Origin of the sequence: Pseudochryseolinea flava (assembly GCF_003286915.1) — a bacterium.
Classification (GTDB): domain Bacteria; phylum Bacteroidota; class Bacteroidia; order Cytophagales; family Cyclobacteriaceae; genus Ohtaekwangia; species Ohtaekwangia flava.
This window is the reverse complement of the sequence record NZ_QMFY01000017.1, coordinates 57,672-115,088: the sequence shown is the minus strand read 5'-3', so window position 1 is coordinate 115,088 and position 57,417 is coordinate 57,672. Positions and strand designations below refer to the sequence as shown.

46 protein-coding genes (1 of these 46 cut by a window edge) are annotated in these 57,417 nt (G+C 44.1%); 13 read left to right on the top strand and 33 right to left on the bottom strand.

The features are described 5' to 3' along the window. Positions 1 to 557: 557 nt before the first annotated feature. The 5 genes from DQQ10_RS23725 to DQQ10_RS23705 form a co-directional block, all read right to left on the bottom strand. On the bottom strand, positions 558 to 1,208 hold the full coding sequence (locus DQQ10_RS23725; RefSeq protein ID WP_112749425.1) for a hypothetical protein: 651 nt from the start codon (positions 1,206 to 1,208) through the stop codon (positions 558 to 560). Positions 1,209 to 1,222: 14 nt separating this feature from the next. Further along, positions 1,223 to 2,137: an RHS repeat-associated core domain-containing protein gene (locus DQQ10_RS23720; protein WP_245970528.1), complete on the bottom strand. Its 915-nt coding sequence runs from the start codon at positions 2,135 to 2,137 to the stop codon at positions 1,223 to 1,225. A 51-nt stretch (positions 2,138 to 2,188) separates the two neighbouring features. Next, positions 2,189 to 3,586 (bottom strand): DUF6055 domain-containing protein, encoded by a 1,398-nt coding sequence (locus DQQ10_RS23715; RefSeq protein WP_112749424.1) that lies wholly within the window; start codon positions 3,584 to 3,586, stop codon positions 2,189 to 2,191. A 325-nt stretch (positions 3,587 to 3,911) separates the two neighbouring features. Continuing rightward, positions 3,912 to 4,352: a hypothetical protein gene (locus DQQ10_RS23710; protein WP_112749423.1), complete on the bottom strand. Its 441-nt coding sequence runs from the start codon at positions 4,350 to 4,352 to the stop codon at positions 3,912 to 3,914. A gap of 78 nt (positions 4,353 to 4,430) precedes the next feature. Next, positions 4,431 to 7,715 (bottom strand): reprolysin-like metallopeptidase, encoded by a 3,285-nt coding sequence (locus DQQ10_RS23705; protein ID WP_112749422.1) that lies wholly within the window; start codon positions 7,713 to 7,715, stop codon positions 4,431 to 4,433. Positions 7,716 to 7,913: 198 nt separating this feature from the next. Here DQQ10_RS23705 and DQQ10_RS23700 point away from each other — a divergent pair, with 198 nt between their 5' ends. Together DQQ10_RS23700 and DQQ10_RS23695 are read left to right on the top strand one after the other, a co-directional pair. Next, positions 7,914 to 8,444: a hypothetical protein gene (locus tag DQQ10_RS23700; protein ID WP_112749421.1), complete on the top strand. Its 531-nt coding sequence runs from the start codon at positions 7,914 to 7,916 to the stop codon at positions 8,442 to 8,444. 185 nt (positions 8,445 to 8,629) lie between these two features. Next, complete coding sequence (locus DQQ10_RS23695; protein WP_112749420.1) at positions 8,630 to 10,267, top strand: ABC-F family ATP-binding cassette domain-containing protein; 1,638 nt, start codon at positions 8,630 to 8,632, stop codon at positions 10,265 to 10,267. A 127-nt stretch (positions 10,268 to 10,394) separates the two neighbouring features. On the opposite strand, the gene DQQ10_RS23690 is transcribed toward DQQ10_RS23695, so the two are convergent. The 4 genes from DQQ10_RS23690 to DQQ10_RS23675 form a co-directional block, all read right to left on the bottom strand. Next, positions 10,395 to 10,976, bottom strand: a complete 582-nt coding sequence (locus tag DQQ10_RS23690; RefSeq protein ID WP_112749419.1) for a Crp/Fnr family transcriptional regulator — start codon at positions 10,974 to 10,976, stop codon at positions 10,395 to 10,397. Continuing rightward, positions 10,976 to 11,998: an SDR family oxidoreductase gene (locus DQQ10_RS23685; protein ID WP_112749431.1), complete on the bottom strand. Its 1,023-nt coding sequence runs from the start codon at positions 11,996 to 11,998 to the stop codon at positions 10,976 to 10,978. Before DQQ10_RS23685 ends, DQQ10_RS23690 begins: the two co-directional genes overlap by 1 nt. A gap of 123 nt (positions 11,999 to 12,121) precedes the next feature. Then, positions 12,122 to 12,616, bottom strand: coding sequence for a hypothetical protein (locus DQQ10_RS23680; RefSeq protein ID WP_133259747.1), 495 nt, complete (start codon positions 12,614 to 12,616; stop codon positions 12,122 to 12,124). Positions 12,617 to 12,801: 185 nt separating this feature from the next. Continuing rightward, complete coding sequence (locus DQQ10_RS23675; RefSeq protein WP_245970527.1) at positions 12,802 to 14,940, bottom strand: carbohydrate-binding protein; 2,139 nt, start codon at positions 14,938 to 14,940, stop codon at positions 12,802 to 12,804. 294 nt (positions 14,941 to 15,234) lie between these two features. Here DQQ10_RS23675 and DQQ10_RS23670 point away from each other — a divergent pair, with 294 nt between their 5' ends. The 5 genes from DQQ10_RS23670 to DQQ10_RS23650 all read left to right on the top strand — a co-directional run bounded on the left by DQQ10_RS23670 (position 15,235) and on the right by DQQ10_RS23650 (position 21,697). Further along, positions 15,235 to 16,236, top strand: a complete 1,002-nt coding sequence (locus DQQ10_RS23670; protein ID WP_317047965.1) for an LLM class flavin-dependent oxidoreductase — start codon at positions 15,235 to 15,237, stop codon at positions 16,234 to 16,236. 390 nt (positions 16,237 to 16,626) lie between these two features. Continuing rightward, the gene (locus DQQ10_RS23665) at positions 16,627 to 19,167 is read left to right on the top strand and encodes a CHAT domain-containing protein (protein ID WP_112749416.1); all 2,541 of its coding nucleotides are present in this window, start codon (positions 16,627 to 16,629) and stop codon (positions 19,165 to 19,167) included. Between the two features lie 2 nt (positions 19,168 to 19,169). Further along, positions 19,170 to 19,850: a hypothetical protein gene (locus tag DQQ10_RS23660; protein WP_112749415.1), complete on the top strand. Its 681-nt coding sequence runs from the start codon at positions 19,170 to 19,172 to the stop codon at positions 19,848 to 19,850. Further along, positions 19,847 to 20,926: a hypothetical protein gene (locus DQQ10_RS23655; protein WP_112749414.1), complete on the top strand. Its 1,080-nt coding sequence runs from the start codon at positions 19,847 to 19,849 to the stop codon at positions 20,924 to 20,926. The genes DQQ10_RS23660 and DQQ10_RS23655 overlap by 4 nt, the downstream gene beginning before the upstream one ends. A gap of 282 nt (positions 20,927 to 21,208) precedes the next feature. Further along, positions 21,209 to 21,697, top strand: a complete 489-nt coding sequence (locus DQQ10_RS23650; RefSeq protein ID WP_112749413.1) for a hypothetical protein — start codon at positions 21,209 to 21,211, stop codon at positions 21,695 to 21,697. A gap of 198 nt (positions 21,698 to 21,895) precedes the next feature. On the opposite strand, the gene DQQ10_RS23645 is transcribed toward DQQ10_RS23650, so the two are convergent. The 7 genes from DQQ10_RS23645 to DQQ10_RS23615 all read right to left on the bottom strand — a co-directional run bounded on the left by DQQ10_RS23645 (position 21,896) and on the right by DQQ10_RS23615 (position 28,390). Next, positions 21,896 to 22,105, bottom strand: a complete 210-nt coding sequence (locus tag DQQ10_RS23645; protein WP_112749412.1) for a hypothetical protein — start codon at positions 22,103 to 22,105, stop codon at positions 21,896 to 21,898. 118 nt (positions 22,106 to 22,223) lie between these two features. After that, positions 22,224 to 23,063, bottom strand: a complete 840-nt coding sequence (locus DQQ10_RS23640; RefSeq protein WP_112749411.1) for an SDR family oxidoreductase — start codon at positions 23,061 to 23,063, stop codon at positions 22,224 to 22,226. 108 nt (positions 23,064 to 23,171) lie between these two features. Continuing rightward, positions 23,172 to 24,086, bottom strand: a complete 915-nt coding sequence (locus tag DQQ10_RS23635; RefSeq protein WP_245970526.1) for a helix-turn-helix domain-containing protein — start codon at positions 24,084 to 24,086, stop codon at positions 23,172 to 23,174. Positions 24,087 to 24,169: 83 nt separating this feature from the next. Continuing rightward, positions 24,170 to 25,042 carry a pirin family protein gene (locus DQQ10_RS23630; protein WP_112749410.1) on the bottom strand — a complete coding sequence of 291 codons (873 nt, stop codon included), beginning with the start codon at positions 25,040 to 25,042 and terminating at the stop codon, positions 24,170 to 24,172. Positions 25,043 to 25,106: 64 nt separating this feature from the next. Next, positions 25,107 to 25,397 (bottom strand): (2Fe-2S) ferredoxin domain-containing protein, encoded by a 291-nt coding sequence (locus DQQ10_RS23625; protein WP_185147043.1) that lies wholly within the window; start codon positions 25,395 to 25,397, stop codon positions 25,107 to 25,109. 140 nt (positions 25,398 to 25,537) lie between these two features. Further along, entirely contained in the window at positions 25,538 to 26,968 is a 1,431-nt protein-coding gene (locus DQQ10_RS23620) for an NHL repeat-containing protein (protein WP_112749409.1), read from the bottom strand. A 42-nt stretch (positions 26,969 to 27,010) separates the two neighbouring features. Next, positions 27,011 to 28,390, bottom strand: coding sequence for an NHL repeat-containing protein (locus tag DQQ10_RS23615; RefSeq protein WP_112749408.1), 1,380 nt, complete (start codon positions 28,388 to 28,390; stop codon positions 27,011 to 27,013). 215 nt (positions 28,391 to 28,605) lie between these two features. Between DQQ10_RS23615 and DQQ10_RS23610 the strand changes: the two genes are divergently transcribed. The 3 genes from DQQ10_RS23610 to DQQ10_RS23600 all read left to right on the top strand — a co-directional run bounded on the left by DQQ10_RS23610 (position 28,606) and on the right by DQQ10_RS23600 (position 34,854). Beyond that, positions 28,606 to 31,530, top strand: coding sequence for a sensor histidine kinase (locus DQQ10_RS23610; protein WP_112749407.1), 2,925 nt, complete (start codon positions 28,606 to 28,608; stop codon positions 31,528 to 31,530). Positions 31,531 to 31,582: 52 nt separating this feature from the next. Continuing rightward, positions 31,583 to 32,329 carry a LytR/AlgR family response regulator transcription factor gene (locus DQQ10_RS23605; protein ID WP_112749406.1) on the top strand — a complete coding sequence of 249 codons (747 nt, stop codon included), beginning with the start codon at positions 31,583 to 31,585 and terminating at the stop codon, positions 32,327 to 32,329. 320 nt (positions 32,330 to 32,649) lie between these two features. Then, entirely contained in the window at positions 32,650 to 34,854 is a 2,205-nt protein-coding gene (locus DQQ10_RS23600; RefSeq protein WP_112749405.1) for a TonB-dependent receptor plug domain-containing protein, read from the top strand. 70 nt (positions 34,855 to 34,924) lie between these two features. Here the strand turns inward: DQQ10_RS23600 and DQQ10_RS23595 are convergent, their stop codons facing one another. The 14 genes from DQQ10_RS23595 to DQQ10_RS23530 form a co-directional block, all read right to left on the bottom strand. Further along, complete coding sequence (locus DQQ10_RS23595; RefSeq protein WP_262511779.1) at positions 34,925 to 35,683, bottom strand: SOS response-associated peptidase; 759 nt, start codon at positions 35,681 to 35,683, stop codon at positions 34,925 to 34,927. A 38-nt stretch (positions 35,684 to 35,721) separates the two neighbouring features. Beyond that, positions 35,722 to 36,087 carry a hypothetical protein gene (locus DQQ10_RS23590; protein ID WP_112749403.1) on the bottom strand — a complete coding sequence of 122 codons (366 nt, stop codon included), beginning with the start codon at positions 36,085 to 36,087 and terminating at the stop codon, positions 35,722 to 35,724. A gap of 131 nt (positions 36,088 to 36,218) precedes the next feature. Continuing rightward, positions 36,219 to 36,725, bottom strand: coding sequence for a hypothetical protein (locus DQQ10_RS23585; protein WP_112749402.1), 507 nt, complete (start codon positions 36,723 to 36,725; stop codon positions 36,219 to 36,221). A 29-nt stretch (positions 36,726 to 36,754) separates the two neighbouring features. After that, entirely contained in the window at positions 36,755 to 39,550 is a 2,796-nt protein-coding gene (locus DQQ10_RS23580; RefSeq protein ID WP_165824086.1) for an alpha/beta hydrolase, read from the bottom strand. Positions 39,551 to 39,824: 274 nt separating this feature from the next. Beyond that, positions 39,825 to 42,236: an ABC transporter permease gene (locus tag DQQ10_RS23575; RefSeq protein WP_112749400.1), complete on the bottom strand. Its 2,412-nt coding sequence runs from the start codon at positions 42,234 to 42,236 to the stop codon at positions 39,825 to 39,827. A gap of 108 nt (positions 42,237 to 42,344) precedes the next feature. After that, positions 42,345 to 43,529 carry an FtsX-like permease family protein gene (locus DQQ10_RS23570; RefSeq protein ID WP_112749399.1) on the bottom strand — a complete coding sequence of 395 codons (1,185 nt, stop codon included), beginning with the start codon at positions 43,527 to 43,529 and terminating at the stop codon, positions 42,345 to 42,347. A gap of 6 nt (positions 43,530 to 43,535) precedes the next feature. Further along, entirely contained in the window at positions 43,536 to 44,177 is a 642-nt protein-coding gene (locus tag DQQ10_RS23565; protein WP_112749398.1) for an ATP-binding cassette domain-containing protein, read from the bottom strand. A gap of 85 nt (positions 44,178 to 44,262) precedes the next feature. After that, on the bottom strand, positions 44,263 to 45,876 hold the full coding sequence (locus tag DQQ10_RS23560; protein ID WP_165824085.1) for a DUF4836 family protein: 1,614 nt from the start codon (positions 45,874 to 45,876) through the stop codon (positions 44,263 to 44,265). Between the two features lie 297 nt (positions 45,877 to 46,173). Beyond that, complete coding sequence (locus DQQ10_RS23555) at positions 46,174 to 46,959, bottom strand: DUF1206 domain-containing protein (RefSeq protein WP_133259746.1); 786 nt, start codon at positions 46,957 to 46,959, stop codon at positions 46,174 to 46,176. 59 nt (positions 46,960 to 47,018) lie between these two features. Next, positions 47,019 to 47,555 carry a pyridoxamine 5'-phosphate oxidase family protein gene (locus DQQ10_RS23550; protein WP_112749395.1) on the bottom strand — a complete coding sequence of 179 codons (537 nt, stop codon included), beginning with the start codon at positions 47,553 to 47,555 and terminating at the stop codon, positions 47,019 to 47,021. 75 nt (positions 47,556 to 47,630) lie between these two features. After that, positions 47,631 to 49,691: a HelD family protein gene (locus tag DQQ10_RS23545; protein WP_245970525.1), complete on the bottom strand. Its 2,061-nt coding sequence runs from the start codon at positions 49,689 to 49,691 to the stop codon at positions 47,631 to 47,633. Between the two features lie 81 nt (positions 49,692 to 49,772). After that, positions 49,773 to 50,546, bottom strand: a complete 774-nt coding sequence (locus DQQ10_RS23540; RefSeq protein WP_112749393.1) for an isocitrate lyase/PEP mutase family protein — start codon at positions 50,544 to 50,546, stop codon at positions 49,773 to 49,775. Positions 50,547 to 50,554: 8 nt separating this feature from the next. Beyond that, on the bottom strand, positions 50,555 to 51,025 hold the full coding sequence (locus DQQ10_RS23535) for a YybH family protein (RefSeq protein ID WP_245970523.1): 471 nt from the start codon (positions 51,023 to 51,025) through the stop codon (positions 50,555 to 50,557). 79 nt (positions 51,026 to 51,104) lie between these two features. Beyond that, on the bottom strand, positions 51,105 to 51,695 hold the full coding sequence (locus DQQ10_RS23530; RefSeq protein WP_221409781.1) for a Crp/Fnr family transcriptional regulator: 591 nt from the start codon (positions 51,693 to 51,695) through the stop codon (positions 51,105 to 51,107). A gap of 127 nt (positions 51,696 to 51,822) precedes the next feature. On the opposite strand from DQQ10_RS23530, the gene DQQ10_RS28255 reads away from it, so the two are divergent. Both DQQ10_RS28255 and DQQ10_RS23525 read left to right on the top strand, forming a co-directional pair. Continuing rightward, positions 51,823 to 52,464 carry a zinc metalloprotease gene (locus tag DQQ10_RS28255; protein WP_245970530.1) on the top strand — a complete coding sequence of 214 codons (642 nt, stop codon included), beginning with the start codon at positions 51,823 to 51,825 and terminating at the stop codon, positions 52,462 to 52,464. Beyond that, the gene (locus tag DQQ10_RS23525) at positions 52,382 to 52,717 is read left to right on the top strand and encodes a zinc metalloprotease (RefSeq protein WP_245970529.1); all 336 of its coding nucleotides are present in this window, start codon (positions 52,382 to 52,384) and stop codon (positions 52,715 to 52,717) included. The genes DQQ10_RS28255 and DQQ10_RS23525 overlap by 83 nt, the downstream gene beginning before the upstream one ends. Here DQQ10_RS23525 and DQQ10_RS23520 read toward each other — a convergent pair. Genes DQQ10_RS23520 through DQQ10_RS23510 form a run of 3 tightly spaced genes read right to left on the bottom strand, consistent with a single transcriptional unit; the run spans position 52,714 to position 56,541 of the window. After that, positions 52,714 to 53,337 carry an NUDIX hydrolase N-terminal domain-containing protein gene (locus DQQ10_RS23520; RefSeq protein ID WP_112749391.1) on the bottom strand — a complete coding sequence of 208 codons (624 nt, stop codon included), beginning with the start codon at positions 53,335 to 53,337 and terminating at the stop codon, positions 52,714 to 52,716. The two genes, DQQ10_RS23525 and DQQ10_RS23520, sit on opposite strands and share 4 nt — an antisense overlap. A 2-nt stretch (positions 53,338 to 53,339) precedes the next feature. Further along, positions 53,340 to 55,568: a hypothetical protein gene (locus tag DQQ10_RS23515; RefSeq protein WP_133259745.1), complete on the bottom strand. Its 2,229-nt coding sequence runs from the start codon at positions 55,566 to 55,568 to the stop codon at positions 53,340 to 53,342. Further along, positions 55,531 to 56,541 carry a hypothetical protein gene (locus tag DQQ10_RS23510; protein WP_112749389.1) on the bottom strand — a complete coding sequence of 337 codons (1,011 nt, stop codon included), beginning with the start codon at positions 56,539 to 56,541 and terminating at the stop codon, positions 55,531 to 55,533. The genes DQQ10_RS23515 and DQQ10_RS23510 overlap by 38 nt, the downstream gene beginning before the upstream one ends. A gap of 342 nt (positions 56,542 to 56,883) precedes the next feature. Between DQQ10_RS23510 and DQQ10_RS23505 the strand changes: the two genes are divergently transcribed. Then, a protein-coding gene (locus DQQ10_RS23505; protein WP_112749388.1) for a malate:quinone oxidoreductase crosses the window boundary here: on the top strand, positions 56,884 to 57,417 show its 5' end (the start). 978 nt of this gene lie beyond the right edge of the window; only the first 534 of its 1,512 coding nucleotides appear in the window; it begins with the start codon at positions 56,884 to 56,886; its stop codon lies beyond the right edge, outside the window.

The following is a 57,417-nucleotide window of genomic DNA, read 5'->3' as shown; positions in this document are numbered from 1 at the left end:
GCGGTACCACCATCATACTGTTTGAGAATTGACACGATTTGTGTCTCGGTGAATCGACTTTTCTTCATTGTTCCCTAAAGTTAAAAATTCCTACTTTTGAATTCTTCGCTTTTTAGGGAAGCTTACGGATGCAGCCGTTCATGTAGCCTAGCCACACTATCACGCGAGCAGTCTGAAGACTGAAATTATGTTAGGCTCAAGTCCCGCAGCCGCGCGTGGCCATCGCTCAGACTTGAACCAGGCAATGATAGGGAACACTTGGCTGGGTGGGGATGAAGACTTGCACGAGGTGGGGCGTTGAGAGCAAGACTTGCACGAGGTGGATCTTGAATTTTCTACTTATACATCTTAACTGCTAACGGTAACAAAATATACAACGCAACTTGATGATGCGCAACATGCCCGATGGCACCGGCGCTGCTATCCCTGCCACGCTATCACTCGAGCAGTCTGAAGACTGAAATTATGTTAGGTCCAAGTCCCGCAGCCGCGCGTGGCCATCGCTCAGACTTGAACCAGGCTTTGAGAGGAAGACTTGCTCGAGGTGGGACTTGAAGTTAATTATCTCGTAATAAAAGTTTTCGCAGTTCAAGTCGCGTGAGTCGGTAGTCATCTTCTATATACGCATATCGATTAAAAACAATTAAATCCTCCACTAAATCCCTATACGTACGAACTCCTTTCATTTCATTTGGATGATAGAATGCAGGGAAAAATATGTATAAGATTAAATAAGGTATACCTACCAAAGGTAAAAAGATTGAAAGTTTAACAGCACTGTAAATAGCAACAAAGATCTCAATATTAAAAAGCATCAATATGACAAAGGAAAACACGGGGACAATAAACACACACAATTGAATAACCAAATTGCGAGTTGACAACATAAGTTTGGGAAAAACAAGGCCAGTGTCTGACTCCAACGCTTTCACCCTTAACCGCCCCGTCCTGCTTGGAAATATTTCATTGAATAGTTTATCTTCAAAATCACTCATTGAATAAAGTGTCTTCAAAGAAGCTCTAAGCTTTAAATCAAAAATTTTAAATAAAAATTGATTAAAAAAACGACGATTTTCTTTGAATAATTCGACCACGTGATCAACGAAATCATCTTCATTGTCGTCGCTAGGCCGGCGAACTGACTTTCCAGATACGCCCAAAAATGCCTCCATTTCCAATATCCAATTTATAAATTTTTCTGCTTCCATATTAAAATTCTAAGTTACTCGATCAGATCTCCAACATTATCGTAAGCGTCATATAATTTTTTACCTGTCTTATAAAGATCGACATTGCCTTTTCTACTGAAGTGTATCATTTCAATATAAGTCTTGCTTCCTACCTTCCAGGCTGCGCTGCCGAACGCTGGACCTAAAAGTGTACCTCTTAATCTTGTCGCTAAATTGAAAGACAAATTTCTTGCTGCTTGCGTCACTACTATATTCCCAGCATTATACATCGCGCCAGTGTTCCAATACAAACTAGTTGCTACTCTTGCCGAGGTGCTGGGAATAGTAATTGCACCACGGGCGGCAAAACCCAATGCCAATTGAGTCCCTGCATCAAAATCAATATTTCCTGGCGCTGGCGACCATCTAGCAATTGACTCCCAACGTTCACCTAAATTGCCATAAGCGTCAACGGGAGTGAAGGAAACGGTAACAGAGCGATCTGCGGGATTATTTTGCGAGCCCCAAACTCCCCAAGTTCCATCGCTATTTTTCCCGGCTGAGTAGCTTACGCCGCCACCAGCCTGAGACAGGATGCTGCCTCCCCATTCATCTGCACGTCGCTCTGACCAAATTCTCTGGTCCGACTTAAAAAGATTATTCCAAAGTCCTGCACCTGGAACCCAGGCGCCATTCGGATCAAATCCACTAACTGGATCATTCCCCATTCCAACATACGGTGAGTAGAACTGCCCTGCAGGATCCACCGACGTCCACCTCCCCACCACCGGATCATACTCCCTCAGCTCAAAGTGATTCCATCCTGTCTCTTCATCTCGCTCTGCATATTGCCCTTGGTAGCCATAGCGATACTTTCCACTCGGCTGTAGCACGAAGTCTATTTCTGATAACCTCATCTGTAGCCAACCTTCGCGTAGCGCATTCTCCTTCGCGAAACTTAGCGACACTGTATTACAGCAAAAAGATGAGGCGGAAACTACTTCCGCCTCAAGTTGAAATCACATGACTCCTGTATTCGTAAACCTTACCTTGTAAGGCCACTGATCATCGTTTGATTCATTTTCGTCCCAAGGATGAGGCGCGTATGTGTTTGGCGCACCGGTAACGACGAACCATAATTTCGTGGTGCCCGATGGCACTGTGAAATTCGCTGTGCCTGTATTCGCCGAAAACATCGGACTGTATACACGCTGACCATTATTCAACAGCGCGACATATCCGTAACGCCAACCTGCACGCGATGCATTGGTTACACGATTATATCCAGCAGCATTCACCATACCGGTAAATGTGGCCGTCACGTTAGTGCCCGATGCAGGAACAGTTAAGCGAATAACATTATACCCTGTAGTACCTGGACAACGATTGTAAGCAACTTGAACACTACCGTCGGAGAGTCTTGTATAATTAAATGTTTGTGCACCATGATAGTTTGCACCAAGTGACCTCAATGCAGGAATATCCCACGTAACAAATCGCGCTGCTTGATCATAGATTTCGGCGTTCAGCTGACTTACATTGATCCCCGTGAGTCGCATATAAGCCTGGAGCGGATCTTCAGGCTGACGCGACTCGCGCCACAACCGTCCGATGAAATTGCGCCCACGCTTGTATTCCCAATAGTAGTGTATAAAATAACTTGCGTACCGATACCACTCGTGATGAAGATGTCGGTTATAGTTTTGTTTATACACCGTAAAGTCATACGCCGTGAACACAGCGGATGGATAACTTTGGAACGCCTGAAATTGCGCAGTCTGCTCCCAAAAGCCATTGCCACCAAGGCCACCAAAGCCGTAACGAAATCCACCGACACCTTGATCTGCGAAAACCTGGTATTGAAAACTGTGACCGATCTCATGCCCCAACGTATGGCCTACCGGCTGACATGTATTGGGACTGATCCAAAGCGCCCCGATGGTGTCGTCGTAGCCTGCACCCGTAGCCATCCACTCTGTTTGATAGTACAAGAAGATCATCATCTTGTACGTATTCAATTTTGATGACGCAAGATTCGCGAATCCTAACTGCGTGATATTTAATTGAAAAAAGCTTTCGGCTTTCGTTAGCAGGTCATTGATGTTTACGCGATACGCAGAAGGTACTGCCGATGAATTCGGGTCATTGGTACCATAGCCCTTTCCCCAAAAAACAACGAAGTGCTCTGATTGACGGCTGCGTGACCAACTCCATGTACTGTTGGCGTTATTAAAATCATTTGATCGCAGCTCTACGGGTATATATACAGAAGCCGCTGCTTGCGATACTGGTGGATCATTCACCGATTTATCATCTTCACTCAGCGTTGACACATCATCCACCTCCTGGTCTCGTGCAGGGTTATCAACTTCTTCACTACATCGAAAGAGTAACGTCAGTGATAAGACAAGGGTCATGCATGTGCGGATCCACCTAGGGTTCGGCAACATCAGTTTTAGAAATTGCTTGGACATGGGTATTTTTTTTATCTAAGCAACATGATAAAAGATTACCCATTTTGTCTCAGCTTATCAATACCTGATAGTATATATCCAACTGAAATGATGTTGTGCTCCGCAACCTAACAGCAAGCGGCAAACTACCCTCAATGAAAAGCTATGCGATGTATAACATCTTTGCGGAACACTTCCTAAACGAATACAACAAAAAATCCCGATACACCGATAACTGATATAACTGATAACCGATACACCGATAACTGATAACCGATAACCGCCTCGTCTATTGCATTGTTTTCTTCTGCTCCTGAATACACCTCATGAGTTTCCCGAGGGTTTCGTTCGGGTTTTCATCATCGAACGTATGATTGTGCGTTCCGGCAGTGCGCGTGGTGATGACAATCGATGAATGTTTGGCGCCGTCGAAGGCTCTTTTGTTGGTGGGAGATTTCAAACTATCGAAGGATGTCCAATCGATATTGGAAACTGCTTGCAGCGTTTTCTTCCAGGCCTGTCTGTGGTTGGCTTTAGCATTTCTTTTTACCTGGCGATCCGTGCCTGATGTGTAGGAGAACACGACGCTGTCGTTGTCAAGGATCAAATGCTCTTGATATCCGCGGGTGATGGAAGTGAACTCAATGCGTGTCACTTCATCAGGTTTTGTTTGTTGTCGCGCGTTGAAGGCGCTACTGACAATCAAGAAGAAGATGTTCATTGTATTCATATCGTACAACTGTTTTAAAATAAGTTGCCTCAAAGCATTTTAACATACTTTGAGGCAACTGGTTATCCGGCGGCTAAACTATTCTTTTGAGAACTTATTCCATAATAATCCTCTATTGGTGTTCAATTGAAGGATATAGAATCCCGCAGGGAGCGACGAAACGTTAATATCTTTTTCGAAACGGCCGCTTTGATAATGCGTGCTTCCTGTCATGGTAACAATTTTCATTTCGCGCACTTCAACATCTTGTGGCAATGTGATATGCAGCATATCTGTCACAGGATTTGGATGAACGAAGTTTTTAAGGGAAGTAATTTCCTCACCTTCAAACCCGGCACCCGGCCTTGCACTGCTTGATGAACAGAATGTATGCGAGATGGAATTCGTAAATGATGCTCCTGAAAATAAAACAGCACCCGTAGCGTTCTTCACGTTGTACGATCCATTTCCGAAAGAGCAGCAAATACCATCGCCGTAACTATCGTTGATCGTGAAGGTGTAGTTACATCCCACAGGCAAGCATACCGTTGACGTAATTGTCGATCCGTCAGGCTGTGATCCATAAGGACCTCCTGATGCTACCGTTGTTCCGCTACTGTTCTTGATTGTCCATGATGTTTCTTCCGGATAATTATCGAATGTGATGCTTACCGTAACATTCGCGCAAGATCCGCCACCGCCATCGGTGATATTCACGGTATAGTCTTCAACTTCGCCATAGCTGAAGGTCTCACAAGCAGTAGGCACAGCGTTGTATTTCATCGACACACGCAAACGCGTCGGTCCATTGGTTGCCGTATTCGGAACGGTGAACGATCCGCTTACCGGTGTTGTCTGACTTGCTGTTCTTGAGAAGATAAGTTCACCTGAATCCGCAAAGTCACCATCTTTGTTGTAATCGATCCATGCGGCATATCCTTCATTGTATCTGCTGCCAGTCCATGTCGGCGTAATGGTGATGGTGTTACTAGAACCTTTCGTGAGATCGGTCGATTGCGCTGTGAAATTTCCGTAGCCTGCATTAGCGCCCGAAGCATTGTTGATCGTACCGACTTGAACGCGCCCGATAAATTCATCCGCAACACTATTTCCTTTTGATGCGCAGTACGTAGTACCGGTATTCAAGGTCGTAAAGTTTACCGATGCACTCCATGCCGATGTTGTACTTGTACATTTGCTTCTCACTTGTACTTCATACGCGGTATTCGCTGTTAATCCCGACAACGTCACCGTGTTTGTTGACGCCGCTACGGTTGTCCAAGCACCACTGCCAGTTCTATATTGAACATCGTATGTAGCATTTGGAACCGCGTTCCAATTGAGTGTCGCGCCTGTTGTCGTAATTCCAGACGCTGCTAAACCTGTTGGTACTGTTGCTGTACAAGAGGCGCTGTTTGTAATGGTGAAATTGGCATTAGAGATGTCGTAATAAATATTTCCTGCAGCTTCAACTTTTACACGTGCTGTCGTTGTGAGGTTATTGGGAACCGTGATTGACTGCGATCCATCATTCGGTGTGCCGCTGATCAACGTAACAGGATATGTAAATCCACCATCAGTAGACAATAAGATATTTACGTTTGCTGTATTCACTGGTGCGACATTCGTATTCGCGACGTTCCAGGTTACGGTTTGCGTTGTGCCGACGGTCCAGCTCGTGGCAGTGTTCGGTGCGGTAACAACAAATGGACCGGCGCTGCCATTTACGGTTACCACCATTAAGTCATCATTGGTTTGCCCACCTCCTGCTTTATTGTCGCGTACGGTTAATGCAAAGTTCAGGGTTCTCGCTACCGATGGAATTACTTCCCATGTTGGTGTGAGGTTATTTGCTACAACGTCGCTGATTTGAGGAAGATAACGATCTGGTGATGATGTTCCTGTTCTACTGCGAAACATTGGACCAACTGTCTTCGTCGGCGACGGTGCCGAGTTGTTTGCACTACCAGAAGGTTGAACGTCATTTTGTTCCCAAGTATAAATGAGTGCGTCGCCATCGGGGTCAGAACCAGATCCACGGAGTACGAATGCTGTTGATCTTGGAATGACATAGTCTGGTCCAGCGTTCGCGGTGGGTGGATTGTTTGTCAAGTTTACCACCACAGCACACGCGGCGCTCACACCACTTTGAACATTGGCTGAGATATCGCGGATGTTTACATAATGAAAATAGGCATCGCTGTTGTTCTGAACGTTAGCCGAACAAATTCCGGCATAGCCCATGATGGTGCTTCCACTACCCGGTTCCACTTCTGTGTTTCCAGAGCCTGAAATACAACTTGCATTTGACTGTGTGTGAAATCCGCCGAATTGGTGTCCCATTTCATGTGCAACGTAATCGATATCGAATGGATCGCCTGTAGGATTTGAGCTTCCAGTGTAACCACTGCCCTTGCTTCCTGTTGTACATACGCATCCAATACATCCTGCATTGCCACCACCAGAAGTATTAAAGTTGTGACCGATATCATAATTCGCATTACCGATGGCTGCGTCAATTACTTGCTGTGTTTTATTGTTGAATTCACCGCTCCAAGGGTCGGCGCTTGTACTGCCGTGGTAAATGATCAAGTCGTTGTTGGGAACAATTTGCATGGTGATCGCGAGGTCTTTTTCATAGATACCATTTACACGCGTCATGGTGATGTTCATTTGCGCGAGGATGTTTGCTTTCTTCTGTGCATCGGTACCTGTTCCGGCGAATATATTACCATACTCGGCGTTACAGGATAGTGCAAGACGGTAGCGGCGAAGTTTTTTGTCGTTAGTCTTCGCGTTAGCATCATTACGCTCTACGTTTGCAGGGCGATCAGCATTCTCTGTCAAGCAAGAAAAATTCCTTTCTGCAGCACCCAAGTCTGTTCTGCTGTAAACGGAGTAATGTGTTCGATCAGATGAATAAGGGTCGATGTATGCGGTACTCTTGGTACCGGAAAGGATCATGCCGTGAAATCCGAACTGCTCTGTCAAACTGAAACGAATTGTCGCAGTAGGATCATCAATACCTTGTCCCGCATAGGAAGTAATGCCAGGATATTTTGCGGCAAGATCAGGATGCAATACCGACGCTTCAACGACACGATATCTTTCCAGTTTACCTTCGGCATTCGGAAAAGAAATGATGACATTAGAGCTTACGCGGCCAGCGCGATCGGGGGCAGCAGAAAGCACACGTTTTATGCCAGGCACATCGAGCGTAAAAATTTTGAAGCTTGAGCCGGGCGTACCACCACTGACCTTCGCATTTTTTAAGATTTGATTCGACGGCAGTGTCGAAGCACTTTTCCAGAAATTCTGGGTTTGCCCATACGATAGACAAACTAACAGCAAGAGTACTGCTGTTGAGAGTACAGTTTTCTTCATACGTGAGATTTAGGTTAATGAATGAAGAAAAATAGAGAACTGTTTTTAACTCAGGGAATGTTTGGTCGGATATCTCAGGCGAGACCTGAAAAATACCTTGGGCTGTTATCGGTTAACTGTTATCGGTTATCAGTTGAACCGTGAACTGTTAACTGTGATCCGTGAACTGTAATCCAATTTTTAGGTTAACTTTCGACCATGTTCGGTCTGTTTAAGAGTAAAAGCGATACTGCAAAAGTTATCGACAAAGTTTGGATGTATCGTCAGGGTAAGTTTAATGCGTGTCGGGACATGGCCGCGCTGAATCCGTCGATTGCGTTTGTTGCATTCTTTGAAGAAACACAACGAGAACTTCAAGCAGTACTTCAGGGCGTCCACGTGTTGCTGGCTTCGGAAGTAAGTGTAGAAAGTGTTCGCGATAGAATGATAGTCTTTGTCGAACATCACCCGGTAATTGCCGAAGAACAAACGATCTTCAAAAAGTTGAATTTAAAAGAGGTGAATGTTTTGTCGGGATTAGATGAACCGCTTTTTATGACATTCAACGGTGCGAAAACAATTGAACTCATGAAACGCATGGGCATGCACGAACATGAGGCGATTGGACATTCGATGATTTCAAACTCTATCAAACGTGCGCAAAAGAAAATTACGGAAGTGCACAAGTCAAATATCCCGGCGTCGTCGCAAGCAAAATGGTTTGAACTAAATCCGGCAAGAAGAAGGTAACAAACCTTGCTCTCGTTGACGTGAGATTTCTCCTGTATGCCCCTCGCCTTTCGTTTCGTCGTGAGGCAGCATTTCAGAGAACTAACGAAACAGGAAACTGGCAACCGGAAACCGGCTAACAGGCAACGCCACCCTTTCAGACTTTCATACTTTCTCCTATCTTTGCCCCCTTATTTTTATACCCAATGATATCAGTAGACGCGGTCAGTGTAGAGTTTAATGGTTCTGCCCTATTTAGCAACATCACCTTTAACATCAACGAAAACGACAGAATTGCCTTAATGGGCAAGAATGGCGCTGGAAAATCAACGTTACTGAAGATTATTGCCGGGGCGGGCAAGCCGACACGCGGAAAAATATCGGCACCCAAAGATGCCATCATCGCTTATCTTCCGCAGCACTTATTGACCGAAGACACGGCTACGGTGTTTGAAGAAGCGTCAAAAGCGTTCAGCAAGATCCTTAACATGAAGAAGCGGATCGATGAGCTGAACTCCCAACTGGAAACAAGAACCGACTACGAATCGGACGAATATGCCAAGATCATTGAAGAAGTATCAGAGCTTAGTGAAAAATACTACTCGATAGAAGAAATCAATTTCGACGCTGAAGTTGAAAAGACGTTGATGGGCCTCGGCTTTTTGAGAAGTGATTTCACACGTCAAACAAAAGAGTTCAGTGGTGGTTGGAGAATGCGCATTGAGCTCGCAAAAATTCTGCTTCAAAAACCTGATTTGATTTTGCTGGATGAGCCTACCAACCACATGGATATCGAATCCATCCAGTGGCTTGAAGACTTTTTGGTAAACAATGCAAAGGCCGTTATCGTAATCTCTCACGACAAAGCTTTCGTCGATAATCTTACCAACAGAACCATCGAAATTACGATGGGTAGAATCTACGATTACAAGACTAATTACACACACTACCTGCAACTCCGTAAAGAACGTCGCGAGCAACAACAGAAACAATTCGACGATCAACAGAAACAAATTGCAGACATCACCGAGTTCATTGAACGATTTAAAGGAACATACTCGAAGACACTTCAGGTGCAGTCGCGCGTAAAGATGTTGGAGAAGATCGAGATCGTTCAAGTGGATGAAGTTGATACATCACACTTGAACTTGAAGTTTCCGCCAGCGCCACGTTCTGGAAACTTTCCGGTAATTGTTGAAGACCTCACTAAACGCTATGGCGATCACGTCGTATTTGCCAACGCATCACTTACCATCAATCGTGGTGAGCGCGTTGCATTGATCGGACGAAATGGTGAGGGTAAGTCCACGTTGGTGAAAGCCATCATGGGCGAGATCGATTATGAAGGGAAAGTGCAACTTGGTCACAACTGTTTGATCGGATACTTTGCACAAGATCAAGCGGCGAAACTCGATGGCGATTTGACCGTCTTTCAAACTATAGATCAAATTGCAGAAGGCGACATCCGAACAAAAATCAAAGATATCCTTGGCGCATTCATGTTCGGCGGAGAAACAATCGATAAAAAAGTGAAGGTTCTCTCTGGCGGAGAAAAGACGCGTTTGGCGATGATCAAACTTCTACTTTCCCCTGTGAACTTCCTCATCCTCGATGAGCCTACCAACCACTTGGACATTAAGACAAAAGACATTCTGAAAGAAGCCCTCAAAGCTTTCGACGGAACGCTGATCTTGGTATCTCACGATCGCGACTTCCTCGACGGCTTAGCTAACAAAGTATTTGAATTCGGAAACAAACGCATCAAAGAACACTTCGAAGACATCACCGGCTTCTTGCGTAACAAGAAGTTAGAAAACCTGCGTGATGTAGAACGTAAAAACTAGTGGAGCGGCTACACACACGCTAGCCCCGGACTAAAGTCCGGGGAAACAGGTTATAACGCAGGCCTCGGACTGAAGTCCGAGGCTATATGGTCTGAGCCGCACGTCAACACACCAACACATCAGCACGTCAACACTTCTGTTTGGTTAGTTCATTTCTTATTCTACTCAACGATTGTGGTGTTATCTTTAGGTAAGATGCAATGTATTGCTGCGGAACTTGTTGGGCTAGCGTGGCATAACGCCGCGTAAATTCAAGATACTTGGTTTTTGCATCGCCGAAATTCAGAAAGTCGTTGTCTTTAATTTTATTCAACAGGTGCGCTTCCGTAATACTCTTCAAGAAAATGTACATGTTCGGAATTTCTTCAGTGAGTTTATTCAGCGCTGCTTTGTGAATAATTCCAATCTCACTTCCGACTACAGCTTGAAAAGCATCTTTACTGGGCGTTGCTGCATAGTAGCTTTCTAAATCGACCATGAACTGATTTTCGCGCACAAAATATTTTGTCACGTCTGTGCCTTCCGGATCAAGAGCATAAACTCTGAAAATACCTTTACACACGAATGCTATTTCGTTGGCAACAACATCGATCAAATGAAAATGCGCGCTGGCTTTTACGTTCACAACTTTAAAATGAGAGACTATATAATCAATATCATCTTGTGAGAGAATACCACCGAATCCTAATGCTTGCTTAAGTTTTTCCATTACTGAATAAGGCCAACGTTAAAAACGCTTTCTGCGCATGAAATTATAGCATCTTTCGCTGGTAATGGATTCCATCCCAGCTCGTTTTTCGCTTTTGTATTATCCACCTTCCTTACTTTACCGAGATCAATCAATATCGGTCTGATGGAAGGATCGAAACGCGAGAATAACTTCACAACGAAATTAGGCAATTCGACGCTTGGTATCTTGCGCTTGGGATATTGACGCTTCAATATTTCGGCTACTTCTTTGAAAGACAAGTAACCCGAAGAGGCAATGTATCGATTGTTTGCCGCTTGTGGTAGCTCCATCGCACGGATGAGTAGGTCGGCGACAGATCGTACATCAACAATATCAAAACCAAGTTTGGGTAGCGCCGGCGAACTTCCATCAAGCATCTTCATGACAATGTTGGCTGAAGTTCCAAAATCCTGTTCGAGTACGGGGCCTAGAATTGCGCCAGGCAAAACGGTAACGAGTTCCAAACTTGTTGGGGCTTGTTTGATAAATTCCCACGCTGCTTTCTCTGCAATGGTTTTACTTCTGAAGTATGGTGTAGAATCTCCTTTTACCGATGCATTTGTCCAATCATTTTCATTGAAGCGGTGATGAAGGTCTTCTTGTTTCTTACCGTAAACAATAGACGCAACCGACGAGGTCATCACCACGCGGCTGACGCCATTTGCTGCTGCCGCTTTTAAGATGTTTAGCGTTCCCGCTTTCGCCGGCACAATCAACTCATCTTCATGTTTTGGCAGTTTACGTGGGAAAGGCGACGCTATGTGTTGCACATAATCGATATCGCGCATCAGACGATGCCAGATGGTTTCGTCGTTTAGCTCCGCTTCTACAATGGTGAGATGATCAATATTTTTAGTGTGCCGCGCGATAACATCCTTCATTGATGTAGTCCGATTATGATCACGCAAGGTTCCGATCACGGTATAGCCCTTGTTCAAGAGTTGAATGGCTGTATGAGATCCAAGAAATCCCGTTACGCCAGTTAGTAGTACTCGCTTCATTTCTTTTTTTTCAAAAATGCCCAAGGTCGACGAGTACACCTTTAACAATTGGTAAGAAACGCTTGGTTAAAAAAGTTTTTAATATTGTAGAACGGGTCGTTTTTTAAAAGGCCATGTTGATCCCTACTGTCTGCTTTTGCGTTGCATTAATTTCCGGTTCATCCGGATTTTCCGTTCGATGATATTTTCAGCGAGCTTCAGTAACAATACGATGGCTAGTTTGATAAGGATACCATAGCCAACGTTACCACCGAGCTCGGTAATGAGTGGCTCAACCAGAAATTCTTCTAATACAAAGAGGACGATGGCGATGAAATAAATAATCGCGTAAGCACTTCGTGTTGCTTCAGCACGTGTAAGTTCATCAAGAGTTGTTTGCAGCTTTTTATTGTTGTTGATGAGTTCGCGATTGGTTCGCTGCAATTTGCGTTCTAAGCGTCCACTTACCCAGGTCATAAAACGGGTCTGCAAGAGAAGGTCGCCGTATTTTGATGTAAGTTTTTCTAGTGCTTTGGATGTTTCCTCGGGGGAATTCTCCTTCGCAATCAAGTCGGTGTACTTAGTCAATATCTCGTTTTCTCTTCGAAAGAGCTTCTCTTCACGAGTCATTTTACTCATAACAATCGTGGGCTAGGGTTAGGCAAACAACAAATATAATGATCTGAGGGAGTCCGCCTATTGGCCCCGGAATTCCGCAACAATTGCGATGTGCTTTTTCGGAAAAATGTGTCAGCGTATGGTGTAGTATTGAGGTGTATACGCTACAGTTTTCTTTACCGCATACACCTCAACTACGTACCGCACTATTCAATTAGATATTTCTTCACCACGAATTGCTTCAAGCCTTTCACCTTCACCAGATACATACCTTTTGCCAATGGCGGAAGCCCAATCTGAACTTGCTGTGCCGCGTTGCTAACTTCCTGAGAAAATAGTGACGTGCCGTTGATCGCGCGGAAGTCCACGACAATATCGCCGGGAGCTCGATCAAAATTAAGCGTTAACGAACGCGCTCCTTCTTTTGCTGGATTGGGTGACAGCGTTAGATCGTGTTCGATGTTAAGTTTTAATTCCTCTTCAACAAGGGTATGTTCACGTGCCGCCGATGTGATGGCATAGGTAAACATTTCCCAGCCTCCCGATGTTGCTCGCGTACACGTCATTGGTTTGGTGCCATTTTCGGACGAGACGTAAAATCCATTGTTACCACGGAGTGAAATTGTTCCATTACTGTTCGCGATCCAATCAAAAACCTCCCACCCGCCGATCGCAGCGCGATTGCATGTTATCCCTGTTGCCGCTCCATTTTCAGATGACACATACTTGTTCATGCTACGCAATGCTACTTTTCCATTCCCGGCATCGACTACGACAAACTTCTCCCACGTTCCAACGGCTGCGCTATTGCACTGCATCGCCGCTGTTCCATTCATCCCATTCACATATCTGCCGTTGTTTCCAAGCAGCGTAATGGTTTGTCCAATGGGTGCATTGGTTGGTGTATTAACACGTACTGTGATGGGTGACGATGTTGTAGTAGCCCCTCCGTTGTCTGTGGCACGCGCCGTAACGGTGTATGTTCCCGCGGCCACGTTTGTCCAGCTGAAACTATACGGACTGGACGTATCGGTTCCCAGTAGCGTAGTGCCGTTATAAAATGCAACTTGCGTAACAGCCCCATTCGCATCAGCTGCCGTTGCCTGAATATTAATGTTTGCTGGCGGCGTAAAGCTCGCATTGTTCACGGGTGATGTAATGCTTACTGTGGGCCCAGTGTTTCCAGAAGTGAACTGAATCCAATTGAGATTAAAACCACCGGCTGCTGCGTGTAGCCGTAGCGTTTGCGCACCTGCAGCAAGATTCACGGTGGCCGATACTGTCGTCCAAGTTTGCCAGCCATTGGTTGCGTTCACCGCCGTGGTAGCCAGGGTTGAGGTTCCTGATCGAAGTTGAATGCTACCGCCGCCATTCTGGCTCGCGACCCGATATTGCACCTGATAACTTCCTGCAGCTTGAACATTCACACGGTAATCCATCCAATCACCAGCATCGATATAACCAACGTTTTGTCCGCCACCCGTATCGGTTGTTGCTTCCAATTGAACACCACTCATAACGCTAAAACTTTCAGCTTGTACAGTTCCTGGAATAGGCGTTTCTGTTGCCGTAACGCCACCAAGCCAAAGCAGTGCGTCGATGATAAATCGATTTTGAATCTCACTCGCGAAGGTCGATGATTTACCAACGTTGTTAGCATAGTCCATATCGTTATGACCGAAGTTGGCATAGATCATTTTGTAATTTCTATTCGTCCACATGATGGGGTAATAACCATTATACCAAGATTGATTAGGATCTGTTCCAAGGGGAAAACTCGCAGGATCAACAGATGCAAGAATTTTAATATTGGCATTGTTGCGTAGGTCGTTGTTCCATCCATACCACTCACTTACGGCAGAGGTAAAAGTTTGCGGTAGCCTTACCGTTGATGGATGTGTTTGGTCTTCTACTTTCAAAATCGCGGGTGTTGGCCCCCAGGTATTTGTTCTAAAAGCGCCTGTACCCAAGAACTGATTGTGATACCAGCCCCATGCACCAGGATTTGTATTAAAAGCGCACACGTGAAATCCGAACCATCCACCGCCATTGCGCATATATTGTTCGAATGCCGGGCGTTGTGCCGCGGGGGGACTATCATCTAAAAACATGACCACTTGATATTGCGCAAGGTTGGCTGTGTTGAGAAGACTCCAGTTGTTTGTCGATTCGAACGAGAAGTTGTATTGGGCTGCCATTTGCGGAAACCACTGTCGCGCTTCGGCAACAAAGTTGATGTGGGCGGCATCCCAAGTACCGTTGTAGAATGCGATCACCTTGAAACGGGGCTGCGCATAAGAATGCGTGGTAAGTATGGTTGACAGTAGTAAAACGAAGCAGGTCAACTGCGCAAATTTTGCACACGTCGACCTTTTACATAAAGTAAATTTCATCATGGGTTTTGGATTGGTAGGTTGAGTAAATTTTCGCGGAGAACCACCGCTTATGGTTAACCACGCGGGAAATTCATCGCGGTTAAAAGTAAAAAAGCTCACGCGTCATCGATTGCAGGACCTGAATTTTACCTGACCATGACGTAAAGAAGAAGTACGCTGAAGTGAGCGAGACGTGTGGGCTACACGCCGAAAGGAACTGAAACGAGATAAAAAGCATTTAAGATCTGAACTGAAATTTATTCCATGGAGCTAGGACTTTACACATTTGCAGAATTACATCCAGACCCGTCAACAGGCGTTATGCTTACACCGCACCAGCGCATGCGCAATTTGATGGAAGAAGTTGCACTAACAGAAGCGGCAGGGCTCGACGTGTACGCGATCGGTGAACATCATCGCCCCGACTATATTGTGTCGTCGCCCGCGGTGGTTTTGGCAGCGGCGGCAGAAAAGACAAAACGTATAAAATTATCGAGCGCCGTAACGGTATTAAGTTCCGACGATCCTGTGCGTGTGTTTCAAGACTTTGCTACGCTGGATCTTTTATCTGGTGGCCGCGCAGAAATCATGGCTGGTCGCGGCTCCTTTATCGAATCCTTTCCGCTTTTCGGTTATGATTTAAAAGACTACGATTCTTTATTCTCCGAAAAGCTGGAATTACTCATGAAGATCAATGCGAGCACGAGGGTGACGTGGCAAGGCAAGCATCGCGCGCCACTCCATAACCTCGCGGTGTATCCACGACCACATCAGCAGAAGCTTCCTATTTGGGTTGCCATTGGCGGCACACCCGAATCGGTAAAACGTGCTGCAACATTAGGACTGCCAATGGCCCTCGCCATCATCGGCGGTGCTCCCGCGCGATTTGCACCTTACGTTGAATATTATCGTGAAACTGCGCAGCAATCGGGACATGATCCTAGCACATTAGGTGTAAGCATAAACTTGCATGGATATATTGCTGACGATTCACAACAGGCGGAAAATGACTATTATCCCCAATACGCCATGGTGATGAACCATATTGGTCGTGAACGCGGATGGCCACCATTAGACCGCGAACAGTTTGAATTACAAACATCACAGCAGGGCAACCTACTCGTGGGTAGCCCTCAACAAGTGATTGATAAAATTCTGTATCACCATGAATTGTTCAAACACAGTCGTTGCCTTGTGCAAATGTCTGTCGGAACATTGCCGCACGATAAGATGTGCGGTCTATCGAATTGTTCGGAACAAAGGTAGCGCCCGCCGTCAGAGAAGCGCTGAAGGCGAAACTGCAGTAGCATTCTATTCAATCATTTCACCCCCGACTAAAGCGGGGCAACTTTTATTACACCACCCCGGACTAAAGTCCGGGGCAAGTTTATTAAAAAGCATCGGACTGAAGTCCGAGGCGAGCTGTTTTCAAACGTTCCACTTTAAGCTTTCTGCTTTGAACTTTAAAATTTTAACTTTTAACCCTCTCGCCTTCCCGCGCATATCCATACCGTTGTAAATCACGTTTCAGGGATATTAAACAATGTGGTAAAATATCCACATGCTCATGCTTGGCCGCTTGAGTTAGTTTTGTTTATCTTCCGGATTAAAACCTTCTCGGTTTAATTTTTAACTGTCTATACTGGAGCCTTCTGTATGAAATTCAATCTATGCCTGCTCTCAGGCATCCTGGTATTGCTGTGCCATCTTTCATATGCACAGAAATCATCCATTAAGAAAGTCAATCGTGGACGCTTCGAAGAAGCTGAGGACTTAAGTAAACAAGCCTTGCTGGATTTGCGTGATGACGATGCCGTGCGCGCCGCCACGAAAGAAGCCTACATGCCACATGATTATGTGAAGCGGATCACGCCGTACCACGTTCTTGGTCTTGTGCAGAAGTTCAAAGGCAATTATACCGAAGCAGAACGTAATTTTCAGAAAGCTGATAGCATTTATTTCCTTTTTAAAGACGCCATGCGCGAGCGCTTGAACACGAAGAAGTGGATGCCAACCACTCGCTATTCAACAATAGGCGCCGCGATCATGAACAGCAAGCAGGCCAATCGTCACTTCGTACGTCGGGCGGAAATCGCGAGAATGTACCTCAAGTTCGGAGAGCTCGAAGCCTCCAGGAAAGTGCTCGACGAAATGATGATTGAGCTGCGAGCAACCTATGAAAAAAACACATCGCTTACAAAATCTGCGTACGCGGTGTATGGCGAGTATTTTCAAACAACATTAGACTTCGACAGTAGCCGGTACTACTTCGACAAGTACATTATTGAACTCTACAGTGATCCGAGCAATGTCGACACTTCTATCAAACGCATTGGCGACGCACACAACGGACTGGCTGAAGCGTACATCAACCTCCAGGAATACGATTCAGCATTAATGGCTGCTAAGAAAGGATACAAATTAGAAAAGCACCGTTTTGTAAGAGCCACCGATGGAAAAAACTACCTCGGCAAAATAGCATCGGCCAATCTTGTTGCTGAATCATACAGACTTAAAAATGATTATGACAAGGCCTTAACTTGGAACGACAAAGCATTTAATCTATTCAACAAGCACATTAAAGTCGTCAGTCCCGAAAAATTGCCGGTCCTTGCCGTACGGGGACAAATATTCTGGGCACTGTCCGACACCGTAAATGCTCACAAAACATTTCAAGAGCTTATGGATGTATTTTCCCAATACACCCAACACAATTTTTCCTACCTCTCAGAGCCCGAGCGAGCGTATTTCTATCGGACAAACAAACACTTTGTTGAGTTGGCAAAGGGCTACTACCATCATTTGTATTTTCAGCAGGGCGTCAAACAAAATTATGTGGTCGAGGCACTGTACGAAATACAGCTAAACAACAAAGGTGTTCTACTGAACTCTTCCTCTAAGCTGCTCAATGAAATTTACGCAAAAGGCGATACCAATTTGATTCAAGCGTATCAACAAATTCGCGCGTTACGCGAGAAGAAAATGCAACATCTTCAAAAAGGTGAACACAGTGAACTTTTGTCACTCGATCAAGAGATTACTGCAAAAGAAAAACAGATCAGAAGTAAGCTATCAATCGAATCCGACAAATATGTAAGCGCGACGGAAATTATGACGGCCATTCCCGAAAAAACTCACCTCGTCGACATCGCCAAAGTGAAAGTATTCGCTTTACAGACAGATAACAATCAAACATCATTGACAGAAACAAAAGAAAGTAAATATGTATTCTTTGTTTTCGAGCCAGGCAAACCCATTGAACTTGTGCAAAGCAATCTTACAGACCAGCAACTTGAAGGAAGATATTATCAAGCGTATTTGAACTTCGCGCGTAACAACTTGCAGAACGATCAAGTGTACCACGCCTACTTCGATCCGTTTGAAAACAAACTTCATCACAAAAAGATTATCTTTTCTGGTGACGGAATTTACAATCTGATCAATCCTGAAATTCTATTTAACGGCAAGGAATACCTCATCGGACAATATCAATTCTTCTCTGTGGTGAGTGCAAAGGATCTCGTGAAGCACACATCTCCTCGAGAAAATGCAATCACGGATGTCACTTTGGTTGGATTTCCTGATTACGATACACATTTGTCGCTTTATGGCGAGAAGCCGCTTGACCTTCCCGGAACACAAACTGAAATACAAGGCATTGAGAAACAGTTGCCAAATTCTGTAGACCGTCACATCTACCTTCAAGGCGCGGCATCCGAATCTATTGTTAAGCAAATTGCATCATCGTCGGTATTGCATTTTGCCACCCATGGTTTCTTCCATACCGAAAAGCTCAAAGATCCAATGCACACCACCGGACTCGTATTGGCGGTTGGCCAAGCACAAACTACTGTGAACGACGATGGCTTTCTTACAGCATACGAGGCATCAAACCTTGATCTCAAACAAACTTATCTCGTGGTGTTATCTGCGTGCGAAACAGGACAAGGAGCGTTTGAAGAAGGCGAAGGTGTATGGGGATTGCAACGTGCATTCCAAGTGGCAGGTGTTCGCTACCTCGTGATGAGTTTATTCAAAGTTGATGATGAAGTAACGTCGCTGCTGATGCAACAATTTTATGCTAACATGATCGCTGGGAAACCCGTTATCGAAGCGTTTCATGAAGCCCAACTTATTGTCAAATCAAAATACGAAAGTCCAGTACAATGGGGAGCTTTTGTTATAAAAGGAATTTAATCATGATGCGATCATCAATATTAGCATTGCTCCTGCTCGTAGGCATGGTGCAATCAACAAAAGGACAAATGAGCATCGGCGGAACGCTTGACTTTTTCTGGCGCGATATCTCTAAAGAACAACCTTTTAATCATTACGTTAACATCGGCGTGATCTTCAAGAAGAATCTCACACCAACGCTTAATTTAGTAAGTGGTGCGACCCTTCGGTTCTTCGATTCAAATGTTCGTGATCTTTCCGTCAACACTGATCTTGTGACGTACTGGCGCGATGCATACGATGGTGAGTTTTTTTATATTACCGACCGCGAAACGTTTCGGTTCTCTTATGTTAATATACCCATTGGGCTTGAGTATAAAATCACGACGTGGCTACGCGCCAGCTACTCATTAGAAAACAATTTCTTGATCAGAGCAAGTGGCGAAGTCGAACAATACATGCAATTCGGGAAGAAGGCACTTAACACGTACATGATTTCTCACAATGCTCGATTGCTTCTACACGCTCGCAACGGATTGGGCATTGCCGTTGGATGCGTTTTTAACCCGGGTATCATTCGCAAAGATCTTCCGTATTCCTATGAGTTCATGACCGATTATCAACAACGGTTACGCAGTAGTTACTGTCTCACCGCATCCTTCTGGGGTGACGTGCGATTTAAAAAGAGGAAACACGCACTATGAAAAAACATATCTTGCTAATCATTTTAGTAGCCGCGATATTTTGTACACGTTGTGCGTCCGTCGACGATCCTGTTCCAATGGAACACTTCATGGTGAACGAAAACGCTAACGATGGACAACTGGAGTTTGTCTTGACTTGGACTGTTAATGGTGAACGTGACCACGGCATGACAGCTGATCTTGCGATTTACCTGGCACCTTCAACGGGTATTGAATTTTCAAAAAAGAACGATGACCTAAGTACCGCCTACATATCGACGTTCGACCATTATGGCGGCGTGAGAGTGGTTCCGTCCCAGCGCGAACTTCCCGACTTCTATCGGTATTATATCGGCGTCGCATTCAATGGCATTGTTTCACCCGATATAGTCTATCCAGCAACGATCGATTATCAGTTGGTCATGAAACAACGAAATCAAGACGAGCCGTTAAAGATTATTACCGGCACTTACAACATCAACAGCAGCAGTGATGCGGCCAAAACCTTTGTGAACTACGACTTCCGGATGGATGTTAACGAAAGCCCCTTTGATGCAGAACATCGCTCCTATTCGATTCGGGAACTTGAGAAACCGCTTCGAGAAAATCGCGTGTCAGACGTTATCAACACGACAACATTCGGATCGCAAACACTCTACATCGACTTTTTCTGGAAGACAAACAATGACGAACACGGTTATCACAATGTTGACCTAGATTTGTATCTCCACAACATCGCAAAAGATGACATCGAAACATCTGAAGACCTCGAAGAAGGTTCTACAAATGAATCGTCATACGAAAGAATCGTCACTACGCCAGCGAATTTTACACCGGGTGTCGCGCGGAAAGTAGGATTCTACTTCTTTGATAATATCCAAAAGACAACGCCGATTACGGTACAATACATGTACAAGGTTTATTCCTTCTCAAATAAAAAATTTCAACGCTTTGTAAAGCATGGCTCTTTTAGTGTACCTGCAGACATCGCGCCTAACAATCATAAATTCTATTTTGATGCGGACATCACTTGGAATGAAGGCGCTAAAGAATTTAAAGTAACTCCGCTTGCGACGACGTACGTTTGGGTGCCGTGAGGAAACTGAGTTGAAAGCGGAAAGCTTAAAGCTGAAAGTTGAAAGTTAAAAGTAGAACTTGACGCGAGAGGGAGCTGGTACTTGGTTGTGATGCTTTAAGGTAACCGTTTTTTACTACCGCGAGGGACAAAAGCGAATCTTTGCGGCTTCGTACGTCATTTACCGTTTAATAAGTCGCCTAATTTTTCCGGTGCTTTTTGTGGCGCGTGTTTACTTATTTTTATTTACCTGCAACGCACGTTCAGGCAATAACCAATTAGCAGTCATTAAACCCGTTAAACCATGAGAACACAAAAAAATCAATCCCTCCTATCTCTGTTATTCGTGATTACAACAATCGTAGCTTGTGCCGATCACGAAGCCGCACAAAAACCGAAAGGTGACCCTATTCTAGAAGGTGGACAAGCCAGTGCGCGCGTTCAAGCATGCAGTGGATACTTCTACAATTCTTATTATGGAACACAATACTACTTGTACCCGGTTAGTACGGTTAACATTACACCTGGTTCAACAACCATTTCTGCATACTGCACGGCATACGATGTTCCCAATCGTTTCACATTACGCAATGGTGCTGGGAACAACGTAGCGTCATCTGGTTGGATTGGCTATGCAAATTATCCTGGTCCGTGGGGAAGTTCATTAAGCAATGGGTCAAACATTACAATCAGTGCGCCTGTCAATGGATCATCTACTTTCACGCTTGAAGTGGAGACTGTTCCCGGCGGTGGACTCAACGATGCTTGGGCGGCGAGTGTTGGATGTAACTAGGGCTTGAGAGCTAAAAGCAGAAAGCAGAAAGATAAAAGCAGAAAGCTAAAAGTTTAAATTTTATATGGTAGCTTGTGCTTAGTTGTGGTCCTTTCAAGATAAGCCTTTTGTTACCGCGAAAGCGCGATGACACAGAGAAACGATTCATCTGCGAATCTTTGTGCCATTGCGCCACTGCGGTAAAGAAAAGATTAATTATTAATTGCTACCGACGTTCCGTTCGGCGATTAATTCATTTTTCAAATTCACAAACGCAATAATGATATCATCAATATCGTCGTCATCGAATTCGACAAACTGTTGTTCATCTTGGTCGGCTTCAATCTCCATGATGATTGATTGTCTTTCGTGATCGGCATACAATTCAAAGCCATTTCCTTCTTTGTCGTAGAATTTTAGTGCTTTCATGTAGTTTGTTTTTTTTGTTTATGTGAAACTACATATAGCGATAAAAAAGAAATCCACGGCTAAGAACAATCAATCCACATTAAATTCGGGGAAAAATAAATCCCGATTATTTTCGGTATTAAGCGAAACTTGTTGATGTCCCGATTACTCTGACAGCTTCCAAATCTTTTTTCACAGACAACATTTTTTGTTCCGCAAATTGATATGCATCAGGTCCTAGGAAAAGATGAAGAACGTTGTCGGTGCTTTCTGCAACATTGATCATCGCATCTGCAGCTTTGTCAGGATCGCCCTGTTGATTTCCATTGTAATCGTTCTGATGCAAGGATTGAATCTCCCGGACTGTCTTATAGTCTTTGATTTCATTCTTCGGAACACTAAGCGATCCAGATTCAAGAAACTTCGTTCTAAAATATCCAGGAGAAACAATTGTCACTTTTACGTTGAAGGGTTTTACTTCTTCCGCTAAAGATTCCGACAATCCATGCACGGCAAATTTTGTAGCACAATAAATTCCGAATCCGGGGAACGCACCAGTAAATCCGGCGATTGATGCGATGTTGAATATATGTCCAGATTGTTGTCTTCTTAGGTGCGGCATAGCTACACGAATAACATTCAACAATCCAAAGACATTGACATCAAAATTACCGCGCGTCTTGCGATCACTGAGTTCTTCAATCGCACCTGCCAATCCGTAACCAGCATTGTTGACAACGACGTCTAGTGTACGGAATTTTTCAATTGTCTTCTCAATTGCCAGGCGAACACTTTCTTCGCTTAGCAAGTCCATCTGCAGGGGCAAGAAATTTTCAGTTGATGCTCCTACTTCCTGTTGAAGCTCTTTGATGTTCCGCGATGTTGCCGCTACTGCATATCCTTCCTGCAATAATCTTTTTACGAGTGATAATCCTAGACCTTTCGAGGCCCCGGTTACAAACCATACTTTTTTCTTCATCTGCTTAACTGTTTTGTTTGATAAGACAAAACTAGTGCACCGCGAACCCGATCAGTTGTTGAAAGAAAACAGATACTTGCGGAATTCAAACATCCACTGCTGGAGGAATTATGCGCGATATGCTGAAGGCGTAACCGCTGTGTGTTTTTTAAAAAAGTGATTAAAGTGTGCAGGATCTTCGAAGCCAAGACTGTAGCTGATCTCTGAAATATTCCACGTTGTTCGCTTCAATAAAATCTTAGCTTCACTGGTGAGCCGGTCCGCAATAAGGTCCGTCGTTGTTTTCCCAGTTGTTAACCGAATAGCACGGTTGAGGTGATTGACATGTACAGCAAGTTTCTCCGCATAGTCGCGTGCCGATCGAAGTGTAAAGCGTTGTGCTGGTGATTCAATGGGAAATTGCCGCTCCAGCAGCTCTGCAAACACCGCCGTGATGCGTGCATTGGCATCTGTATCTTGGTACAATGTTTCCGAGGGCTGCATTTTCATGGCGCCATGAATAATTTCCATCACGTAGTTTCGCAGCAGATCGTATTTAAAGACATAATCTGAAGCAATCTCCTCCAACATTTTCTCAAAAATAGTAGAGATCTGTTTGTCTTGTTTTTTGTCGAGAATGTAAGCGGGCTTACTTCCTTGAGCGAACATTGGAAGATCCTGCATACGGCCTCTTATATGAGAAGTAAAAAATGCTTCGCGAAAAATGAGAAAGAACCCAGTCGGGTTGGCCGTAAGTTGTTCGAAAGTGTAAGGGATATTTGGGTTAAAGAATATGAGAGAAGTGCCGTTTACTTCGACGCTTCTGTCCGCATAATGGTATGCATGTTTTCCACGCATTAAAGCTACCTTGTAGAAATCGCGACGTGCGTATTCGACGGGTTCTTTGTTTGGGCCTACACAATCTTCTAATCGAAACACGTTAAAATGTCCGATATCGTTCCGAAGATTTTCAGGTAGCCAATCAAGTTTGCGGCGATAAAAATCCTCCAACGTTTCTGTTTTGCTACTTTTTGTCATACGCATAAAACGAAAAACGAAGATAGTGCCTCAGTACAGCACGCGGTTGCGTTTATGAAAGGAAAACTTGCGAAATTCAAACAATTTGGCTAGCGCTCCGGTAAGGGTACAAACCCTGTTTCGCCGTCAATTTTAGGGAATTCTTGATTCCGCCAACGTTCTTTCGCTGCCTCTAGTAGCACTTTATCCGTGGCTACAAAATTCCAATAGATAAATCGCTCTTCTTCAAAAGGCTCGCCTCCGAATATGTAAACTGTTGTATTGGGAGCCATGGTGAACTCACAAAGGTTTGGCTCTTTAGAAACAAGAATACGCTTCGGCTCATACCGAATGCCGTTGTTGAAAATACTACCTTCTAAAATGTATAGACCTGCCTCACCGAATAGGTGTTGCCCGATACGTACTGAGCGCTCTTCCGTATTTTTTATTTCGATAAAAAACAAATCACTGTAAACAGGAACAGGCGACGTTTTACCAAATGCTTTTCCGGCAAGCAATTTATATTGCACACCATCCTCTGTCCAGGTCGGAATGTCTTCTTCAGAGGCATGATAGAAATTGGGCTCCATCTGCTCCAATGATTTCGGCAACGCTACCCATATCTGTAGTCCGTGCAACATCTTCTCTGATTTCCGAAGATACTCAGGTGTACGCTCTGAGTGAACAATCCCTTTCCCTGCCGTCATCCAATTGATTTGTCCAGGTTTAATCTCTATAGAAGTCCCGAGGCTATCACGGTGCATGATACTTCCTTCGAATAAGTATGTCAAAGTCGACAACCCGATGTGAGGGTGCGGACCGACATCCATGTTTTCGAAATCACTTAAACACTTCGGCCCCATGTGATCAATAAAAACAAACGGACCAACCATTCGCTTGGAACGAAAAGGTAAGAGTCTACCGACTAAAAAATTTCCAATGTCCGCAGGGCGTTCTTCGATGATGAGGTCTATGTTTGACATGCTATGATAAATGAGCGTGATTGGATGGTGTAACGAGAGAAAAAAGTAACGCGCGCATCAGCATTTAAGTTCTAGAGATCTTGATGTTTTCAATCGCAGCGTCGAGGATTTGTTTACCTCGTAATTCGTCAACGCCCAAGTGCCATTCATTTTGCGGCATCACGGCAAGGACTGGGCCGTGTTTACAGCGGTCAGTACATCCTGTTTTAATGACTTGAACGACGCGCTTGAGATGACGAGACTTCACATCAGCTTTTAAAGACTTGTAAAGCTGCTTACCGCCATGCTTTTTACATTTACTTCCGCAGCAAGCATACAACACACATTCCGGCACAAATACACGATCTTTTGACATAGCGTTGATTGAGTTGTAAAAATACAAATACTTTGAAGCGCAGGCAAAAAATCGAGCTGTCGTGCCAGGAGAAAACTAAGCACGAAAAAACCTTGCAAACCACAGTCTGCAAGGTTCCTAAAGCCAACAAACATTATGATTTAGTCCATCACATATTTAACCATCATGGCATCGGTGGCACCTGCACTGGCTACATTTTTCTCACCGTAGTGGATAGTACTTTGAAAATCACCAGACATGAATACATTGCCCAGTGCATCGGTTGCAACTGACTCGCCACGATCATTTCCAGTACCGCCGGCTGTGCCATACCATTGTACAGTGCCACCTAAGCTATACTTCATTGCAAAAGCATCCAGGCTTCCACGAGACGTTACGTCTGTGCTTCCAAATGTTACCTTATTACTGAACCACCCTGTCACGTATATACCATTATTGTTGATCATCAGGTCATTTGCCATCGCGTATCCCTTCAACTGTTTAGTCCAGTAGTAGCCGCCGTTGCCCACTCTAAACAAGAACATATCATTGTATGCGCCAGCATCGAGTGTATATTTTCCAAATGTTGCTTGTCCTGTAAAATATCCCACTAAAAAAATTTGACCATATTGATCAAAAGCGATGTCGGTTGCACCATCACCACCCGTACCGCCAAAATTTTGCGCGCTATTCACAGCACCGTTTTCAATTTGGTAGCCTACTAACAACACATCTCCCTCTCCTTTCGACGTAAGCTCCGTTGCGCCGAAGCTACTCTTTCCGTATAACGTACCCGTTACATAAACGAGTGCGCTCGATGGCGACACGGCTATACCGCTGGCATTCGCTCCCGCAGAGCTCTTCTGTACCCAGGCAGCACTTCCGTCAGGGTTGTATTTCACTACAAACATTTGCCCGTCCATATCCGGATCGCCGATCACCGATAAGTTTCCGAATTTCGCTTCATAATAAAATGATCCGGCCATGTACATATTGCCATCGCTATCGAAAGTTACTGCCCTTGGCCATGTGAGACCGGAACTTCCCGAGTTCGCCGTGCCTATACCATCTCTAATCGCCGATACGAGCACGCCCGCCAACGTGACCCTCACAATGAAAGTATTGTATTGTCCGAATGCCGTAAGATTTGTACCCGCTACATTTACGGTCCCGTTAAAATCACCAACAACACAAACATTGCCTGCTTTATCGAATGTGAGTGCGCGACCATAACTGTATTGCGTTCCGGCGATTGGCACAACCCATATGAGATCTCCGTTCGTATTGTATTTTGCAACGTAAGCATCAACGCCACCTAAAGAGGTGAGATCAGATTTTCCGAACGACGCTGTACCATTAAAGGCTCCGGTAACATAGAGATTTCCTTTGTCATCCGTAATTGATGCTGAGATATAATCATCGCCTGTGCCACCGATCTTTTTTAGAAACGGTGTTTTATTACTTGGCACTTCAGGTTCTGGTTCTGGATTAGGATCAGGCTCAGGATCGCTATCGGAAGAACATGCATTCAGAAAAAGCATCGCGGCAATCAGTAAAGGAAAGCCAAGAAATAGTTTAATACTTTTATTCATATATGATTTGTTTCTATGTGTCTACAGAATTTTTAGGAAACGTTATGGATGAACTTTCCACACGAATGCATCGTGTAACCCAGCGGTCTTCACGGCAGTGGTTGAATTGAACGTTGCTTCGTCGAGGAAAAATCCAGTTGAATACAAGTTGCCAGCAGCGTCGACAACAGCACTTCCAGGAACGTCGAAATCCGTTCCGCCGCCGCGCATAGCCCAATCGACAGTACCATTTTCTTTACTGAAGCGCGCGAGGTAGATATCGGAGAATCCTGCTGAATTGAATTGATGCGTGGCTGCAAATCCGGCTACCACTGAAAATCTTCCGATAGCGTACAGTTTATCTGACGGTCCTGCTGCTAATGTTAATTCTGCACCATCACCGGGAAAAACTTTCGCCCACTGAACATTACCGGCTGAAGAAAATTTCGCAAGAAAGGCATATTTACCTTCCACCGGTACAAGCGCGTATGACCCGAAGTCTGCTTTCGCATATAATGTTCCTATCGTATAAACATTTCCTTCGCTATCAAGTGCAACCGAGCTTCCCTCTGTAGCCGTCCCCGCAGGACGCTTCGCCCACTTGTAGCTACCGTCTTTACCATACTGTGCGACAAACATCATCGTGCCGCTGCCCGTAAAATCGTTTCCTCCAAATTTTACATTATCGCGTGCAATACCAGTTACATAAATGAATGATCCATTGATGGCGACACCTATTCCCTTATCGTCACCCGCGCCACCTCCAACATGCGCAGCCCAAGACACTAATCCTTCTTTATTTATCTTCGCTAAGAAAATGTCGGCATTACCATTTGATGTCAATACCGTTTCACCAAACGTGGCTGTACCTGAGAATGAACCTACCATATACGTGTTTCCATCAGTATCCGTTCTTATCTCGAGTCCGTTGTCTGTACCGGCGCCACCAAAAGTTTTAACCCATTGCACAACACCGTCCTTGTTGTATTTCGCAAAAAATATTTCCGTGGCTTCTGTTCCGGTCTTTTTAATATCGCCAAATGAAGCGTCGATGGTAAAATTCCCTACAACATATACATTGCCATCAGCATCTACTGAAATACCATGGGCAGACATTTGACCGTCTTCTGTTGTTGCACTTTTGGCCCACTGCGGTGCGCCCGTGCTGTTATATTTTACGATAAACAAGTTGTACCCACCATCTTCATCGGAACTTAAATCTGTTGGACCAACTTTAAGCGCGTTCACAAACGTACCCGCGACAAACGTATTTCCGGAGGCATCTACAGCAATCGCATTGCCTTGATCTTGCTTCGTCGATCCGATCGTTGCAATGAAAGGGTTTGTGTCTATCGAAGGGCCAGGATCTTCGTCAGAAGATGAGGAGCATGAGAAAATTGACAAGCTGCAGACTACTGCGCAAAAAATGGTTTTCGTTTTCATTGAGGTTTTAATTGAATTGGTTTTGTTTTGTTCAAGGTGGCTGGCTCAATTCCGCTTGAGGAAGTAAATTTACTTTGCTGCGGAAAGGTTGTTGGTATCCTTAAGCGCTGCTTGAGTATTCCGTGTTGTCTGTTGAGTATCCCGTACCTTTAGGTTAGAATTCCGGTAGCGATTTTCGGCTAACTTTACAGTATCTTGCGTTTGTAAATAATTCAATGCAACGCCCCATACAACGCCTCTTGATCGTGCTTCTATCTTTAGGAGGTACCTGTTCGGTTTTTGCGCAGACACTGTACTACAATAACTACACAACCTCGGCGGGCCTCCCGAGTAATACTGTATATTATGCAACGCAGGACCACGATGGGTTCCTATGGTTTGGCACAGACGCTGGTGTATGCAAATATGACGGGCACTCGTTTACTACATACACACCGCAGCACCATTTATCTGACAACGAGATATTCCGCATCATCGAAGATTCACAACAACGTCTTTGGTTTCTCCCCTTCAATGGTCGAATAAGCTATTACAAGAATGGGAGCTTCTTCAACTCTTCCAACGATTCAACGTTAGCCGCCCTTGATCTCAACGACATCTACAGTGGTTTCCAAGAAGATCATCTCGGGAACATTTGGGTGAGCGCGATGACGAAGGGAATATTTTTATTGCATGCTGATGGTTCTTCAACGGCGTTTCCACGTAAATTGGCGAACAACAACGCTGCGTTAGATCATACGGTATTCTATTTGTGGTCGCACCAAAAGAAAATATATGCGCTCACATCTACGGGAATTCTGATTTTCGATCCCGCTGATCCTAAGAGATATCTATTCAGAGAAATACCAGGAATGTCGTTGACATCAGATGCCAGTCGTAAAATCTACATCGACACGGCACAGACGACATTGCATTTTCCGCTTTTCAATAACACTGCAGAAGGAAGCTCACTCGCCGACATTAATTATGGCGAATTTACGTTTACAAGAAAGCCCTCCGAGTTGACCATCCTCGGGATGCTTCCCATCACAGGTGATAGCTCGTGGGTCTATCATACAGCAGGCGTTACGCATTGGAATTCCAAGACACCGACTATAAAGGAAGCGACATCTTACTTACCCGGTGCCATTGTTTCTCACGCTTTAAAAGATACCGACAACGGCTTTTGGTTCACAACCCTTAATCGCGGCGTTTATTATGTACCCTCGCCGCACATCAAAAGAATTCCATTCGAAAACTCCCTTGAGAATCCAGTACGGAGAATTCACCTGACGCCGAAACGCGATATTCTTGCCGTTCGTGAAAATGGTGCCTTTGCAAGCATCGATGCGAAAGATTATTCTATTCGGCATTTCCCCTCTCCGATCCCTACCGACAACGTTCGTGTCGATGAAATCATTTCCGATGGCGATACAACATGGATAACTGGCAAAGCTGTTGGTATCATTAAGCTTGTCGGCAATCAAGTGGAAACGTCCTTTCCTCGTGCAACAATAAATTCAATCGCTGTTTTACCGGATCGCTTTATTCTTGAAACAGGCTACGCTGGTCTAAAAGTATTTAACCGGTCTGACCTTAACAAACGAAAAGATGTCGCCTTCTTCTACGCTCCGGAAGGTCGCATTTTCTTCGAGCGTACGAATGCATTATGTCTTACGGCTGAACAGCAGATTCTATGCGGTACAAGAAAAGGTCTTGTAAAAATTGAAAATGGAGAGACATCAAATTTCTCGAGCATACATCCTTATCTGAAACATCGAATCAAACAAATTGAACAGGCGCGTGATGGCAATATTTGGATATTGGTTGACGCTACCGCTATTGTGGTGCTTGATCGAGACTTTAATCTCGTGAGTGTGCTCGACGACAGTAACGGCATTGGACAGCATGCCGCAATTCGTTTTTACATCGACGAGAATGATGTCACGTGGATCGTATCGCGCCATAAGGTATATCGGGCAAGTGTCGCTGAAAACAAAATTCAACTTGGTGCAATTTTCACATCCGAAACTGTCGACTTCAACGATATCACATCAGACAACACAAACCTATGGCTTGCCACTGCCGAAGGTATCATCATCCTTCCCAAAACATTTCAGCAGCAAAATGAAATTAGCGCACATGTCACCAGCATGTTTGTTAATGGTGAAAAACAGGCGATGACCACCCGTGAACTAATACTTCCCTACGACCAAAACAATATTCGTTTAGTGCTCGCAGCGCGATCGTTCACTACGAATGATATCTACTACCGCTATAAGATTAGGGATACAGATTCAACCTGGACAATGACAAAATCGAATGAACTTGAGTTTTCGTCGCTGCAACCTGGGGACTACCACTTCAGTGTGCAAGCGCGTAACGCCGACGGCCAGTGGAGTAAGTATACGAAGTCACTATCGATACAAATCAAGAAACCAATATGGTATGAGTGGTGGTTTATCATGGGCGCCATGATTATCGTTATTTTCACCACGTCGTTAATCATCCGAAATGCATACCATGCTAACTACAAGAAAGTTTTACTCCACGATCGATTGATTGAATCTGAGCTGAAAGCACTGGTAGCACAAATGAACCCTCATTTCATTTTCAACACACTCAATACGATTCAGAAGTTCTTCATCACGTCTGATACCAAAACAGCAAATCGATTATTAAGTCGTTTCAGTAAACTCATGCGCATGATTCTTGACAACACATCGCGCTCGTTTGTAACGATAGAGGCGGAAATCGCATTTCTAAATCATTATTTGGAAATCGAAAGCATGCGTTTTAATCAGCAATTCGATTTCGAGATTCTTACCGCGCCGAATCTCGATACAGCCAACACATTTATTCCGTCGATGACCATTCAACCCTTTGTAGAGAATGCGCTTATCCATGGTATCATGCCCTTGAAAAAAAAAGGAAGAATTGTTATACGCTTCTCGATGCTTGAGAACGGAACGTATGTTGAAGTTGAAGATAATGGCGTTGGTCGGACGATAAACCACAATCGCACACATGTACCACGCGGTATCAATTTGATTCGAGAACGACTATCGATATTGAGCAACAAAAGCGATAAAGTATACCGCATGGAAATTGTGGACCAGAAACCACCAGAGCAAGGAACAAGGGTACTGCTATACCTATAAATTTTCCGGGCATCGCTGACCACGATAGACTGAACGATAACTGAAGACAGAGATGATGAGAGCCATAATCATAGATGATGAAGAGAATGCGCGAATCGCGCTCTCCGTTTTGATTGAACAGCATACAGCGGGAGTTAAGATAGAAGGTATGTATCCATCGTTAAAGGAAGGATGCAGGATGATCGAAGAGACCAAACCTGATGTGGTATTTCTCGACATACAGATGCCTGATGAGAGTGGCCTAGAGCTTTGGAAATATTTTGCCAAACCCTTCTTCAACGTAGTGTTCACGACGGCATATCATCAATATGCGATACAAGCGATTAAACTTGCTGCATTTGACTATCTGCTAAAACCAATAGACATCGACGAGCTGATCGCTGTGATCGCGCGACTACAAGATCAAAAAAACGTTAAGAGCATTGAGGCGCGATTGGAGGCGCTTGAAAATAATTTACGACATCAACAAACATCTCCACGCATCGTACTTCCGGCTTCCGACAGTTTGATGGTTATTAAAATAGAGGATGTGGTACGCGCAGAAAGCGACGACAACTACACGTATTTCTTTTTGGTGGATGGCAGTAAGCATCTGGTGAGTAAAACGTTGAAAGAGTTTGAGAGTCTGCTTCCCAAGGAACGTTTTCTGCGTATTCATCAATCTCATTTGGTAAACCTAGATTTCATCCGAAAGCTTGTGAAAGGAAAGTCAGGATTCGCGCAAATGTCCGACGGATCAAAGTTACCCGTTGCACGCGAGCGAAGAGATTCTGTAATGGAAGCACTGAGCAAGCTTTAGTAGCCTAACAAGATTTGCAACTCATCTACACTCCGATATTGGGCAATTTCATCCCCAGCATTTACCTTGATCCGTCTTTCAAATTGAAAGCTTTCATCAACCGGCCATTCCCAAGACAGTGCAGAATGCTCCCAATTTGGAAATAGCGTCTAGCCATACCGTTAGGAAAAACGTTTCATAAATTTTCTTTTCATACATATTTCAATGTAAGTATTGGCTTTCGTCGCGTTAAAATTGAATTCTTTACGACAGTAAAGTGTGACCGCGAAAGTTGGGATAAGCGTTTGCCTACTGTGCGGCGGAGAAAAAAGTAATTGATTATGAAGAGAAAGATTTATCATTTATGTGCAGCTTTCTTGTTAGGCACCGGAACCGTGATGGCCCAGCAAGATTCTGTGGATGTCTACACGCTGAGTTTAGAGGAATTGATGAACATTGAAATTGTTTCGGCGTCTAAAAAAGCTGAAAGTCTTTTTGATGCACCACTCTCAGCGTCCGTACTAACAAGAGAGGAAATTCAGCGATCTGGTGCGAACAGCATCATGGAAGCTTTGCGTTTGGTACCAGGCGTTATAGTACGTGAACAGACAAATGGAAACTACGACATACACGTTCGTGGTCTCGACAACGTACCGCCGAACTCTCTTATTCTGTCATCGACGAACACGACTACGCTGGTGATGATTAACAACAGACCAGTGTATAACTATTTGCAAGGCGGAACGTTTTGGGAGTCGCTTCCAATCGATCTGAATGATGTTGAGAAAATAGAAGTAGTTCGCGGTCCATCCTCGACGTTGTATGGACCCAATGCGGTATCAGGTGTGATTAACATCATCACGACAAAGACAAGTAAAGATGGATTTTCGATTCGCGCAAATTCACAGTTGGGATCGCAATCAACAAGTATTCAAAACATCTCGGCAGCTTATCAATTCAATCCTAAATTGAGTGTGGGCGTATCTGGCAATTATCAGTTACGTGGTCGTGACGTTGAATACATGGTTCACAAGCCGTCACGCTACACGGCAAGTTCGGTGAGCGAGTTGCCATTCGATAACAACGAGGCGCGTTATCCGAATCCAGATCAATCGATGAACAAGTATGGTATCAATGCTTTTGCACAATACGCGCCGAAAGAAAAGGTACAGTTCAATTTGATGACGGGATTGCAAGATGCTGAAGTGCAGAATATCATGTTCGATAATTCTGGTGTGAATGCGGCTGCCGCTATCGCCACGTCAAGCACGAAGTCAAAGTACATAGACTTACAAGCTTCCGTTTCAGGATTTACAGGACAACTTTCTTATACCGATGCAGCGCAAGCTCCTGTCGTAGGAATGCAAGGTTCGAAATATGACTATAATGTAATCGATGCTACCGCGGAATATGAATTTATTATCAAGTCTTTATCGATCAAGCCTGGCATCACTTACCGCAAAGCGACGTACGACGACAGCGAGTATTGGGATATTGAAAACGGTGAAGGAAGTTTAAATGGATCACGCACGATGGAAACGATCGGTGGTGGCGTACGCTTAGACTATAAAGCTTTTCGTGACAAACTTCGTTTAACAGGTGGTGCGCGTGTGGACCGATTCTCACACCCTGATGGCGCGTTTCTTTCTTATCAGTTCGCCAGCAGTTACAAGTTCAATGATAAAAATTTAATACGGTTTGTCTACTCGAAAGCATATCGCTCGCCATTCATTTTCGACACTTACCTGAACTATACAACGAACGTTCCACTGCCTCCAGATGGATCAATGATCATGCAGGCGATCTCAACGGGTAACAAAGATCTTGACATGTTGAATTCAACGATGGCAGAACTTGGCTACCGTACAAAACTGAGAAGTAACCTGTCGCTTGATATTGAAGCTTACTATACAACTACCGAGAATTACACTGCTCTCGTGCAGGGTGCAACGGTTCCTGCCGCCGACATGAGCAACTTTCCAGTAGTAGCGTATACGTACTTGAGCACAGAAAATATTCCGTTGACGGTACATCAGATTGGAACAAGCATCAGCATGACTTGGGTTGTTGATAAGCTTCAATTGAAACCGTTTGTAACATTCCAGAAAACAACGCTAAAAGATTATTCACAGTTCTTTAATACAACAGAAGCTGTTCCTTCAGAGAACAACAACTTTGATCCGGCAGCAAACAACGTGAATTCCGGTGTAGGCACTGAGACTAATCACAAGTTCACGCCGAAAGCTTATGGTGGCTTGTATGCAAACTATGCTTTGAGCTCAAAGTTCAATTTGAATATGAGCACTTATTGGTTCTCTCAGCAGACGTTCTACCACATGGATAACACATCAAAACAAGATGGTGTACATGGTGTAGGAAATGTTGAAGGTAAAGCAATCGTGAATGCGAAGTTTGAATACACGCCTGTGAAAGCAGTAACGATTTTTGTTAACGGAAAAAATCTTTTGAACCGTAACTCATCAGAATACTACGACAGCGATCCTACGCCGCGTATGATTTTGGGTGGTGTTAGCTTACAGTTCTAAGTTCTTTTTTCCCCAATTCGTCTGAACCTCGAGGTGAAAATCTCGGGGTTCTTTTTTTGAGATAGAATGTCTATTCGAAAAGAGAAGGCGATGAACTCGCGGTGTAAGAAAACGGTTGGATCGCTTCTGGAACGTTGTTGTCTTTAGAAGTAATCACGCGTGAAACGGTATGGGCAGCCATAAATTCATCGGGAATGGCACGACATAAGTCTACGACATCATCTTTCGTAATGGTTGGATTGAGCCACGCCCGTTCAGCTTCTTGGGTTTGTAAAATCACGGGCATACGTTGTCCCTGATTATGAATCTTCGCTGCAAATTCATTGGCAGCTGTTGTGCACACGGTGTATGTAAAAAAATCTTTACCACTAGTCTTATCTGTCCAGCGTGAATAGAGTCCGCCGATTGAAAAGAAAGGGCGGTCCTTCAGAAAAATATAGTATGGTATTTTTGTTTTACCCTTCGCATCGACCCAAAAATATTCGAAATATCCCGAGACAGGAATCAAGCAACGCTTCCCTGCTTTTGCAAGTTCACCGTAAGCGTATTTATCGTACATATCCTCACTCCTACACATCACAGTACTTTGCCTTATCGACAAGGCATCTTGGAGCGACGAGGTTCGATGTGGAATGAGTCCCCAATGAAACAGTTGAATTTTTCCCGGATCACGTGATGTAATGACCGGGGTTGCCATGTGATCGTAAGCATTGGTGTGATAGCAAGGAAGCCATTCACCTTCATTTTCATTCATGCCGTCAACTTCCCCTGAATACTCCGCGGTGTAATAGTATTCAAGGTCAGACATTTTATCCCAGGCCATGGCCATCCTGTTGCACATAGTTCGCGTTCGATATTACTCGAGCGCTAAACTAATCGTAGTTGGGCAGAATTCAATTCGTCCTCAATGCAAACATCAATTTCTTGGTAAAATTGCGCGGCATTCACATGCGTGTTTTCGTTGGAAAGAAAACATTGTACCACGGCATTGTACTTTTCTAAATCAAGATTTGACGCTTTTAGAGACGCCAACTGATTTTTGATACCATCGATTTGCTTGCTATTGGGTTTGGTGTGAAAACGAAAATCTAAATACGAGGTCAAATTTGATTCCAAGCGATTGATGATCAACTTTCGCTCGTCGGTCAGAATTTCGCGCAATTTGAATAGACTAAGCGTGGCATCAGAATCCTCGATTCTCTTAACGCCGCTCGGGGTTTTAATGGTTTTCATATCCAATAAAATTAGTCTTCAAATATAGGTAACTAATTTTATTAGTTAGTCAATCGACATGCTAATTATTAATGAATGACTTTCTGGGGCAAAAACGTGAAAAGAACGGAAATTATATTCCCTCGTCAGTCTTATTGCTTTAATGCCTCTCGTTCATCTTCGACTGCGAATCTTTTATTGGCGGCGCCTTCAAATTGTTTCTTGGTGGAGATAAAATCAACACTGTTCGGTAAACGGAATTTTATTTCCTGATGAGATAGTTTATCGAACGTTGCCTGATCGTAAACTTTAAAGTAGATGCCTTTTTCCCAACTGCCGTATTCTGGAATAATGTAATCGCCAATTGCGAATTCAACCCGCAGTGACGGATAACGGAGCATTCTTTCTAACGTCAATTTCACAAGCCAAGCTTCCTTATACTTAACAGCTTCTCCACGCGCATCTTTCGCGGTGTATTCGAATCGAAGTCTGACACGATGAATTGTATATCCGACCACTTTCATTGAATCTTGCTCGGCGCTAGCGGTTACAGGCATTACAGCACTAGATTCTACGCGCTGCTTTTTTTCTTGACAGAACATGAGTAAAGAGGTTGCTGCCATGATGAGCAACGTCGTAATATATTTCATGCGTTTCATATAAATGAAGATAACGATTCGAACTTAATTTAATTGGAGAACTGTACTTCATCAAGCGCTATGTTCCCACGTGATTGTCGATTGAACTTGATCTTGATCGCCCTCACATCGGCGGTTTTTACTTGTGGCGAAATGCGGAGATCCTCAAACGGGATACGAATAGTTTGTTGAACTGATTTCATTTTATAGTATGTGATCAACGGATAACTTAACGTACCATAAGAAGACACGGCAACTTCAGGACCTGCACCTTCTTCGAACTCCAGTTGAACGCTAAAATCTTTATCAACGCCAGGTGTATTTAAATCAGTAGGATCTTCATGCGTTTGTCCAACATGCATGGCGAGGTATTTGAAATCTACGCCGCCGCCATTTTTTAGCGCCATGGTGATCATGGATCTTTCTTCGTTCCATCCGGCGATCAGGCCTCTTGTTTCTCCCCAGAGAAAATGAGGACGATCATCATCGCTAAAAGAATACACGAGATAGTTCGGGAACGAACCTGTTCGCCAATTTTCAACACCCATGAGCGACCCTGTTGTTGGATCGTAATCTTCTTGATAATGGTTCACAAATATCTTTTCCGGATCCTGATACTGCGTAATTCGCGTTACGCCTGGGGGCACCGATGCGAAGGATGCTTCACCGGATAGAAAGTGGCGGTACGGTTTCCATCCCTTCAATCCTGCCAAGAAGAATGCGCTCATGTACGTCTTACCAATCTGTTGTTGATCGGCAGCGGAAATTAGCGGTGATGGTCCAACGGTATTTTCGCAACACGTTCCCCACCCTGTGTTCCATTGTCCGTGATTGGCTCCGTGAACGAAGACAAATCCTTTGAAATGATTCGTGGTATTGGTTACAGGATAAGCTCTGTTGTAGAGTCGTTGTCCGCCAAAATCATAAACGTCGCCATCATGCGATCCATGCATCACATAGTAGTCGGCATTGGTTAACGTAATGGCACCGTGGTCGAACTGTCCATCGACAGGCGCAATGGCGTAGAGTGATTTTATTCCAAAATCAAAGTTATGCGACGTTGGTCCGACAGGCGGATCTGTATTAATGTGCAGCGTTTTATTCAAGAGTGCAGCAACGACAATAGCCTCACCCCCACGACTATGCCCAGACAAGCCAACACTGTTCATATCGACTTTAGAATAGAATGGATGACCGGGGGTACGATTCCATTCGCGCCACAATTGTAGATGACGAAGCAATACAATGCCGCGCGCATCCATCTCTCCTGCGACATTATTTTGATCACACAGATTTAGAAAATCTTCTTCGACAGATACCCCGATCATACATTGACTTGCGAGTTGTTCGAGCAGGTAATCATAACCTCGATAACTCGGGTCATTCGCATGATGATTTCCGTGAACAATGATCACTAACGGAAAGGGACCGGGTCCTTCTGGATAACGAACAACGGCATGAAGCGGAACAGCATTCATTGGAACGTTAACACAAAATCCTGGCGAACTAAAATAGCTGCTCACATCCGTTGTCCTACGATCCGGATCACCACCATGACCATACTCCCATGATTTCACGCGACCACACGGACCTGCTACACCTGGATCTTGTAATCCAGACCCTACGACAACTTGATACCCTGAACTTATACATGCGCCAAAACTTTGAATGACGATTAACGTCTCATGGTCTATGAGTGGTCGCGTATACATAATCGTGCTACCGCCACCATCAGCAATCTCTTCCGTACCCGAATAAATTCGCACACGCGATCCAGCCACTACGTTAGAAAGTTGCGCGACAACATCACCCGCACGTGGACCAATCAATACAGGCGGCGGAAGTGCACTACACGGTTGAACCGTTACATGTGTCGTATTGCTTTTCACACCACAAAGTTCCTGTGTGATATCAAGAACATCACCTGCGGAAACTGTTACGCCAAGAACACGAACGTGAGATGCAGGTGCGCCAAATACAGCGATCGTTGTTCCGCTGCGTTCAATGGTAACTTTGGCACCATTCACGAGGCTATGACAAGCAACGAACGTAGCCGCTTCGTAAATAGGATCGGCGGTTGGATCAGGAAGTGAAGCCGGCTCGGGCATTACCTTTTGAATATCGGAGGTCGCCACGTCTGTGCATATCTGAGATTCTGCACTCACCAGATGATCTGTCTTAAATGAAGGATGAATTCCGATCGATTGCCCTTCAGCGACGCCATTGACGGAACCCACTAGATTTTTAGGATCGGTGATGGATGCTTGTTCAAAAACACGCAGATCTCCGCCGGGGGGAAGGTTGTTAACATACGTTGCAATGCCGCAATTGTAGAGATACAAAAAAGGAAAATTGGGTTTGGGAATACCTGCGGGATATACTTCATTGACGTCCTGCACAGGCTCTTGAACCGATGGAAGACTCTCCACACCGTCGAACTCTTGTGTTGCCGTAATATTTTTGCCTGTTGCTAATGGCGAAGAAACCTGAAACGTTTCACCCTCCGGATCATTGCCGACCTTCTCGGCGATTTTTGTACCATCTGAATAAATACGAACAAGCGCTCCAGGAACAAATCCTTTCACTGTAACTGAATTCGCGCAGTTTAATAGTGGTGGAACGATGATAATAGTCGAGAGCGCTTTCGGATCTTGTGGCACATCCGGACGCGGCACAATCCTTCCTCCCTCCTGCGGACGCGCGTGAGGATTATCCTGATGATCATGGGGATCATCACAGCCGCTCATCAGGGCGATAGCAGACAGTAGACCTACAACAACTACGCATTGCACCAATGGCCAAACTCCTGAAACGAACGTGGCAGTGCTGCTCTTTCTTTTCTTCATGACTGATTTCTGATTTAGCATCACAACGATTTTACAAATAACCTAGTAGGTCATCTTCAGACGAATAATAAACCGTTGTCGGAGGAGTTGTCTTTAAAATGACTGATTTCATCTTAAGACGTGCACAAATAAAAATATGCATGCAGGATAAAGCACGGTTGTTTTCCCTATAGGAATTGGGGGGAATTTTCCGGCGTCTGATGTATACTACGGTGTAGGAATTTCAGATCATTAACGACTAATTTCAGAAGCGTAGAGACAAGATTTCATTGTCCTATTCTTCGCGCATGCATTTCGCGGGATTCGTCATTGCAGCTTTGAGCGATTGCCCGGAAATTGTTAGCAACGTAACGGCGAGAACGATGATGCCAGGAAGCACAATCATCCACCAGCTGATATCGATTTTGTAGGCAAATCCGTTGAGCCACTGACGTGTGAAATAATACGCCAGCGGAAATGCAAACGCACAGCTAATTAATATCAGTTTTACATATCGTGATGAAACGAGCATGAGGATGTTCCAAACTGTGGCGCCGAGTACTTTTCGAACACCAATTTCTTTTGTGCGCTTCACCATGGCAAGTGATGCCATTCCAAAAAGTCCCAAGCACGCAACAACGATTGAGATGAAACTAAAAATATTAAGCAGTCTTCCGAAGAGTTCGTCGCGTTTGTACTGAGCTTCATAGAAACTATTCATGAAATAATAAATGAATTGATCATGCGGATAGTGCTTCTTCCAAATACTTTCAAGGGATGCGAGGTAGTCACCTTGTTGTGTCTTAACGTTAAAAGAATAATAGCCGTATTCATGCGGATGACGGTGATAAAAAATGATTGGTTCTACCGCCTTACGCAGCGACTCATGATGGTAATCTTTCCAAACGCCAACAACGGTAAACTGTTTTTGTTCCGCGGTAATGATCGTCGTATTGACAGCATCAGCTGGATTTTCATAGCCAAGTGCTTTCGCTGCCGATTCATTCATCACGCAAACGCTGGCGCCTGATTCATTATCTTTAAAATTTCTTCCAGCGATAAGATTCATTCCGAAAGTTTCTTGATATCCTTCATCGGCCCACATGACCCAAAACGATTGTTTCTTCTCGTTGGTGGTACCGACAGCGTGTACACCTTCGTCGTGGAAGCGAATTTCTTGTCCCGGAATATTCATTGTTGCAGCACCTGACTTAAACGCTGCCAGTTGAAGAACTTCATCACGAAACGCATTGAAACGTGTGTAGCGTAGTGAATCGGAATTGGTAGATGCAGGTGCGCGCAACGTGATTGTTTGCGCGGTGTCAAAACCTGAGTCATAGGTGCGCATGAAAGCGATTTGCCTTCCTGCGATAATCGTGACACCTACTATGCCCACCGCTAGAAAAAGTTGAAATACCATTAGGCCTTGATGAAGTATGTTTGCACGGCCTTTACCGTTGCCGAGTTTATTCTTCAAGATGAGGGCTGGCTTATATTTTGAAATGAAGTACGCCGGATAGTAAGCGATCAGCGTGGTAGCGACGACAAAGGCGACGAAGTACAATATGTTTGTAAACGTTGTTGTCGGAATAAAGTTAACATCCGAAAATAGTAAGCTCGCGAACGGTCCTGTAAAAACTCCGTATAGGATATATCCTAAAACAAACGTGACCGTTGCAAGTAATGCTGCTTCAAGAAAAAACTGGCCTCCTATTGCAATTCTTGTAGCCCCAAACACACGACGAACACCAATTTCATTCGCGCGATCCAACGACCTCGCTAGTGAAAGATTAATGTAGTTAATCCAAGCCGCAATTAAAATGAAAACAGCTAATGAGAGTAGCGTAAATAAAAGCGTTTGACTCACGCCAGGCTCGATCGCTCCAGACAATTCCTTCCCAGTGTGCAAATCCTGGAAAGGTCTCAGTTCATAGCGCCCAGTGTGGCCGCGTTTTTCCAAGTGTGTGATATGCTCCGAAGCAATACGCGACAAATTATCATTGATCGCTTGGAGGTTCGATGCATTTTCATTGAGTTTTACAAACGTGAAGGTCCACGGTGTAGAGAACTCGCCGTCTTTTAGAATCCAACCATTAAATGGCATCGTTGACCACGACAGCAAGAAGTCAAATTTCAACGATGTGTTTTCTGGTACATCTTCAAAAACACCAGTAACGGTGAACACCAGATTTTCATTGAAGTACAAAATTTTTCCCATCGGATCGTCATCGCCGAAATACGTTTTCGCCTGCGATTGAGAGATCATCACTGAATGCGGTGCAACAAGTCCAGTTTCCGCCGAACCACTAATCATGTCTAACTTAAAGACTTTGAAAAAAGAACTGTCGGCGAATAGCATATCCTGGTCAACGATCCTGACCTTCTCATTAAAGACATATGCTTTTTCATTGTATACTCTAGCGACAGCTTCTACCTCAGGAACATAGGCATGGAGCAACAACGCTGCACGATCATGTGAGCGCGCACTTTGCAGCACAGGCTCCCCTTGTTGGTATTCGTAATAGTCAACGCGATAGATTTGATCGCCGTCTTCATAGAAATCGTCATAACTGAATTGATATTGAACGTAACCGGTGAGTGCTAAAAAGGTGGCTATACTGATCGAAAGCCCGACAATATTGATGGCTGTAAAAAGCTTGTTGCGTAAAAGGTTTCGGATAGCAGTATTCCAATAATGTTTCAGCATGGTTGTCGGGTTTGGTCTGAAAAATTACGCAATAGAACCGACCTGCAAAAATTATCGTTGCCGTAAATTAAGATTGCGTCATGTGCGTTGTAAACATACCGCAGTTGCCTATCGGTTCACCGACACAACAACCCGGGTAATCGCAAAAAAAGATACTGCAAAAGAAAGCACGACGAAGGCCACAGCGACGCCAATCACCTTCCCGTGAATAGCGGTGGATATGTCCATGCCGCTGTCCGCGAAAAAAGTTACGAGCATTTGGTTTCCAAGTATGAAAGCAAGTAGGGAGAGTAAAACTGCCGATGCCAGGAAGATAATCAAGTACGAAAGTAAGTGACGCACCAAGTGTGTTGTCTTATATCCCAGTTGAAGTAATAACGACACCTCATCTTTTGCTTGCGCGACCATCAGTGAAAAATTCAACATCACAATCACCAATGCGAAGATCATGAAGGCTGTTCCGATCACCACCAATACCGACATCACAACATTGATCGTCGTAAGAATTTTATTAAATTTTTGTTTCTCGTCGCTGATCTTCAAGGAATGTTTACGGATGTAATCGTCAAACGCGGCGCTTTGATCTGATTTCAATTTCACAATGACGCGAGAGGCAGCTTGGGATTGATCGACGCCAGCGACTGTTTTGTTTGCCCACGTCAAAAATTTTTCTGGCACGAGGATAGAAGAAATTCGTTCGCTAAAGCCGACTACTTTCGCTTTGAATGCTTGTCTACCACCAGGGCCTTCAATGACCACAGTGAGCGGTACGAGTTGAATGGTGGCTTTTGATAGCTGTGGTGTTCCCTTACCCATAGCATACCCAAAATTGTATAGGTTTAAGAAATCTTGAGAAATGATAATGGGCAAAAAATTATCACCTTTTTCCCACACAAACGTGGCAGGTTTATTATCGATGAACTGCGTGGGCACTGATTCGAAAAACAGTTCTGTATAAAAACCAAGATCTCCACCGAGGTGTGCTGTTGCTTGAAATTGACTTGATCTAAAAACACCGAAGTCGTCTAAGAAAGTTTGTTTACGAAATTCCAGAATTTCATCTGGTGTAAATTGTGCCCTTGCACCGAAGATAGTATTCGTGAATCCCACTTCTTTGTTAAGAATGATATAGTTCGAAGGATTCTTCTTGGGACTGATAACATCGGTAAGCTTAAAATATCCTTGCAGCGAAAGCAACACCAGCGTAAATCCAACAAGGAATGCAACACCAGAAAGTGTGAATTTTCCAATTCCCAATTTTCGCAGAAAGATTTTATTGAGTAGCGCGCGCATCGAATGTTACAATTGATATTCTTTATCGTAGTTAAATTGGTTGTCTTGCCCTAACGAAGTTACAATCAGTCCTGCATTTCGTTCGCGCACTGCGGAATCAATCAACGTTGCCGCACGTTTACTATTCTCAAGATCTAGATGGCTAAACGGCTCATCTAATAATATCCACTCGAAGGGTTGTATGAGCGAACGAATGATGGCGATACGTTGACGCTCGCCATACGATAGCGTGTGCGCTTTGTTATTCAGCAAATGTGAAACTTGTAATGCCTCGGCCATAGCGTGAATGCGATCATCAAAATTACCTGGATAGAGCGCAGATTTAACTTGGATGTTTTGTAACGCCGTCAATTGTAAAAACAGCCGAAGGTCTTGATAAACGATAGAAATCTTGTCCTGACGTATTTCTGCCCATTCGTTGGCATGAAAGTGAGACGACTCAACGCCGTTCAACCGAACTTTGCCGGTAAAGTCGAACCGAAGACCGTAGATATAGTGAATGAAAGTAGACTTCCCTTTTCCGGATGGCGCCACGACGCGATATCGTTTGGCGGCTTCAAAGGCACACGTGCATTGCCAGATATCCGTGGTAGAAGAAATAACCCCAGCCAAAGGAGCCGGGGTTACATTATTAAATTCTATTGTCATGGTGATCAAACTGGCGCGTTGTGAGAATGTCTTCTTGGGTTTGAATCTAATGACATTCCCTTAGTTACGCAAGCTTCAATGCGACCTACTCGTTTATGGCAACAACCGGTTCTTCAGTAACTGCAGTTGAATCCATAGCCGGTTCCGTAAATGTTGGTTCTGTCGGAATCATGTCACCATACTTCTTAGCGATCTTCGTAATGGTGAGCAAGCTGTTTTCGCTCTTGTTCTTAAACTTCACGACCAACTTACCAGTAGAAGTTTTGTCTTTTACTGCTGAGCTCGTCGCGACGATTTCTTCTACAGCGATGTTGCCAATGTGCTCACCAAGAGAAGCATTACTTCCTTCATAGAACGTAGACGGAATATTTGTAAAGTTTACGTACATCGATGATGCATTGCTTGTCAAAAGACCTGACAACTCACCGTTCAGTTTTTCGCCACTTCCGCTTACTGCGAAATCTTTCAAAGCTGAAGATCCGGTAATTGCAATCGCGTTACCTTTTTCAACGATAAAGACTTTATCCTGGAAGCTGTATACATTATCAGTCTTTGTAAGCATACCTTGTGCCACGAATTGCTCAAGAATTTTTACTGCGTTTTCTTTCTTAGCGATGCCGATCAAAGCATAATAATCGAACTCAGGCTCTTGTGCGGTGTACTCTTCACCAGTAGACCAGTTCAAACGTTTCACTTCCTTCATGCTCACCCCATTGACGGTAGCCGCGATGTCTCCGCTAAAAGTTTCGAAAGCCTCTTTTGGTGTAAGACCAAGCATCTGTTCCGCTTGAGCGCCCATGGCTTCTACCAAATGTTCAGACTCTAAATACTGGTAAAGTGCGTCCATATCCAAACCAAAACCTGCCATACCGATTACCGTTTTACCGGGCATTGCTCCGGCTACATCGTTGCTTACATTATTCTTGATGAAGTTGAATTTCTTGAGCATCTCATCGTTGCCTTGGTATTTCGTATCAACCACGACTTGACCATCTTCGAAATTACACGTAGCCATCATGAACGTTTCTTTCAAATTGAAGTTGCTTCCAGGCATTCCTGTTTGTGGAATAAAGTTTTGGAATCCTTCGAAGTTCATCCACCAAGCGATGTCAGCAGTTTGTTTTTCAAGGTCCTTGAAAGTTTCACTCGTCGCGATCAAGGATTCTTCTTTCTTCAAGTTGGCAATAGCCATAAGTTTTTCCTTGTCATTTGTTCCGACGAGAACGATCAATTCTGTTTCGCTCCAGCCGATGATCGACTTGTCTTCGATTGTCGCCAATGAATAAGATCCTTCTTTCGTGATGACAACATCTTTGCTTGCCTTTTTAACGAACGCTTCAAATTTATTCGCATCGGTAAGGGCAACGATCGCAGCACCGTAACCAGAATTTTCACCTTCGATCTTTCCGAAGATGTACGCTTTGTTCATGTAGTCGATACCAGAATTACGAAGTGCAGTACTAACAGAGTCGTCGAGATCTGTAAATACTTTCTTAACGCCTTCAACACTCAAAAGCTCTTTGAAGTCGAGGCTTTTCATGGCTAAGCTTTTCACATCAAATGCTAACACGCCCGTAGCATCTTTAGGAATGTGAGTAGCCAGTCTATTTTCTTTGCTGCACGACACCAATACAAGTGCCGACAATGAGAGGATGACCAATCCGTGACGGAGCGATCGTGTGTTTTTTGCAAATTGCATAACTGTTATCATTAAAGTAGAGAATGTGTTACGACGGGAGTACAATTGTGAGAATGGACCCCGCTGAGGGGTAGCTTAGACAATGGCCAAAACGAGGGGTTCATTCTGTTTAAAAATGTTGCCCAAATATCGGAAAAAGAAAAGATATGTTAGCAGGTTTGTAGGGAATATCTGACTAGTGAGGCGGTTTGGGGGTTGGCAGGTAGCCAGTTTCCGGGGTAGCCGGTTTCCAGTTACCTGTTTTTTATTTCAGGACACAACTCGACCGCAAACAGTTAACTGTTTCCGAGCGCGCATTTATTTGATACGCGTCACCTTATCAAGGTTTAGATAAATTCCCAGCAGTATCATATAGACTCCGTAGGCTATTGTTCCACAAGCCACTGCCACAAACAACGGATGGCCTAACATGCTTTCTCCAATAAAGTTAAAGGCCTTATCTGTGTTGACCGTTTCGGTGGGATCTGCATGCACGGCGCCGCGTATCAAGGAGTATCCGATGATTGCTAAAATGATTGCGCGGGCAAAATGCCCCACCCACGCCAGCGCATGAATCGAAAATTTCTTCCACGTTGGCAGGTGATCAATATCGAGGTGCGGCTTATGATCGCCTTTTGCGACGTAACGAAGTTCGAGTAATGCGGTGACGGCAACCATTACACCGCAAATGCCTAGGAGCCAATCACCACCGTTCCAAGCGAGTACGGTCGACACCATCTGCCTTTGCTCTTCGAAACCTTCACTCCCATCAGCGTCGTCGATCATTGCCCTAATCCCAGACCACGCGATTAAACCATACGCTGAAGCCGCAAGCACTATTGCAATTCTCCGTGCAATACCTTTCCAATCATTGCCATAATTAAGTGGATCTTGAATAGCTTCGACTATCCGCCACACTACGTACGCGAGTAATCCTAGAATAATTACCCATAAAAAAATTTCACCGACGACCGTCGTATCCAACAGTTCAAGCAAACTGTCTTCGTCTGCGCCACCATCTTTTAATCCCAACAAAGAAAGCAATGCGATCACCCCGATGGCTATGTAAACAAGGCCGATCGCCATAGAGCCAAAACGGCCCAAAAGGCTAACAATTGATCGAGCAGTAGGCACAACGTTGCGTGTAGTCTTAAATGAAATCGTTACAACTTCAATTTTCCTTCTATCGAGTCGTCGAGTGTTTTTCCAATGACGGCGCCGGCAACTTGTTTCGCGAACGCTACGACCTGCCCATGCTTGGTATCCCAATAATATCCTTCGATCGGCTCAAACCGAAGTACGGTAATTCGAGGGTCATCTATACCTTCGGTAAACCACGTCTTCAGTATTGGCTCCCACAACTCCTTGATTTTTGACTTATCACGACTTATCGAAACTTCCCCATGAAGGCTTAAGAAGTCGGAATAATCGGAACCTTTAAATAGCAATTGCACGTTCGGATCGTCTTTCACGTGCGCATTTTTGTGACTATCACTTGCGCTCAAGAACCAACATGTACCGTCGTTGTCAATTTTTTGAACCGACATGGGACGCGTTGAGAACGGCGCTTCAGTGTGAATATTCGTGCAGAAAAAACAATTCTTTGCTTTTTCAACCAGGCTCTTGATCTTCTTTGCGGCTTCACCATTAAATAGATCGCGGTGGTTATCCTCAGGCTGTTGTTTGTTGATGCTGTCCATGTTTTTTTAAGCACTGATTAAAAAACGGTGCCATTTCACATGGACAACACCCAGCGACTACAAGCCGCGTTGCGTCTAGGGCAAAAATGAACTCTTTTCCTTCGTAAAGAGTAACGTTAGTTGGTGCATGGCGCGTGTACAGGCGATGTACAACATACTTCTATCAACATCGGTATGATAATTCCGAATCGATGCGAATGGAACAACCACTTCATCAAACTCCAAACCTTTTGCGAGGTGCGCCGTGGTTAAGATGATCCCTTCTTTAAAAACAGTACTATCGACAGAAAGTAGATGCACCTCGCTCATTTTCAATTCGTGGTGCAGAAACGCCGCTTGTTCCTGCGTTTTGCAAATAATGCCCATAGATCTGTACCCTGATTCTTTGAAACGCTTGATACAATTTCGAACTTCTTCTACTTCGGCAGCATTGCTATCAACACCTTTCATCACCGGCGCGTCGCCATGGCGCTCCATCGGAATGATATTCGGATTTGGAGAGATGTGTTGTGCAAATGCCGTAATCTCCCACGTCGAACGATAACTTCTAAAAAGTCTAACTACCTCGCCTTGTGGAAACACGTCTTCAATTGCCTCTGCTGATGACGCGCTGTAAGGATTAACCTTCTGGCTCACATCACCGAGAATGGTTTTTTTGCAATTGAACAACCGTGAAATCACAGCATATTGCACGGCGGTGTAGTCCTGCATTTCGTCAATGAGCAAGTGTTTTACATGATCGTAACTCTTCAAACCTTCCAAACGAATTTTGAAGTAGATCAAGGGGAAAACGTCGGCATACTCGAGTGCTTCTCCATGGTGAAAACGAAAAAGTTCAGGTCTACCTACCCACTTGAAGAAGTCGCGATAGAGATCCAAGATGTTGTTCATCTTAAACATAGCCGGGATAGCTTCCCACACTTTGTTTTTTTCGCCTCCGCTTAGTTTTCGTTGCACATTATTGCGAACAAACTGCAAAACATCTTTCGTGACTTCCGCGAATCGTTTCAACAACGGGATACGATAATACGCTTTGAACTTCTCCATGATAAACGGAAACGGAACAACTGTGCCTGCGACGCGAATCTCGGTTGGTTCAAAATAGTTATTCTCAATATGAATTAAGTAGCGATTCAGCTTTCCTAAAAACTCGAACGAAGACTTGAATTTAATTCGTTCAATAAATCCGGCATCGTGGTGCTCAAGCAACGTGTATACCTGCTCGAAAAAAGTTTGAAACTGGAATTTATTATCCAATAATTCAGCTGCAAGTTCATCGATCCCCATTTCTGGTATCTGTTCCTCTCCTAATTCCGGCAACACATTCGAGATGTAGTCAGCAAAAACTTTATTGGGAGAAATGATCAATATATCCTTGGAAGAAATTTCTTCGCGAAAGCGGTATAGTAAAAAAGCTATCCGGTGAAGTGCGATAGACGTTTTACCGGAACCAGCAACGCCTTGAATAATCATCACGGGCGAAGTTTCATTCCGGATCACTGCATTTTGATCGCGTTGAATCGTCGCGACGATGTTCTTCATTTTATCATCGGAAGACTTGCTTAATTCCTTTTGCAATACATCGTCATGAATATTCACGTCATTCTCAATCATGAACTCCATGTTGCCTTCGCGGATTTTGTATTGACGCTTCAGCACAATTTCTCCAGACACGATGCCACCTGGTGTTTTATACCAACCTTCGCCGAGCTCAAAATCATAGAACATAGACGATATCGGCGCTCGCCAATCGTAGACGAGGTTCGATCGTTCATCAGCGAAGGAATAAATACCAATGTAAATAGCAGAAGTATCCGACTCATTCTTTTGAACAAAGTCGATACGGCCGAAGTAGGGCGATTGACCGAGCTTGATCAACTTACGTTTTTTCGAAACTGCAGACTCTCCGGTAAACGCCATTCTATTGATCGACTGCTCTGACGCGACCATATCGGCCTCGTCCATTCCAGACTGATTCTCGTAAATGTATTGTTTGCTCTGCCGTAGCTCAGTGGAGTATTGACGAACGCTATCGTCCACGCGCTTTATTGCCAATATTAGCTTTTCCTTGATTTCTTCAAGATACTCTCGCTCTTCCCGTTCCGTTGAATTGATCATCGCTTTAATAAGAAACAAACTTCAAAATTAACGGTTTTCTCCTGGATAGCAATAACAGTAGTCGGCGAGCTTCCGATGCGTTAAAATATTTCGAACGAACTAAAACAACGAATCAAATTTTTCCTCCGATACAATTCGCGAAACGTTATCCGCCAAAGATTGATACACTTTCGAATTGAAGAAATTCCCCATACTGATGCGCTTAACGCCAGCACCTTTTAACACATCAAATGATGGCAATCCAGGCATACACATAACATTTACAGGAAGCGTTGATGCATCAACTACAGCGCGGATGTCGGACAAGTCTGTAATGCAAGGAAAAAACAATCCATTCACGCCCGTGACCTGATACGATTTGGTTCTGCGCACCGCTTCATGAAGCGCATCAGGCACGCCAAGTAAAAATGCATCGCACCTTACATTGACGAACATATCTATACTGTTTTCACGCAATCCGCTGACGATACCTTCAAGTAGTTGGGAAAACTTAATGCTATCTACAAATTCTCTTTTCCCGTTCGCCACCCTCGAATCTTCGATGTTAATGCCCACAACGCCAACATCGGCGAGTTGCTTGATGTTACTGACAATTTCTTGAACAGTCTCACCGTAACCGGCCTCCAAATCGACCGATAGCGGCAGCGTTGTGGCACGTGCGATGTAGCCAACAATTTGCAAGTACGCCGAAAAAGGCATTGACTCGCCATCGCGAAATCCTAGCGTGGCAGCAACCGCCGCGCTCGAGGTGGCGATTGCTTTGAATTGTTGTGTCTCAAAAACCGTTGCACTTTGTACATTCCAAACATTTCCAATAAGCAACGGAGACGCTTGATGATGTAAGGCCGAAAATTTTTTAAATCTTTCGCTCATGATATTTCTTATTTTTGATTTCTGTTACTGCTAAATGAATCCCGAAACATTTTCCATCCTTTGCCAGTCTTTTTCCACAGCACTAAAAATTTTCCATCGTCGAACAATTCTCCTTTCTCATTGAACGACTGCCATAATCCTTCCTCGGTCACGAAGTTCACACCATCGCCATAAATTGCCGTGGTGATGAACTTTCCATTTCGAAGTCCAAACTCGTCATAAGCAAGGTGAAAGAACTTCGTTGCAGCGTCTCGGCCGCACATCTGAGGAGCATTTGGCGCCATGATACAAGCGTCGTCCGCGTAACGCTCTACAAAGATTGCGGGATTATGTTTTACGAAGGCTTCAAAATAGACTGCATTGCTCGCGGCAATTTCCTTTTGTGCTTCCTCGAGAGAATTCTTTGGCTCAGATTCTACGACACCCGCGGTTGTTAAAAACATGCTACCCATACATGCTGCTAAAAAGATCATTTTCATAATTGATTGTGTTTAATGACACAAACCAACGATGAATCCATGCCCAAAAAATTGATATAGATCACATTTTTTGATCAATCTAAAACTTGAACCGACTTAAGGTTTCGCGTGTAACGCCAAGGTAAGCTGCCAAGATCTTTTTTGATAGGCGCTGGTATAACCCCGGATATTCAGCCATCAACAAGTTAAAGCGGCCTTTTGCATCGTTCGTCATATAGCTTAACAAACGTCGCTGCTGCTTTACGAAACTATCGTTACCTTTTTTACGGAAGTAGTGCTCCATTTTATGCATGTCGGCACACATCTTTTCACGATTTGAGAATGATAAACACATCAATGTTGTGTCTTCCAGACAAGTGATATTAAAGATTGCTTTTGTCTGATTATAAAAAGCATCCTGATCAGTGATCCAACAATTTTCGATAGCAAATTGCATAATATGATCTTTGCCTTCATCGTCGGTATAGTTAGAGACCAACAATCCCTTTATGACCCAGTGGTGATTCGTTACCCAATCTCCTTCATGCACCAGAAACTCATGCTTCTTCAATTTTTTAGGAACAAAATAGGTCAAGACTCTCTCATACTCATCGTCGGATAAAGTCGTGTAAACTTCGAGGTGTTTACGAAATATCGCAAGGGCCTCGCGATCATTTACTATCTTTGCCACGGCTTCTATTTTCCGAAAGCTAACACAGACTTTTTGTTACGAACAACAGAATCACTCTTTTTCATTTATCCGCACGACATTTTCTAGAATATCTTGGTATTTTACCGAACGGATAATGCTACCTAACATGAGGATTTCTTTTTCGATTTTCCTGATTGCTGCTTTACTTTCATGTACATCGCGAAATGAGAAAAAACTCGATCGAACGAGTACAGACATCATCAAGCTTCGCCAAAATGATGTTGCTCTTGAAAAACCACAACCTGGTGATTGGCTCTTTGAACACACAGAAAAAGGACAAAATTATGAAACCTACATCGCCTACGACCCCGTTCGACCAAGTGCGACGCGAAACAAAATATATCTACTCCCTATTGGAAAATTTGATGAAGCACAAAAGAAAGTAATTCAATATACGGCCGATTATCTCAAGATTTTCTTTGGCCTTTCTGTTTCGCTACTGCCCGGTGCAGATGATACCGCTATTCCTTCTCACGCAAGAAGAATGCGCGAGGACAATCACGAACAATTCAAATCGACGTACATCCTGACGTACTTAAAAAATCATATCCCAAAAGATGGCATTGTTGTGATGGCAATTACGGCTACAGACCTTTATCCTGCAGACGATTGGAATTTCGTATTTGGGTCAAGCTGCTACGAAAGCGCGTGTCGGCGTATCTTCGATATATCACTTTTCAGACGAAGCGCTCACAACACAAAACTACCAGCGATGTCTCGAGCGCTTAATCAAGACATCATCCCATGAAATAGGTCATATGTTTTCTTGTCTCCATTGTACACATGCCGTATGTGTGCTCAACGGTTCCAATAGTTTACCTGAATCTGATTTAAAACCGAATCGACTTTGCTCAGAATGTCTTCACAAGTTACAATGGAATTTAGGGTTCGATATAGGCCAACGCAATGCGAACCTCGTCGCGTTCTTTAAGCAACACGGATTATTGGAAGACCTACTACTCGCGGAGAAAGACAAGCCATTGCTCGGACGTGAGAATTAATCAAAATGGGCGGTTTGATCACCACGTTGAATGCGATCAACTACAAACTCAATTTGACTTCGAAGAATTCTATTTTCAGATAGTTCCGGTAAATCGGCAATAGAAAAGTAGCCAACATCCAATACATCAAATCCCTTTACGATTTCTGACGATACAGCCTTACACAAAAACACCATTTTGTACACGTAGAACGCTTGTGGTGGATGAGGGTGCATCTTTTTATCGAACACCGCCAGAAGAGATTTTACTTCAACATCTAAACCAGTTTCTTCTTTAAACTCTTTCGTCACTACTTCTTTTGGCGTGAGTCCCACGTCTGCCCACCCTCCCGGCAGCGACCATTTTCCATCGGCACTTTCTCGCACAAGTAACACCTTGTTATCCTCGGTCAACAGCAGACCACGGATATCGACCTTCGCTGTTGGGTAATCAGTCGCTGTCGGCAAGCTCACCTTCAACCGTTCTATGGGCACATCCGATATTTTGGACAACAACGTGTAGCTGATGTGTTGAAGTTCAGTGTAGCGCTCTGTTTCATACCCGGAACTCGCGTATTGCAAACCTATTTCTGCAATGGATTTGATCTTTTTAATCTCCTCAAGCAATTCGTAGTTCATCATGACTAGTTACCAGCGTATTTACCAAAATATCCACACTCATTGATAACGTCTTTGTAATACTTGGTGTGGGCATAGTTACTTTTTAGTTTTCTAAAACCATCCCATGCCAAGAATGCAACATCAGGTTCGCCGTAAAACTCATCGTTGCCGTGATACTCACGGGCATAAAATTCATTTCGTTCGCACTTGGCCATCATGTAAACGCATTTAGCTTTTTGCTCGTCATTGGCCGCGGCATCGAACGCCTTTTGATAGAACTCTTTTGCTTTACTACAACTGAACAACATGGATTGAAAGTCCTTCTTAATGTAGTTGCTCCCTTGATCAATGATTTCACCGTAGTAGAAAACCCGCGCATTTCCAAAGTAGCTCATATTATAGTAAGCATTCGCCAACAGCAGACTATTATTATAAACGTCCTCGCCCTTAATAACATGATCCTGCATCTCTTTCATTTTCTGAACGAGTGTCAGCTTTGTATATTTTGTTTTCTGCACTGCCGCATGATCACAGTCATGACAGTCTTTAATCTTTCCATTGAAAGGATTCCCAAGTAATTCAGCTTTTCCGTTAGCCGCGGTGAGCAACGTTATCGCCTTATCAAGTTCTCCATTGTAGGCGCTAACGACACCTTGGTACTCGTAAAGATCCATCAGCGTTAAACTGTAATTCTTCGCTACCATTTCCTCCCAAGGCGTTTTACCGGATTTCATGAAGAAGGTCTTCATCAACTCCACGTTCGAAGGCGTGATGTAAAATTTATCGTTGCGATCAAGGAGCTCCGCCATCACAACATTCTGCTGCGATTTGTAAATTGATGAGAGATACTTTTTACTCCAGCGCCTAACATTGTTTTTTCTAAATGTATCGTCGTCGTCTGAAAGTTCATTGTAAAGCCAAGTAAGATCGGCTACGAGTTTTCCTTCAATTTTTGAATCGAGCTTGTTAATGGTCGTTAAGGTATTGATTAACCGTAGCAACCGAATTTGTTGATTCGACATCTCGGATGGTGAAGCATTCGCTTTCAGGGCCTTGTCGAAAAATTGTGTTGCGTCGTCGTTCTTGCCTGCGTAAATACTAAGGTATCCGGCTGCGGTATTCCACAAAAATGGATTACCGATTTTGTTGTCTTTTGCAATGGATGTAACAAACTGAAGGTCCTCTGCCGTCACCAATTTTTTCATGGCCGCTCTGTATTGCGCAAGGGAAGTATACTGATCTTCCGACAAATCAACTTCCTTGATGTTGACAAATCTTGTGAGAAGATAATCGATATGAGCACTCTTCGGATTCAGTTTATAAATCTCCTGAATGGACTGTTTTGGGTCGAGATAAAAGCCCAATATCGCCCATAAGGCAGCTTTCTCTTCAGGCGTTTTTGCGAGCGCTAGCGACTCCTGGTAATCCGAGTTTTCGATGGGGTGAAAGTTGTAAGTAGCCACAATGCGAAGTTCCGGACACTTGTCGAACACCACGCTGTACAAGTAGTTCGACATCCCGTAACGCTTCTGACTATAATGCACACCGGCCACGTAGGACAGCGCGCGATAGTAAAGTACATTTTCAGGTTCTGAGCTTTTCGTTTTGTCAAAAAAATCAATTACGTTTTTGGTGTTGCCGCTGTAGAAACTTCCTTTCATTACTTGAAACCACAATCTATTCTTAATGAAAGGATCTTTCGCAAGGCTGTAGAGTTTGGTAATCTCATCGATCGTTTTTTGCGCTACTTGTGGAGGTGTCGTTGACTCTTCATAATCCCAAGAATATGGTGATCGCATACTGCACGCTTCGATGACCTTCGCGAAGTGTAAAAAGTTAATGAATGATTTAACCTTATCGTCAGCGATGTTTAAAGACGCAAATCGCGCTGGAAGCCCCTTCTTAGCTTGCACTGCCTTAAAAAGCAGATCGATGTCGGCGTTTGCATTTTCGTCAAGCAAAAGGTACTTCACGTCTTCCGTTGAAATCTTTCCATTTAAATACGCTGACCAATCCGCGGTAATGTCATTATTAAATCTTGACCGATGCTCGGTGTCGTAGTTGACACGGTAAAACGGTTCCTGCGAAGAATAGAAGAGCGGCGAATACGATTCGTCCGCAAAAACCTCGGGGGTAAAACTTGAATCCGAATCATAGCCCATGTACCAGTCGGCACAGGCAAATATCACACTCGTCGTTAACAGTATGGAAAAACTAAAAAGTACGAGTAATTTCTTCAAAGAGGTCTTCATCGTCATGGTAGGTTAATTGCGGTTCATCAAGATCATAAAAAATAACGGTCTGCGGTTTCTTCGCAATACTGCGCGCAATGTCATCGGCCATTTCACTGATCTGATCTTTATCTATAGCTTCAATCTTAACGAAATCTCCTTTTCTAAAGAAATTTCCAAGCGTAATAAAGTTATCTTTTGCAACGTATAGATCGCCACCTTGGTTATTGAATTTTGTCGAATCTATCGATTCATGAGACCATTGGTTGAGAAGTCCAATTACTTTTCCGTCGCGTGAATGAATGCCCCAAGAGAACAAGGGTAATGCGACATCCAATCGAAGGGGATAATTTTTCAACGATGCCAGGTATCGTTTTGCAGTCTTCCGATCATAAATGGAATTCGAAGAATCGTCCGCATTAATGTGCCCCATGTTATAGTACATCAAAACGCCGTAATCAACGTCAGGAACACCCGTCGTTTCAAAATATTTTACTTGGTGTAGTCTGATCGTTGCCGACAGCCTATGTTTTGTTTGCTGTTTCAACGCATCAATAAAACGGAGGAATACATCTTTACTTTTCAACGTCCAGTCACAATCAATTTGTATTTCTTCAATGGACACATTGTTTTTGGCATTGATCTGATCAATATAGTCGACTATGTTTTTTGCAAGATCCGGTACCCCTACCGTTGGGCTAAGCATGACTTGGTTTCGAACATAGATAACTGGAACAATCTCAATTGCGGGTGGAGGTTCGTTAAAAACGATGGGACGCACAGGAAAAGGTGCACCTTTAATCAAGGTAACGTCGAAGTAACGTACATAGAGTTTCGAGACGCTGTTTTGTTTCAGCGTTGCTACTTCGGTGTCATTCAGTTCAAAAGTTGTCTTCCAGTAATAAAAAGACGTTAGCGGGGGCGCCTCTTTGGTGCATGCCGTGCTTAGCAACAGCAATACGTAGATCGCGCCCGGGAATTTCCAGAGATTCATGGTGCAAAAGTAAAAGCTTAAACCGAAAGTCGAAGGCTTGCATTCCTTACAGGGGGTTAAACGTTGCACAAGACACATCGCACAATATTGACTGTCGGCGCGCGAGGTTACGAACATGAATTGTAATGCGCTGACACCTACTTAACGTTCGGAAAATGACATCACTTTTGACGGAATTCTCGACGTAAATTACATCTAACATTTTTTCTTTTCTGGTGTAAAATTGCAATCGTTGTCACTCTTGCATGAAGTGAAAATTTCCGTTGTAAAAAAACATTCCTTTATTATTTTCGCCCTCGAATATCAGATGGTGCTGGTATTTGATTTTAACTACGTAGAGCGATGACAAAGGCAGGCAAAACAGAGACCGACGTACTTCTAGTCGGTGCGGGCATAATGAGCGCCACATTGGGTGCTTTATTGAAAGAACTTCAGCCTAATCTTAGTGTTCAAATTTTCGAGCGGTTGGACATCGCTGCAGCCGAAAGCTCAGACGCCTGGAACAACGCCGGCACAGGGCATGCGGCGTTTTGTGAATTGAATTACACACCACAAGGTAAGGACGGTTCAATCGACATCTCAAAAGCAATTAAAATTGCGGAATCATTCGAAGTTTCAAAACAATTTTGGGCCTATCTTATCCAACAGCATCATCTTGATGTGCCTGCATCTTTTATCACACGCATTCCACACTTAAGTTTCGTTTGGGGTGAGGAAAATGTGAAATTCCTACGTAGTCGGTTTGAGAAGATGCAGAAGAATCCGCTCTTCGCCGACATGCAGTATTCCGAAGACCATAATGTTCTTCGCGAATGGATGCCACTCATGATGGAAAATCGCAAACCTTCAGAAATGCTTGCTGCGACGCGCATGGAG

Excerpts from the sequence above, each read along its gene's own strand:
- DQQ10_RS23725 (WP_112749425.1), bottom strand. The coding sequence starts at position 1,208 with ATGGAAGCAGAAAAATTTATAAATTGGATATTGGAAATGGAGGCATTT.
- DQQ10_RS23715 (WP_112749424.1), bottom strand. The coding sequence starts at position 3,586 with ATGACCCTTGTCTTATCACTGACGTTACTCTTTCGATGTAGTGAAGAA.
- DQQ10_RS23710 (WP_112749423.1), bottom strand. The coding sequence starts at position 4,352 with ATGAATACAATGAACATCTTCTTCTTGATTGTCAGTAGCGCCTTCAAC.
- DQQ10_RS23705 (WP_112749422.1), bottom strand. The coding sequence starts at position 7,715 with ATGAAGAAAACTGTACTCTCAACAGCAGTACTCTTGCTGTTAGTTTGT.
- DQQ10_RS23700 (WP_112749421.1), top strand. The coding sequence starts at position 7,914 with ATGTTCGGTCTGTTTAAGAGTAAAAGCGATACTGCAAAAGTTATCGAC.
- DQQ10_RS23695 (WP_112749420.1), top strand. The coding sequence starts at position 8,630 with ATGATATCAGTAGACGCGGTCAGTGTAGAGTTTAATGGTTCTGCCCTA.
- DQQ10_RS23690 (WP_112749419.1), bottom strand. The coding sequence starts at position 10,976 with ATGGAAAAACTTAAGCAAGCATTAGGATTCGGTGGTATTCTCTCACAA.
- DQQ10_RS23685 (WP_112749431.1), bottom strand. The coding sequence starts at position 11,998 with ATGAAGCGAGTACTACTAACTGGCGTAACGGGATTTCTTGGATCTCAT.
- DQQ10_RS23680 (WP_133259747.1), bottom strand. The coding sequence starts at position 12,616 with ATGAGTAAAATGACTCGTGAAGAGAAGCTCTTTCGAAGAGAAAACGAG.
- DQQ10_RS23670 (WP_317047965.1), top strand. The coding sequence starts at position 15,235 with ATGGAGCTAGGACTTTACACATTTGCAGAATTACATCCAGACCCGTCA.
- DQQ10_RS23665 (WP_112749416.1), top strand. The coding sequence starts at position 16,627 with ATGAAATTCAATCTATGCCTGCTCTCAGGCATCCTGGTATTGCTGTGC.
- DQQ10_RS23660 (WP_112749415.1), top strand. The coding sequence starts at position 19,170 with ATGATGCGATCATCAATATTAGCATTGCTCCTGCTCGTAGGCATGGTG.
- DQQ10_RS23655 (WP_112749414.1), top strand. The coding sequence starts at position 19,847 with ATGAAAAAACATATCTTGCTAATCATTTTAGTAGCCGCGATATTTTGT.
- DQQ10_RS23650 (WP_112749413.1), top strand. The coding sequence starts at position 21,209 with ATGAGAACACAAAAAAATCAATCCCTCCTATCTCTGTTATTCGTGATT.
- DQQ10_RS23645 (WP_112749412.1), bottom strand. The coding sequence starts at position 22,105 with ATGAAAGCACTAAAATTCTACGACAAAGAAGGAAATGGCTTTGAATTG.
- DQQ10_RS23640 (WP_112749411.1), bottom strand. The coding sequence starts at position 23,063 with ATGAAGAAAAAAGTATGGTTTGTAACCGGGGCCTCGAAAGGTCTAGGA.
- DQQ10_RS23635 (WP_245970526.1), bottom strand. The coding sequence starts at position 24,086 with ATGCGTATGACAAAAAGTAGCAAAACAGAAACGTTGGAGGATTTTTAT.
- DQQ10_RS23630 (WP_112749410.1), bottom strand. The coding sequence starts at position 25,042 with ATGTCAAACATAGACCTCATCATCGAAGAACGCCCTGCGGACATTGGA.
- DQQ10_RS23625 (WP_185147043.1), bottom strand. The coding sequence starts at position 25,397 with ATGTCAAAAGATCGTGTATTTGTGCCGGAATGTGTGTTGTATGCTTGC.
- DQQ10_RS23620 (WP_112749409.1), bottom strand. The coding sequence starts at position 26,968 with ATGAATAAAAGTATTAAACTATTTCTTGGCTTTCCTTTACTGATTGCC.
- DQQ10_RS23615 (WP_112749408.1), bottom strand. The coding sequence starts at position 28,390 with ATGAAAACGAAAACCATTTTTTGCGCAGTAGTCTGCAGCTTGTCAATT.
- DQQ10_RS23610 (WP_112749407.1), top strand. The coding sequence starts at position 28,606 with ATGCAACGCCCCATACAACGCCTCTTGATCGTGCTTCTATCTTTAGGA.
- DQQ10_RS23605 (WP_112749406.1), top strand. The coding sequence starts at position 31,583 with ATGATGAGAGCCATAATCATAGATGATGAAGAGAATGCGCGAATCGCG.
- DQQ10_RS23600 (WP_112749405.1), top strand. The coding sequence starts at position 32,650 with ATGAAGAGAAAGATTTATCATTTATGTGCAGCTTTCTTGTTAGGCACC.
- DQQ10_RS23595 (WP_262511779.1), bottom strand. The coding sequence starts at position 35,683 with ATGGCCATGGCCTGGGATAAAATGTCTGACCTTGAATACTATTACACC.
- DQQ10_RS23590 (WP_112749403.1), bottom strand. The coding sequence starts at position 36,087 with ATGAAAACCATTAAAACCCCGAGCGGCGTTAAGAGAATCGAGGATTCT.
- DQQ10_RS23585 (WP_112749402.1), bottom strand. The coding sequence starts at position 36,725 with ATGAAACGCATGAAATATATTACGACGTTGCTCATCATGGCAGCAACC.
- DQQ10_RS23580 (WP_165824086.1), bottom strand. The coding sequence starts at position 39,550 with ATGAAGAAAAGAAAGAGCAGCACTGCCACGTTCGTTTCAGGAGTTTGG.
- DQQ10_RS23575 (WP_112749400.1), bottom strand. The coding sequence starts at position 42,236 with ATGCTGAAACATTATTGGAATACTGCTATCCGAAACCTTTTACGCAAC.
- DQQ10_RS23570 (WP_112749399.1), bottom strand. The coding sequence starts at position 43,529 with ATGCGCGCGCTACTCAATAAAATCTTTCTGCGAAAATTGGGAATTGGA.
- DQQ10_RS23565 (WP_112749398.1), bottom strand. The coding sequence starts at position 44,177 with ATGACAATAGAATTTAATAATGTAACCCCGGCTCCTTTGGCTGGGGTT.
- DQQ10_RS23560 (WP_165824085.1), bottom strand. The coding sequence starts at position 45,876 with ATGCAATTTGCAAAAAACACACGATCGCTCCGTCACGGATTGGTCATC.
- DQQ10_RS23550 (WP_112749395.1), bottom strand. The coding sequence starts at position 47,555 with ATGGACAGCATCAACAAACAACAGCCTGAGGATAACCACCGCGATCTA.
- DQQ10_RS23540 (WP_112749393.1), bottom strand. The coding sequence starts at position 50,546 with ATGAGCGAAAGATTTAAAAAATTTTCGGCCTTACATCATCAAGCGTCT.
- DQQ10_RS23535 (WP_245970523.1), bottom strand. The coding sequence starts at position 51,025 with ATGAAAATGATCTTTTTAGCAGCATGTATGGGTAGCATGTTTTTAACA.
- DQQ10_RS28255 (WP_245970530.1), top strand. The coding sequence starts at position 51,823 with ATGAGGATTTCTTTTTCGATTTTCCTGATTGCTGCTTTACTTTCATGT.
- DQQ10_RS23520 (WP_112749391.1), bottom strand. The coding sequence starts at position 53,337 with ATGATGAACTACGAATTGCTTGAGGAGATTAAAAAGATCAAATCCATT.
- DQQ10_RS23515 (WP_133259745.1), bottom strand. The coding sequence starts at position 55,568 with ATGAAGACCTCTTTGAAGAAATTACTCGTACTTTTTAGTTTTTCCATA.
- DQQ10_RS23510 (WP_112749389.1), bottom strand. The coding sequence starts at position 56,541 with ATGAATCTCTGGAAATTCCCGGGCGCGATCTACGTATTGCTGTTGCTA.